The 57,671-nt window shown below is 38.8% G+C and carries 48 protein-coding genes, 2 tRNA genes and 1 pseudogene (2 of these 51 running past the window's edge); 25 read left to right on the top strand and 26 right to left on the bottom strand.

The window, feature by feature from the left end; translation table 11 throughout:
• The 12 genes from ACSLUH_RS06125 to ACSLUH_RS06070 form a co-directional block, all read left to right on the top strand.
• Window positions 1–2,069: the 3' portion of a TonB-dependent receptor gene (locus tag ACSLUH_RS06125; RefSeq protein ID WP_448565409.1), read on the top strand. Its footprint begins 667 nt before the window's first position; the window shows 2,069 of its 2,736 coding nt (coding positions 668–2,736); the start codon falls outside the window, past its left edge; it ends in the stop codon at window positions 2,067–2,069.
• A 338-nt stretch (window positions 2,070–2,407) separates the two neighbouring features.
• Entirely contained in the window at window positions 2,408–4,318 is a 1,911-nt protein-coding gene (gene thrS / locus ACSLUH_RS06120; RefSeq protein WP_448565408.1) for a threonine--tRNA ligase, read from the top strand.
• 39 nt (window positions 4,319–4,357) lie between these two features.
• Window positions 4,358–4,912 carry a translation initiation factor IF-3 gene (infC, locus tag ACSLUH_RS06115; protein WP_448565407.1) on the top strand — a complete coding sequence of 185 codons (555 nt, stop codon included), beginning with the start codon at window positions 4,358–4,360 and terminating at the stop codon, window positions 4,910–4,912.
• Between the two features lie 185 nt (window positions 4,913–5,097).
• Window positions 5,098–5,292 (top strand): 50S ribosomal protein L35, encoded by a 195-nt coding sequence (gene rpmI, locus ACSLUH_RS06110; RefSeq protein ID WP_448565406.1) that lies wholly within the window; start codon window positions 5,098–5,100, stop codon window positions 5,290–5,292.
• Window positions 5,293–5,307: 15 nt separating this feature from the next.
• Window positions 5,308–5,664 carry a 50S ribosomal protein L20 gene (rplT, locus tag ACSLUH_RS06105; RefSeq protein WP_074499380.1) on the top strand — a complete coding sequence of 119 codons (357 nt, stop codon included), beginning with the start codon at window positions 5,308–5,310 and terminating at the stop codon, window positions 5,662–5,664.
• Window positions 5,665–5,732: 68 nt separating this feature from the next.
• Window positions 5,733–6,836, top strand: coding sequence for a phosphoribosylaminoimidazolesuccinocarboxamide synthase (locus ACSLUH_RS06100; protein ID WP_448565405.1), 1,104 nt, complete (start codon window positions 5,733–5,735; stop codon window positions 6,834–6,836).
• A gap of 218 nt (window positions 6,837–7,054) precedes the next feature.
• Window positions 7,055–7,978 carry a hypothetical protein gene (locus ACSLUH_RS06095; RefSeq protein ID WP_448565404.1) on the top strand — a complete coding sequence of 308 codons (924 nt, stop codon included), beginning with the start codon at window positions 7,055–7,057 and terminating at the stop codon, window positions 7,976–7,978.
• A 124-nt stretch (window positions 7,979–8,102) separates the two neighbouring features.
• Complete coding sequence (locus ACSLUH_RS06090; RefSeq protein WP_448565403.1) at window positions 8,103–9,182, top strand: porin; 1,080 nt, start codon at window positions 8,103–8,105, stop codon at window positions 9,180–9,182.
• An 11-nt stretch (window positions 9,183–9,193) separates the two neighbouring features.
• Complete coding sequence (locus ACSLUH_RS06085; RefSeq protein ID WP_448565402.1) at window positions 9,194–9,604, top strand: type 2 periplasmic-binding domain-containing protein; 411 nt, start codon at window positions 9,194–9,196, stop codon at window positions 9,602–9,604.
• A gap of 233 nt (window positions 9,605–9,837) precedes the next feature.
• On the top strand, window positions 9,838–10,821 hold the full coding sequence (pheS, locus tag ACSLUH_RS06080) for a phenylalanine--tRNA ligase subunit alpha (protein WP_448565468.1): 984 nt from the start codon (window positions 9,838–9,840) through the stop codon (window positions 10,819–10,821).
• Between the two features lie 13 nt (window positions 10,822–10,834).
• The gene (gene pheT / locus ACSLUH_RS06075) at window positions 10,835–13,234 is read left to right on the top strand and encodes a phenylalanine--tRNA ligase subunit beta (protein WP_448565401.1); all 2,400 of its coding nucleotides are present in this window, start codon (window positions 10,835–10,837) and stop codon (window positions 13,232–13,234) included.
• A 3-nt stretch (window positions 13,235–13,237) separates the two neighbouring features.
• The gene (locus ACSLUH_RS06070) at window positions 13,238–13,534 is read left to right on the top strand and encodes an integration host factor subunit alpha (RefSeq protein WP_448565400.1); all 297 of its coding nucleotides are present in this window, start codon (window positions 13,238–13,240) and stop codon (window positions 13,532–13,534) included.
• Between the two features lie 106 nt (window positions 13,535–13,640).
• Here the strand turns inward: ACSLUH_RS06070 and ACSLUH_RS06065 are convergent, their stop codons facing one another.
• Window positions 13,641–14,165: a DUF2937 family protein gene (locus ACSLUH_RS06065; RefSeq protein WP_448565399.1), complete on the bottom strand. Its 525-nt coding sequence runs from the start codon at window positions 14,163–14,165 to the stop codon at window positions 13,641–13,643.
• A 116-nt stretch (window positions 14,166–14,281) separates the two neighbouring features.
• Here ACSLUH_RS06065 and ACSLUH_RS06060 point away from each other — a divergent pair, with 116 nt between their 5' ends.
• From ACSLUH_RS06060 to ACSLUH_RS06045, 4 genes are all read left to right on the top strand, one after another.
• Window positions 14,282–16,066 carry an ABCB family ABC transporter ATP-binding protein/permease gene (locus ACSLUH_RS06060; protein ID WP_448565398.1) on the top strand — a complete coding sequence of 595 codons (1,785 nt, stop codon included), beginning with the start codon at window positions 14,282–14,284 and terminating at the stop codon, window positions 16,064–16,066.
• A gap of 10 nt (window positions 16,067–16,076) precedes the next feature.
• Complete coding sequence (locus ACSLUH_RS06055) at window positions 16,077–16,628, top strand: DUF1415 domain-containing protein (RefSeq protein ID WP_448565397.1); 552 nt, start codon at window positions 16,077–16,079, stop codon at window positions 16,626–16,628.
• A gap of 187 nt (window positions 16,629–16,815) precedes the next feature.
• Complete coding sequence (locus ACSLUH_RS06050) at window positions 16,816–17,604, top strand: hypothetical protein (protein ID WP_448565396.1); 789 nt, start codon at window positions 16,816–16,818, stop codon at window positions 17,602–17,604.
• A gap of 9 nt (window positions 17,605–17,613) precedes the next feature.
• The gene (locus ACSLUH_RS06045; protein ID WP_448565395.1) at window positions 17,614–18,447 is read left to right on the top strand and encodes a glucosaminidase domain-containing protein; all 834 of its coding nucleotides are present in this window, start codon (window positions 17,614–17,616) and stop codon (window positions 18,445–18,447) included.
• A 375-nt stretch (window positions 18,448–18,822) separates the two neighbouring features.
• Here the strand turns inward: ACSLUH_RS06045 and ACSLUH_RS06040 are convergent.
• The 9 genes and pseudogenes from ACSLUH_RS06040 to ACSLUH_RS06000 all read right to left on the bottom strand — a co-directional run.
• Window positions 18,823–18,939: pseudogene (locus ACSLUH_RS06040) on the bottom strand (IS6 family transposase); the annotation flags it as partial.
• A gap of 99 nt (window positions 18,940–19,038) precedes the next feature.
• The gene (locus ACSLUH_RS06035; protein WP_448565394.1) at window positions 19,039–22,098 is read right to left on the bottom strand and encodes a ligand-binding sensor domain-containing protein; all 3,060 of its coding nucleotides are present in this window, start codon (window positions 22,096–22,098) and stop codon (window positions 19,039–19,041) included.
• Between the two features lie 954 nt (window positions 22,099–23,052).
• Window positions 23,053–23,946 carry a tRNA 2-thiocytidine(32) synthetase TtcA gene (ttcA, locus tag ACSLUH_RS06030; protein ID WP_448565393.1) on the bottom strand — a complete coding sequence of 298 codons (894 nt, stop codon included), beginning with the start codon at window positions 23,944–23,946 and terminating at the stop codon, window positions 23,053–23,055.
• A gap of 222 nt (window positions 23,947–24,168) precedes the next feature.
• Complete coding sequence (uspE, locus tag ACSLUH_RS06025) at window positions 24,169–25,098, bottom strand: universal stress protein UspE (protein WP_448565392.1); 930 nt, start codon at window positions 25,096–25,098, stop codon at window positions 24,169–24,171.
• A 220-nt stretch (window positions 25,099–25,318) separates the two neighbouring features.
• On the bottom strand, window positions 25,319–26,038 hold the full coding sequence (locus ACSLUH_RS06020; protein WP_448565467.1) for a fumarate/nitrate reduction transcriptional regulator Fnr: 720 nt from the start codon (window positions 26,036–26,038) through the stop codon (window positions 25,319–25,321).
• Between the two features lie 44 nt (window positions 26,039–26,082).
• Window positions 26,083–26,760, bottom strand: a complete 678-nt coding sequence (locus ACSLUH_RS06015) for a sulfite exporter TauE/SafE family protein (protein WP_448565391.1) — start codon at window positions 26,758–26,760, stop codon at window positions 26,083–26,085.
• 72 nt (window positions 26,761–26,832) lie between these two features.
• Window positions 26,833–27,072, bottom strand: a complete 240-nt coding sequence (gene ccoS / locus ACSLUH_RS06010; RefSeq protein ID WP_448565390.1) for a cbb3-type cytochrome oxidase assembly protein CcoS — start codon at window positions 27,070–27,072, stop codon at window positions 26,833–26,835.
• Entirely contained in the window at window positions 27,069–29,456 is a 2,388-nt protein-coding gene (locus tag ACSLUH_RS06005) for a heavy metal translocating P-type ATPase (protein ID WP_448565389.1), read from the bottom strand. The genes ccoS and ACSLUH_RS06005 overlap by 4 nt, the downstream gene beginning before the upstream one ends.
• Window positions 29,456–29,950: a FixH family protein gene (locus ACSLUH_RS06000; protein ID WP_448565388.1), complete on the bottom strand. Its 495-nt coding sequence runs from the start codon at window positions 29,948–29,950 to the stop codon at window positions 29,456–29,458. Before ACSLUH_RS06000 ends, ACSLUH_RS06005 begins: the two co-directional genes overlap by 1 nt.
• A 209-nt stretch (window positions 29,951–30,159) precedes the next feature.
• On the opposite strand from ACSLUH_RS06000, the gene ACSLUH_RS05995 reads away from it, so the two are divergent.
• A complete protein-coding gene (locus tag ACSLUH_RS05995; protein WP_448565387.1) occupies window positions 30,160–30,384 on the top strand; it encodes a TIGR02922 family protein in 225 nt (74 codons plus the stop codon).
• 67 nt (window positions 30,385–30,451) lie between these two features.
• Here the strand turns inward: ACSLUH_RS05995 and ccoP are convergent, their stop codons facing one another.
• Genes ccoP through ccoN form a run of 4 tightly spaced genes read right to left on the bottom strand, consistent with a single transcriptional unit; the run spans window position 30,452 to window position 33,689 of the window.
• The gene (gene ccoP, locus ACSLUH_RS05990) at window positions 30,452–31,435 is read right to left on the bottom strand and encodes a cytochrome-c oxidase, cbb3-type subunit III (RefSeq protein WP_448565386.1); all 984 of its coding nucleotides are present in this window, start codon (window positions 31,433–31,435) and stop codon (window positions 30,452–30,454) included.
• The gene (locus tag ACSLUH_RS05985; protein WP_448565385.1) at window positions 31,428–31,607 is read right to left on the bottom strand and encodes a cbb3-type cytochrome oxidase subunit 3; all 180 of its coding nucleotides are present in this window, start codon (window positions 31,605–31,607) and stop codon (window positions 31,428–31,430) included. Before ACSLUH_RS05985 ends, ccoP begins: the two co-directional genes overlap by 8 nt.
• Before the next feature lies 1 nt (window position 31,608).
• Window positions 31,609–32,253, bottom strand: coding sequence for a cytochrome-c oxidase, cbb3-type subunit II (gene ccoO / locus ACSLUH_RS05980; RefSeq protein WP_448565384.1), 645 nt, complete (start codon window positions 32,251–32,253; stop codon window positions 31,609–31,611).
• An 11-nt stretch (window positions 32,254–32,264) separates the two neighbouring features.
• Window positions 32,265–33,689, bottom strand: coding sequence for a cytochrome-c oxidase, cbb3-type subunit I (gene ccoN / locus ACSLUH_RS05975; protein WP_448565383.1), 1,425 nt, complete (start codon window positions 33,687–33,689; stop codon window positions 32,265–32,267).
• A 248-nt stretch (window positions 33,690–33,937) separates the two neighbouring features.
• Between ccoN and ACSLUH_RS05970 the strand changes: the two genes are divergently transcribed.
• Complete coding sequence (locus ACSLUH_RS05970; protein ID WP_448565382.1) at window positions 33,938–34,396, top strand: hypothetical protein; 459 nt, start codon at window positions 33,938–33,940, stop codon at window positions 34,394–34,396.
• Between the two features lie 67 nt (window positions 34,397–34,463).
• On the opposite strand, the gene ACSLUH_RS05965 is transcribed toward ACSLUH_RS05970, so the two are convergent.
• Both ACSLUH_RS05965 and ACSLUH_RS05960 read right to left on the bottom strand, forming a co-directional pair.
• Window positions 34,464–35,486 carry an energy transducer TonB gene (locus ACSLUH_RS05965; RefSeq protein ID WP_448565381.1) on the bottom strand — a complete coding sequence of 341 codons (1,023 nt, stop codon included), beginning with the start codon at window positions 35,484–35,486 and terminating at the stop codon, window positions 34,464–34,466.
• A gap of 400 nt (window positions 35,487–35,886) precedes the next feature.
• Window positions 35,887–37,896: a methyl-accepting chemotaxis protein gene (locus ACSLUH_RS05960; RefSeq protein WP_448565380.1), complete on the bottom strand. Its 2,010-nt coding sequence runs from the start codon at window positions 37,894–37,896 to the stop codon at window positions 35,887–35,889.
• Between the two features lie 201 nt (window positions 37,897–38,097).
• Here ACSLUH_RS05960 and ACSLUH_RS05955 point away from each other — a divergent pair, with 201 nt between their 5' ends.
• Window positions 38,098–39,729, top strand: a complete 1,632-nt coding sequence (locus ACSLUH_RS05955) for a M28 family metallopeptidase (protein ID WP_448565466.1) — start codon at window positions 38,098–38,100, stop codon at window positions 39,727–39,729.
• Between the two features lie 159 nt (window positions 39,730–39,888).
• On the opposite strand, the gene ACSLUH_RS05950 is transcribed toward ACSLUH_RS05955, so the two are convergent.
• Together ACSLUH_RS05950 and ACSLUH_RS05945 are read right to left on the bottom strand one after the other, a co-directional pair.
• Window positions 39,889–39,964, bottom strand: a tRNA-Asn gene (locus ACSLUH_RS05950).
• A gap of 77 nt (window positions 39,965–40,041) precedes the next feature.
• Window positions 40,042–40,117: transfer RNA gene (locus tag ACSLUH_RS05945), tRNA-Asn, on the bottom strand.
• Window positions 40,118–40,634: 517 nt separating this feature from the next.
• Between ACSLUH_RS05945 and ACSLUH_RS05940 the strand changes: the two genes are divergently transcribed.
• Complete coding sequence (locus tag ACSLUH_RS05940; protein ID WP_448565379.1) at window positions 40,635–42,008, top strand: MATE family efflux transporter; 1,374 nt, start codon at window positions 40,635–40,637, stop codon at window positions 42,006–42,008.
• Window positions 42,008–43,999, top strand: coding sequence for an excinuclease ABC subunit UvrB (gene uvrB / locus ACSLUH_RS05935; RefSeq protein ID WP_448565378.1), 1,992 nt, complete (start codon window positions 42,008–42,010; stop codon window positions 43,997–43,999). The genes ACSLUH_RS05940 and uvrB overlap by 1 nt, the downstream gene beginning before the upstream one ends.
• 15 nt (window positions 44,000–44,014) lie before the next feature.
• Here uvrB and ACSLUH_RS05930 read toward each other — a convergent pair whose 3' ends face one another.
• The 3 genes from ACSLUH_RS05930 to ACSLUH_RS05920 form a co-directional block, all read right to left on the bottom strand.
• Window positions 44,015–44,227, bottom strand: coding sequence for a hypothetical protein (locus tag ACSLUH_RS05930; protein WP_448565377.1), 213 nt, complete (start codon window positions 44,225–44,227; stop codon window positions 44,015–44,017).
• Window positions 44,228–44,375: 148 nt separating this feature from the next.
• Window positions 44,376–45,743, bottom strand: coding sequence for a sigma-54-dependent transcriptional regulator (locus ACSLUH_RS05925; protein ID WP_448565376.1), 1,368 nt, complete (start codon window positions 45,741–45,743; stop codon window positions 44,376–44,378).
• 24 nt (window positions 45,744–45,767) lie between these two features.
• Window positions 45,768–47,213: a sensor histidine kinase gene (locus ACSLUH_RS05920; RefSeq protein ID WP_448565375.1), complete on the bottom strand. Its 1,446-nt coding sequence runs from the start codon at window positions 47,211–47,213 to the stop codon at window positions 45,768–45,770.
• Window positions 47,214–47,546: 333 nt separating this feature from the next.
• On the opposite strand from ACSLUH_RS05920, the gene ACSLUH_RS05915 reads away from it, so the two are divergent.
• The gene (locus tag ACSLUH_RS05915) at window positions 47,547–48,143 is read left to right on the top strand and encodes a hypothetical protein (RefSeq protein ID WP_448565374.1); all 597 of its coding nucleotides are present in this window, start codon (window positions 47,547–47,549) and stop codon (window positions 48,141–48,143) included.
• Window positions 48,144–48,402: 259 nt separating this feature from the next.
• Here the strand turns inward: ACSLUH_RS05915 and ACSLUH_RS05910 are convergent, their stop codons facing one another.
• Window positions 48,403–48,840: a MarR family winged helix-turn-helix transcriptional regulator gene (locus tag ACSLUH_RS05910; RefSeq protein ID WP_448565373.1), complete on the bottom strand. Its 438-nt coding sequence runs from the start codon at window positions 48,838–48,840 to the stop codon at window positions 48,403–48,405.
• Window positions 48,837–49,319, bottom strand: coding sequence for a glutathione peroxidase (locus ACSLUH_RS05905; RefSeq protein ID WP_448565465.1), 483 nt, complete (start codon window positions 49,317–49,319; stop codon window positions 48,837–48,839). The genes ACSLUH_RS05910 and ACSLUH_RS05905 overlap by 4 nt, the downstream gene beginning before the upstream one ends.
• A 128-nt stretch (window positions 49,320–49,447) precedes the next feature.
• Here ACSLUH_RS05905 and ACSLUH_RS05900 point away from each other — a divergent pair, with 128 nt between their 5' ends.
• On the top strand, window positions 49,448–50,317 hold the full coding sequence (locus tag ACSLUH_RS05900; protein ID WP_448565372.1) for an NAD(P)-dependent oxidoreductase: 870 nt from the start codon (window positions 49,448–49,450) through the stop codon (window positions 50,315–50,317).
• Between the two features lie 5 nt (window positions 50,318–50,322).
• Here the strand turns inward: ACSLUH_RS05900 and ACSLUH_RS05895 are convergent, their stop codons facing one another.
• Entirely contained in the window at window positions 50,323–50,694 is a 372-nt protein-coding gene (locus ACSLUH_RS05895; protein WP_448565371.1) for a hypothetical protein, read from the bottom strand.
• Window positions 50,695–51,095: 401 nt separating this feature from the next.
• Here ACSLUH_RS05895 and ACSLUH_RS05890 point away from each other — a divergent pair, with 401 nt between their 5' ends.
• The gene (locus ACSLUH_RS05890; protein ID WP_448565370.1) at window positions 51,096–52,799 is read left to right on the top strand and encodes a leucine-rich repeat domain-containing protein; all 1,704 of its coding nucleotides are present in this window, start codon (window positions 51,096–51,098) and stop codon (window positions 52,797–52,799) included.
• 68 nt (window positions 52,800–52,867) lie between these two features.
• Here the strand turns inward: ACSLUH_RS05890 and sbcB are convergent, their stop codons facing one another.
• Both sbcB and ACSLUH_RS05880 read right to left on the bottom strand, forming a co-directional pair.
• A complete protein-coding gene (gene sbcB, locus ACSLUH_RS05885; RefSeq protein ID WP_448565369.1) occupies window positions 52,868–54,310 on the bottom strand; it encodes an exodeoxyribonuclease I in 1,443 nt (480 codons plus the stop codon).
• A gap of 116 nt (window positions 54,311–54,426) precedes the next feature.
• The gene (locus tag ACSLUH_RS05880) at window positions 54,427–56,676 is read right to left on the bottom strand and encodes a winged helix-turn-helix domain-containing protein (RefSeq protein WP_448565368.1); all 2,250 of its coding nucleotides are present in this window, start codon (window positions 56,674–56,676) and stop codon (window positions 54,427–54,429) included.
• Window positions 56,677–56,908: 232 nt separating this feature from the next.
• On the opposite strand from ACSLUH_RS05880, the gene ACSLUH_RS05875 reads away from it, so the two are divergent.
• Window positions 56,909–57,671, top strand: partial view of a DUF5916 domain-containing protein gene (locus tag ACSLUH_RS05875; RefSeq protein ID WP_448565367.1) — the 5' end (the start) only. It continues 1,463 nt past the right edge of the window; 763 of the gene's 2,226 nt are visible here — the first part of the coding sequence; it begins with the start codon at window positions 56,909–56,911; its stop codon lies off the right edge, out of view.

Genomic DNA, 57,671 nt, shown 5'->3' with positions numbered 1-57,671 from the left:
GTTATATGACCAAAGATACCGATCAATCCTATTTAGGCGGTGAAGATACTAGTTCGAGCACTGCCCCTAATGCTATGTTGTCTGGTTTTGGTCTGCCTGATGGAAAATGGACTGTTTTAGATGCCAATAATCCTTCAGTCGTCGTTCCTTTTGATTATCCAACAATGGGTTACAATTATCGTGCCGCTCAATCTGGGGCGAATGATAATAAAACAACCAGTGTTTATGTAACGGGTGACTATGAATTAAATGAAGATACAACATTTTTTGCAGAGTTATCAATTCATGACGGCTTTGTGCAAGGCAACCAAGCATCTCCTGGTGTTGATACTGCTTATTATGGTGATAATATTGATACGCCAGATGCATTTAAACGTTACCCGGTAGTGACAATTGATGAAGATGGTAATGAGGTAGTTACAAATTACGGTGTAGGGCCTAATCAAAAATATAACCCATTTGGTCAGCCAGGAAATGTCGCCAGACGCTTTAGTGAGTATGGCTCTCGTATTTATAAAAGTGAAAGCGACATTTTACGCTATACATTTGGCTTAACAGGTATAATTGCAGAAGATTATGACTATGAGTTAGTTTTCTCAAAGCAATCGGCGAAGTTAGTTCGAGACGGTGGCGTGCAGCCTTCGATTAAAATGATTGAACGCGCACTTTCAGATGAGTGTGAAACTGAAGCTGATCCTGATTGTGTCGCGTTAAATGTTTTTGGCCCTGAAGGTTCTATTACTCAAGAAATGCTCGACTTTATTAATGTCACAGCGCCGATGCAAACAAACAAGAATGATCTCATGTTCTTCCAAGCAAGTATCGCAGGACCTGTTATGTCGCTTCCTGAGGGTGATTTAATGTTTTCTTCTGGTATGGAGTATCGTGAAGAGCAATTATCGTTGTCAGTAGACCAAGCGCAAAGAACGGCAACATTTGACGTTTCATGGGGGGGCTCTGTAACACCAGTAGTGTCTCCTGTTCGAGAGATCAAAGAGTTTTATTTAGAGTTAGCAGCGCCAGTTTTTGAAAACTTTGATGTTGAAGCGGCAATTAGATATAGCCAATATAGTGATATTGATGAGAATACCACTAACCCTAAATTAGGTGTTAATTATCGACCATTAGATAATTTAAAATTTAGAGCTACATACAGTACTGGCTTTAGAGCGCCTACTATGGCTGAGATGTATCAAGGTAGAACATCTTCCATCAATACCAACTTATATGATCCTTGTAATCCAAATAATAAAGAAGGGTTTGTTGCGGATCTGGCAGGCTGTGCTGGCTTAAACCCTGCATTTATTAAAAATACGATTCAAAGCAACGACATTATTGGTGGTGGTAACCCCGATCTAGAACCTGAAAAAGCAACCAATATGACCTTGGGTATCGTTTACGAGCCTCTAGAAGATCTTTCTTTTACGCTTGATTATTACGATATTGAGCAAGAAGATGTCGTCTTTGCAAGCTCTAGATATGTTATCGATCAGTTTGTCGCGGGTAATGCAGAATATGCAAATGATGTAATTCGTAGTAATAATGGTAAAGGGTATATTCAGACAATTTTCTCGCCAGCAAATAATATCGCAGCAAGAAATTTATCAGGTATTGATTTAAATGCGCATTACATGGTAGTTGCCGATAATGGCGATGAGTGGCGTTTCAACTTAGATTTAACTCGCGTTACTCAATTTGATGTGCAAGCAACAAGTGACGAAGCGTTTGAAGATATTACTGGTACCTATAGCAGTGCTTTTGGCAGTATTCCTGAAACTAAAGCCACCTTACAAGTAGACTGGTCTCGCAATAATATTCGAGCCACATGGGATGCTACTTATAACTCAGAAATTGATGCTGGAGATAGCGGTGCTCTTGATGCCACAGTATTTCATAATGTACAGGTCGGCTACTTCCTAGAAGATTACGATACAGATGTACATATGGGGTTACAGAATGTATTCGATAAAGAACCACCGTTCTTTACTGCAAACTTAACGGGTACTGATGACAACTTATATTCATTCCGAGGTCGTTTTATCTATGTAGGTATGAAAACAACATTTTAGTTAGGTAATTTGTTTTTTTTTGTTGTATTAATAGCTGTTGCCTCATTGGCGACAGCTTTTTTTACATGGTTTTGAACTAAAGAATCAATTAATTTATTGATGATTATCGTGATGCGATGATGTAGAAGAGAACCTTTCCATGGCCAAGTATTTATTGTCAACGAATTGTTCAATGCCATTGCTTTCCAATTTAATTTCCCCTATATTTGCCCGCTATTATTCTGAGATCGCAGCTTCTCTATTTTGATAGGGTGCGCTGTTTATCTCCAACTGTATTAATTCGATAAAAATGCAAGCGACGCTTGGTGTGCGCCGCCACTGTAAAAAAAGGAAATCTCATGCCTGTTATTACGCTCCCTGACGGAAGTCAACGCTCTTTTGAAACTGCTGTGTCGGTAATGGATGTTGCCGCTGATATTGGCCCAGGTTTGGCTAAAGCGACCATCGCTGGTCGAGTGAATGGTGCATTGGTCGATGCTTGTGAATTCATTAATGAAGACGCCAACCTACAATTAATCACCAGTAAAGATGATGAAGGTTTAGAAATAATCCGTCACTCATGTGCGCATTTACTTGGACACGCAATTAAGCAGTTATGGCCTGATACAAAAATGGCGATAGGACCTGTTATCGATAATGGCTTTTATTATGATGTCGATCTTGAACATGCAATTAATGAAGATGACCTAGTTAAGCTAGAAAAGCGCATGACTGAACTTGCCAGAACTGGGTATGACGTTATTAAAAAGACGGGGAGTTGGCAAGATGCTGTTGACGTATTTGCAGAGCGTGGAGAAGACTACAAGTTAGAAATTCTAAACGAAAATATTGATAAGTCAGATCGTCCAGCACTTTATTTTCATGAAGAATATATTGATATGTGTCGCGGTCCTCATGTACCTAGTATGCGTCATTGCCATCATTTTAAACTAATGAAAGTCGCAGGGGCTTACTGGCGTGGTAACTCTGAAAACAAAATGTTGCAGCGGATTTACGGTACGGCTTGGGCAGATAAAAAGCAGTTAAAAGCATATATCCAGCGTTTAGCTGAAGCTGAAAAGCGTGACCATCGTAAAATTGGTAAAACGCTTGATTTATTCCATTGGCAAGAAGAAGCACCAGGCATGGTGTTTTGGCATAACGATGGTTGGACAATTTATACAGAGCTTGAAAAGTTTGTTCGTGAAAAACTTCATGAATATGATTATGACGAAGTAAAAGGTCCGTTGATGATGGATCGCGTACTTTGGGAAAAATCAGGGCATTGGGATAAATATGCAGAAAACATGTTTACCACAGAATCTGAAAAGCGTGAATACGCGATAAAGCCAATGAACTGTCCTGGTCATGTTCAAATATTCAATCAAGGTTTGAAATCATACCGTGATTTACCACTTCGTATGGCGGAATTTGGCTGTTGTCACCGTAATGAACCTTCAGGTTCGTTGCATGGTTTGATGCGAGTTCGCGGTTTTACTCAGGACGACGCTCATATTTTCTGTACAGAAGACCAAGTGCAATCAGAAGTCACTGAATGTATTGAAATGGTCTATGACGTATATAAGTCATTTGGTTTTGAAGATATCCTAGTGAAATTATCAACACGACCAGAAAAGCGAATTGGTAGTGATGAAATTTGGGATAAAGCTGAGCAAGGCTTAGCGAATGCATTGACAGATTTAGATATTTCTTTTGACTATTTACCAGGTGAAGGTGCATTCTATGGGCCTAAGATAGAGTTTACCTTGCTTGATTGTTTAGGACGTAATTGGCAGTGTGGAACAGTACAGCTCGATTTTGCGTTACCGGAGCGTTTAGGTGCTACCTATGTTGGTGAAGATAATGAGCGTTACACACCGGTGATGATCCACAGAGCGATCTTAGGTTCATTAGAGCGATTTATTGGTATTTTGATAGAAGAATACACTGGAAAGTTCCCGACATGGTTATCGCCAGTTCAAGCAACAGTGATGAATATTACCGATAAACAAGGCGAATATTGTCAAAATGTTGTTAAAAAATTAAAAGAAAATGGATTTAGAGTAAAACTAGACTTGAGAAATGAGAAGATAGGCTTTAAAATTCGCGAGCACACATTAAAGCGTGTTCCATATTTGTTAGTCGTAGGCGACAAAGAAATGGAAAGTGGCGAAATTGCTATTAGGACACGCAGTGGTGAAGATTTAGGTAAAATGTCAGTTGATGATTTTATCGCTAAACTAAGCGAAGAAGTAAAATCACGCAGTTAATGATATTATCTTAACTGATGTTTATTGTTTTTTGGTTCTTTGGAGGAACAGACTATTAAGAATGGTCAAAGAGGCGGGCAAACTGAGCCAGCACATCGTTTAAATGAGTTGATTACGGGTACGGAAGTACGTTTAATTGGTATAGATGGTGAAGCCATTGGCGTCGTTTCGTTAGATGATGCAATGGATAGAGCGGAAGACGCAGGAGTTGATTTAGTTGAAATCAGCCCTACAGCGAAACCACCAGTTTGTCGCATAATGGATTATGGCAAGTTCCTCTACGAAAAAGCTAAGGAACAGAAAGAACAACGCAAAAAGCAGAAACAAATACAGGTTAAGGAAATTAAATTCCGTCCTGGTACAGATGAAGGCGATTATCAAGTGAAATTACGCAGCTTGAAACGCTTTTTAGAGGATGGCGATAAAGTTAAAGTAACTTTACGCTTCCGAGGTCGCGAAATGGCGCACCAAGAATTGGGGTTGGATTTGTTAAATCGTGTTAAAGAAGATTTAGCAGAATTAACCACAGTTGAGTTTTTCCCTAGAAGAGCGGAAGGACGACAAATGGTGATGGTATTAGCACCTAAAAAATAATCAATAATTGGTTTATGCAAGTAGTCATTAATTTAGGTTAATGGCTCACCATTATTGTTTTTAACGGGTAATTTTAGGCTTGAAAGTAAAACATTTTATTTTGAAATTGTTTTCGCCTAAATTACTAAATGTAAATGGCAACAGCAGTGATGCAAATTATTGCTGAGAATGTGGAGTAATATTCAATGCCTAAAATGAAAACTAACAAAGGTGCTGCAAAGCGCTTTAAGCCAACAGCTTCTGGCTACAAGTTCAAACAAGCTGGTCTTCGTCATATCTTGACTAAGCGCCGTACTAAGGTTAAGCGTCATCTACGTGCTAAGTGCATGATCGCTGCTTCTGACGTTAAGTCAGTTAAAAAACTTTTACGTCACGCTTAATAGGAGATATCGACAATGGCAAGAGTAAAACGCGGTGTTGTAGCACGTCGTTCTCATAAAAAAATCTTAAAGCAAGCTAAAGGCTACTACGGTGCTCGTAGTCGCGTTTATCGCGTTGCTTTTCAAGCTGTAACTAAAGCTGGCCAATATGCTTATCGTGACCGTCGTCAACGTAAGCGTCAATTCCGTCAACTTTGGATTGCTCGTATTAATGCGGCAGCTCGTCAAAATGGTTTATCTTACAGCCGTTTCATTAATGGTCTTAAAAAGGCTTCTATTGAAATCGATCGTAAGATCCTAGCTGACATCGCAGTATACGATAAAGCAGCATTCTCTGTTTTAGTTGAAAAAGCGCAAGCTTCTTTAGCATAAACAAGAGATTTTATAAGGGAAGGGGCGCTTAGGCGTCCTTTTCTGTTTTAACGTTTGAGAATATATATATGAGCCTAGCTGATAAAGTTTTATCTGTTAACAATGACCTACCAATTAGAACTGATAGCCCTGTTCACAGTGGTAAAGTTCGTTCTGTATATTGGTTAACGAAAGAAGATAGCCAACGTTTAATAAAAGAAAAATCTTATGACGTACCAGACGATACGGCATTAGCTATTATGGTGATCAGTGATCGCATTTCAGCATTTGATTGTATCTGGCATGGTGAAGGGGGCATGAAAGGTGTTCCTGGGAAGGGGGCAGCACTTAATGCTATTTCCAATCACTGGTTCAAGCTATTTAAAGACCAAGGTTTAGCAGATAGCCATATTCTCGACATACCACATCCCTTTGTTTGGATTGTTCAAAAAGCCCAACCAGTAATGATTGAAGCGATTTGTCGTCAATATATTACCGGCTCAATGTGGCGTGCATATGAAAAAGGTGAGCGTGAATTTTGTGGTATTAAATTACCAGAAGGTTTAACCAAAGACAGCAAACTACCACAATTGTTACAAACGCCATCTACCAAAGGTATTTTAAAAAATATTCCTGGTGTACCTGAAGCAGACGATGTAAATATTACTCGTAAAAATATAGAAGATAATTTTCAAGCGTTTAATTTTAAATCTGTTGAAGATATTAGCTTGTACGAAAAGTTACTCACCGAAGGTTTTAACGTCATCTCTAATGCCTTGGCGTCTCTTGATCAAATTTTCGTCGATACTAAGTTTGAATTTGGTTACGTAAAAGATAAACACGGAAATGATAAGTTAATATACATGGATGAAGTTGGCACACCCGATTCATCAAGAATATGGGACGGCGAACAATACCGATTAGGTCATGTTGTTGAAAACTCAAAAGAAGGTTTCCGTCAGTTGTTACTTAAACATTTTCCTGACCCAGATATTTTGCTTAATAAAGACAGAATGGCGGAAAGAACTGCGTTAGCAGCGAACAATGAATTACCCTCAGATGTCTTAATGTCAGTTTCGAAAACTTATATTGATATCGCTGAAAAAATTACCGGGCAAACTATCCACTTAAGTGATAATCCCAAAGCTGAAATAATTGAAATTCTTAAAAACGACTATCAGTTAATCGACTAATCATCTTTACCCTATGAAGCTATTCATAGGGTACTTTATTTTTCCCTCCACAATATTTGTCTATAAATTTTACATATGTCTAGTTTTGTTTTTTTTGTTATTTTCTAATGCATTGATATTTAACGTTTAGTTTTTTTTGGTGTTTTTTTTGCTTCTAGGCTATTTGAAGAGGTATTACGGAGTCCTTCAGAATAAAAATAACCTAATGGAGTTAAACTATGTATCTAAAAAATATACTGTTGGCGACAGCCACATTCGTTTTAATGCAGCCGTATGCAATAGCGGGGCTGCTCAAAAGCTCTACCAGTGTTAATATCACCGAAAGGTACTGCCCTGAAGTAACCCAAGATTTTCAAGGTTACCTAGACAAGTGGGGCGATTATATGACGCTTCAAACACAGCAATATGCTTGTGTATTTAATACTGAATGGGAAGCAGGTTTTGAGAATGGTTCACCTGGTATCAAAACAACTTATCAGGCCACCCAGCAAAATTTAACTAATTCTTACATAGAGAACAGTGATGGTGATATTTGGTTGGACGCTGTTTTAGATAATAGCGAACTTGCTTTGCCTGAAGCTCATTTTTTAGTTCGGTCTCAAGAATCTGAAAGAAATTCGGTTAATTTATTTTCGGGGCAATCATTTTTATGGCAAGGGGAGTCAACAACGCTTGTTTTTTCGGCACTTTTTGACTTCTCTATGTCAATAGAGCAATGGGGACCAGATCCTGATTCTTGGTATAATCTGCACATTGGTGCTAATAAAGGCATGATATTTAAAGATGGAGAACTTATTCCTAGTGAACAAGGTCAATCCCTCGCATATAACGTATACCAAAGCGTTAATGATGTTAATATTATTGATTCAAATATAAACTATCGTGAGTTAATGATAAGTTTTGATGTTGAACAAGGTGATGAGTTTCAATTATGGGGGCGTTCCCAAGCATGGGCTCTTAATGGCGGTTGGGTTGATTCTAGAAACACAATGACTACACAGTTAGGGGTAGAAGGTTTAACAGAAAAAGAAAGCCAGGAAATCTTTTCTAGAAATTTATCTATTGTTTCCGTACCTGAACCAAACTTGTTATCGATATTTATACTAACGGTACTGTTTTTGATAAATAACCGTAGATGTTAAAGTAATACTTTGAGAGTTTGCTGATAAAAACGAGTGATATAACTCGTTTTCTTATAACTAAAATTTGTAAATTCTAACCCTTCGTCTACCTTTAGAAAGTGTACCTTTTGTCAAAGGAGACAATATGAAGTGTATAAAACTAACAATAATAGCCATGGCGACATTAGTGTCATGTTCTGTATTAGCTGATATAAACTTCTCTGGTTTTGCTAGTATTAATGCTGGTCGAGTATTAAGTGGTGACGGCGCACCACAATACGATGTTCCTCCTACCTTTTTAGCCGATTATCCGCTGGTTTCTGCTTATGAAGAGCAATGGTCTTTTAAACCGGAAAGCTTATTTGGTTTACAAGTTAGTGCGGATTTAACCGAAGGGCTATCAGCAACCGCGCAATTTGTATCACGAGGTGCTGATGATTTTTCAACCAAACTTGAATGGGCCTATGTTTCTTATGAGATTAACGAAAGCTGGACACTGCAAGCAGGTAAAAAGCGCTTGCCTTTATTCTACTACTCTGATTTTTATGACGTAGGCTATGCTTATGTGTGGATGCGCCCGCCTGCTGATAACTACACTTGGCAAATTTTTAATTACAATGGTATTAATGCGCTTTATCAAGGCTCCATTGGAGATTGGTCAGTAGCGGGTAACATTTATTTTGGCCGAGAAGATAGTAAAGATAATAGGTTACTTAGCCAATTCTTCTTCCTAAAGCCAACCCGAGAAATATGGAAAGATATTATTGGTGGTGTTGTTAATTTTAGTAATGATTGGTTTGAGGTCAGATTAACACATATGCGCTATACTAATGAAAGGTATTTCAGTGGCAACAAAGAAGTATGGGATAATGGCACAAGCGAGCGTGATGGTAAGTTTTATGGCTTATCAATGAATGCTGATTTTGGACAGTTATTTGTGTTAACAGAGTTAAATCGATTAAACCTTGATAATACCTCTGATACAGGCATGATTTCCATCGGTTATCGAATGGATGGTGTAACACCTTACATAGGTTATTCTAGGTTTAAAGAAGATGCATTTGATGGTGAAAATCACAATACCACCTTTATTGGGTTGCGGTGGGATTTTCACGATTCAGCGGCTTTTAAGTTACAGTTTGACGAGGTCGAGGATAACTCGTTTAAGTTGGCTGTAGCAGGTGATGGTCGGGCGTTGACGTTCGGCGTAGATTTAGTTTTTTAGAGGATGAAACCATGAAATTTAAAATATTACCGGTTTTATTGCTAGGATTTGCATTTCCAGCATTAGCTGAAGTTGCAGTGATTGTTCATCCTTCAAACGGAAATGAAATTGATAAGGCATTTATTAAGAAAGCTTTTGTTGGCAAAGTTAAGTCATTTGAGAATGGTGAAGGAATCATTGCTATCAACCAAGAAAGTGGCAATAAATCGACGGAAGAGTTCAATGAAAAAATTCTTAATAAATCAGCTAGCCAGTTAAAAGCTTATTGGTCAAAGCAATTATTTACTGGCAAAGGGACGCCACCAAAAGAAGTTTCGAGTAATGAAGAGGTTATTCAACTAGTGGCTAGCAATCCCAATTTTATTGGCTATGTAGATGCCAGCCAAGTTAATGATAGCGTTAAAGTTATTGGCGTTTATTAACTGTAACTAGAATCAACGGTTAACAATAAAAAAAAGCGATAATATCTGGTTAGGGTATTGTCGCTTTTATGTTTTCGTTAGCTTGAATTTTAAAAGTTTCGAAATTCATAGATTTTCTTGAAAAAAGCGATATTTACTCTACTTTTTCGCTGTTTTTTTGTGTAAAATCACTGACCATTTTTAATCTATACAGTCTATCCAAAACCGTCATTAATTAAACGGTTTCAGAGGAAATCATGAATTTAGACGAAATAATTTTGCAGGCCGAAAAAGAAATAGCGCAAGCTTCCGATCTTAGTCAGTTAGATCAGGTACGCGTTAGCTATTTAGGCAAAAAGGGTGTCTTTACAGAGCAAATGAAAGGCTTGAGTAAATTACCGAAAGAAGAAAAGCCTAAAGCTGGCCAAGTTATCAATATCGCCAAACAAAAAGTTCAAAAATTATTAACAGAGCGTGGCGAGTTATTACGTTCTGAAGAAATCAAACAAAAGTTAGCCGCAGAGTCAATCGACGTCACCCTCCCTGGTCGTCGCAGTCAATCTGGTGGCTCTCATCCAGTGACACGTACTATTGAACGAATAGAAAGTTTTTTTGGTGATTTAGGTTTTTCGGTTAAGCAAGGTCCAGAAGTTGAAGATGACTTTCACAACTTTGACGCACTCAATATTCCTGAGCACCATCCTGCTCGTCAAGATCATGATACCTTTTACTTTAATCCAAAGTTGGTTTTACGTACGCAAACCTCTGGTGTACAGATAAGAACTATGGAGAAAGAAAAGCCACCATTGCGCATTATCTCTCCGGGGAAAGTATATCGTAATGATTATGATCAGACTCATACACCAATGTTCCACCAAGTAGAGGGACTTATGGTCGACAAAGATGTTAGTTTTACTCACTTGAAAGGCATTTTACATGATTTTCTGCACCACTTTTTTGAGGAAGATTTAGAAATTCGCTTTAGACCTTCATATTTTCCGTTTACAGAGCCTTCGGCTGAAGTCGACGTTATGGGTAAGAACGGCAAATGGTTAGAAGTGTTAGGATGCGGTATGGTGCACCCTAATGTTTTAAAAGCAGTAGGGATTGACCCTGAAGTATATTCTGGCTTTGCTTTTGGTATGGGAGTCGAGCGCCTTACCATGTTACGTTACGGCGTTAATGACCTTCGCGCATTTTTTGAAAATGATCTTCGATTCTTAAAACAGTTCAAGTAGGAAAGCCAATCGTATGAAATTCAGTGAATCTTGGTTAAGAGAGTGGGTAAACCCAAATAATACGTCTGAAGAGCTTGCTCATCAGATCACTATGGCAGGACTGGAAGTTGATGCTGTTGAACCAGTAGCACAAGAGTTTACGGGTGTAGTCGTTGGCGAGGTTGTCGAGTGTGGTCCTCATCCAGATGCCGACAAATTGCAAGTTACGAAAGTCAATTTAGGGCCTGATCATAACGATGGTGAGCTAGCAGATATTGTCTGTGGCGCTAAAAACTGTCGTTTAGGATTAAAAGTTGCCGTTGCCACTGTTGGTGCGGTTTTACCCGGTAACTTTAAAATTAAAAAAGCAAAACTTCGCGGCGTTCCATCTAATGGTATGCTCTGTAGTGAATCAGAATTAGGTATGGCTGAAAGCTCTGATGGTATTTTAGAATTACCTCAAGATGCGCCGGTAGGACAATGTATTAAACAATACCTTGACTTAGCGGATGTAACCATTGATGTAGATTTAACAGCAAACCGCGGTGATTGTCTCGGTATAAAAGGCTTAGCACGGGAAGTAGGTGTTTTAAACGGTGTTGAAGTTTGTCAGCCTACTATTAACGCAGTTGCTCCAACAATCGATGAAACGCGTAATATTACCTTATCTGCCCCTCAAGCTTGTCCTCGCTATCTAGGTCGCGTGATTAAAGGTGTAGATGTAAAAGCAAAAACACCATTATGGATGGTCGAAAAGCTAAGACGTAGTGGTATTCGTTCAATAGACGCTATTGTTGATATTACCAACTATGTATTACTTGAATTAGGTCACCCAATGCACGCGTTTGATTTAGCGGCTATTTCAGGCGATATCGATGTACGTTTTCCTAAAGCTGATGAAAAACTCGTCTTACTTGATGAAAACGAAGTGACGCTTAAAGCAGATACATTATTAATCGCAGACAATGAAAAAGCGTTGGCGATGGCAGGAATTTTTGGTGGTCTTCATTCAGGCGTCACCGATAAAACGGTAGATATATTTCTAGAAAGCGCGTTCTTTTCTCCATTAGCAATCTTAGGTAAAGCACGTCAATATGGCTTGCACACTGATGCATCTCACCGTTACGAGCGAGGTGTTGACCCAGAGTTGCAACGTGATGCGATGGAGCGAGCAACACAATTATTATTGGACATTGTTGGCGGTAATGCTGGCCCTATCGTTGAAGCGAAAAGCGATGAACACATCCCAAGTGCTCGTACTGTAACCTTACGTCGAGAAAAATTGGATGGCCGTATTGGTCATCATATTGATGATGTTAAGGTGAATGATATATTAACGCGTTTAGGTTTTGATGTCGCTTTTGAAAACGATGTGTGGACAGTTGATGTACCGGCTTATCGTTTTGATATTTCGATAGAAGAAGACTTAGTAGAAGAGGTCGCTCGGATATTTGGCTATAACAATATTCCCAATATTTCTCCAAAAGCAACGTTGGCGATGCGCGCACAAAAAGAAGAAAATCTTCCGTTAGCCAAAATTCGTCAGGCGTTGATCGAAAATGGTTATCAAGAAGCGATCACCTATAGCTTTGTAGACCCTAAAATTCAACGGTTGATCCATCCAGAGCAGGCGGTAATGACTCTGCCGCATCCTATTTCGTCTGAGATGTCGGAGATGCGAGTTAGTTTGTGGACGGGACTATTGCAAACTGTTGTTTATAATCAAAATCGTCAACAAGCTCGAGTACGACTTTTTGAAACCGGACTTCGTTTTATTCCTGATGAAAACGCAGAGAATGGTGTAAGACAACAAGCGCTTTTATCTGGTGTTATCAGTGGCTCTCGTGAGCAAGAGCACTGGAATATGGAAAAAGCCAGTGTCGACTTCTATGATATAAAAGCGGATGTCGAGGCGGTCTTAGCATTAACGGCAGAGCCAAGTGCCTATGATTTTGTTGCTGCAGAATTATCAGCTCTTCACCCTGGTCAAACGGCAGCAATATACAAAAATAACACCTTAGTTGGTTACGTTGGTACCTTACACCCTGAATTAGAAAGGAAATTAGGGCTTAATGGTAGAACATTAGTTTTTGAATTGTTGTTAGACGAAATTTCAACACGAAAAGTTCCTCAAGCCAGCGATATATCACGCTTTCCTTCAAATCGTAGAGATATCGCCGTTATCGTTGATGAGAAAATTAATGCAAAAAAAGTGTTACAACTCATTGAAAAGGTTGGCGGAAATTATTTAGTTGATCTAAACTTGTTCGATGTATACCAAGGTAACGGTATCGAGCAGGGCTTTAAGAGTTTGGCAATAGCCATGATTTTGCAAGATCAAGAAAAAACCCTTGAAGAAAAAGACATCAATGATGTCGTAAATCGTGTGGTCGATACATTAAAAGTTGAATTAAATGCATCACTGAGGGATTAAGCAATGGCGCTAACCAAAGCAGAAGTAGCAGAACATTTATTTGAAAAAGTAGGTCTTAGCAAAAAAGATGCTAAAGACATGGTTGAAATGTTCTTTGAAGAGATTCGCTCGACTTTAGAAAGTGGAGAACAAGTCAAACTTTCCGGGTTCGGAAACTTTGATCTTCGAGAAAAAAGTGAACGTCCTGGTCGAAACCCTAAAACAGGTGAAGACATTCCTATTTCTGCGCGTCGCGTCGTTACGTTTAGGCCGGGGCAAAAGCTGAAAAGCCGCGTAGAAGACGGTAATGGTGGTGACTAACCTTTGTTAATGGGGTAACTACCCGATAACTTCATTGGTTGTTATTTTGTCTATCAGTGACCTAAAAGATGCAAGGAGAAAGCATGAGTTTACACTCATGCTTTTTTTATGTTTGTTTTTTGGCAAGTTTGCGCTTAAATAATGACGAAACTATCATTGGTATGCCTAAAAATAAGATAGAAGATGTCATTATTGCAAAGCAAGCACCCGTAATAAGTGCTTCAGCCGACAAGGGGATTGAAGGGATAAAGCTTTGCATTGTCGCATGCGCTTTTTCGATATTAACGTTTTTAACAAAGTAGAAAAGTTGATAAAGGTAGTTGTCATGATTGAGTTGTGCTAATTGTAATTGATAAGACTCTACCGCTTTAAAGGTTGTCTCTACCACGCCACCGACATTGTTGATTGCAGCATCGCTATTGTTTTTAAAACTGGTAACTAGCTTTTCAAGTGAGCCTTGATATTGCTGGTCTGCTATTAACTGGTATTGCATCAATTGCGATTTTGCTTCTTCTAAATGACCAGATAACCGTTGGCGATAGGCATTGATAAATGCAGGAAGTTGCAATCCGATGATAAAACTTAAGGTAAAAATAATTCTATCACTTAGGGTAGTAATAACATTTTTCATAGCGTATGTTTGAACTAATCTCCATTATTTATAAAGTACTTAGCACTAAATATAGAGTAAACTAAAAGCGTTTAGTGTTAAAATAAAACTAACGCGTAACACTTGTCGAGGCCATTTTGCGACGCAGTCACCACCCAGAGCATGAAGTTCAATCATTTAATTGGCAAGTCATTTCTTCGTTAATTCCTTATCTATTTGAATTTAAAACTAGAATATTCCTCGCATTGCTGTGTCTAATTGCCACTAAGCTTGCGAGTGTTTATATGCCTTTTGTCATTAAAGATATTGTAGATTTGCTTGATCATAATAAAGAACACAGCGTCTTTATTGTACCCACTGCATTGGTAGTCGTTTATGGCTTAGTAAGACTCTCTATCATTCTATTTGCAGAAATAAGGGATACTTTATTTGGTCGAGTGACAGAACGGGCTATACGACGCATTGGACTACAAGTTTTTGAACATTTACATCGTTTAGAACTCGATTTTCATTTAGATAGGCAAACTGGAGGCTTATCACGAGATATTGATCGAGGCACATCCGGTATCAGCTTTTTAATGCGATTCATGGTGTTTAATATCGTGCCGACGTTATTGGAAATCATCATGGTTATCGGTATTCTTTGGTATAACTATGGCGTTTGGTTTGCGATTATCACGGCATCTTCAATCGTTCTTTATGTTGTTTTCTCAATCTATGCGACAGAATGGCGAACTGGCTTTATACGCGCGGCTAATAAAGCAGATTCTTCAAGCAATACACGTGCAATAGATAGCCTACTCAATTATGAAACGGTTAAGTATTTTACTAACGAGGCTTATGAAGTAAATGCTTATGATAAACAACTAGAGCAATGGGAAAATGCTAAAATACAAAATCGTTTGTCGCTTTTTGCATTAAATGGTGGACAAGCGCTAATTATTTCGTTGTCAATGACATTAATGTTAGGTCTATCCGCTTATAAAGTGACTTACCAAGAAATGACATTAGGTGACTTCGTTTTGATCAATGCATTTATGATGCAGTTATTTATGCCGTTGAACTTTCTCGGCTTTGTTTATCGTGAAATAAAAGGCTCTCTGGCCAATATCGAGCAGATGTTTTCGCTTTTGGAGCGAAAACCCAAAATAGTGGATGAAAACAATGCGCCTAATCTAGAAATATCTCAAGGCCATGTTAGTTTTAACCACATTTCTTTTGGTTATAAAAATAATCGAAGTATTTTAAAAGATGTTTCTTTTGAGATAAAGCCAGGGCAAAAGGTGGCTGTTGTCGGTGAGAGTGGGTCGGGCAAATCGACACTTGTTAAACTCTTGTTCCGTTTTTATGATGTCAGTGAAGGGGAAATTTGTATTGATGGAAAAGCGATACATCAGGTAACTCAAAGTAGTGTTCGCCAACACATTGGCATAGTACCTCAAGATACCGTGCTTTTTAATGACAGTTTATTTGAAAATGTTAAATATGGTAACCCTCTCGCAACAGCGCAAGAAGTTAATCGTGCGATAGATTTAGCGCATCTTCGAAGCTTTGTAGATGCATTACCTGAAGGAGACCAAACCGTTGTAGGAGAAAGGGGTTTAAAGCTTTCTGGTGGTGAGAAGCAGCGGGTAGCGATTGCAAGGACGATATTAAAAGCACCTCAAATATTAGTATTTGACGAAGCAACGTCATCGCTTGATAGCCATTCAGAACAAGCCATTTTAAAGGCGATTAAAGAAGTCGCGAAAGGACATTCAAGTCTAGTGATTGCTCATCGGTTATCAACAATTGTCGATGCAGATAATATAATTGTCCTCCATCAAGGTGAAGTGGTTGAACAGGGTCGTCATTCGGATTTACTCGATAAAAAAGGGCGCTACTACACCATGTGGAAAATTCAGCAGTCCGAGCAAAACTAAGGTTTTATCTATGCAATTCTCTAATATGCCAAATAATGTCGCGGTGATTAAAACTCAACGTTGGATTGAACAAGTGATTGTTGGCTTTAATTTTTGTCCTTTTGCAAAAAAAGAATTATTGAATAATCGAATTTATTACCATGTTGTTGATACAAAAAAAATGAAATTAGCGGTCAATGAAGTTATTGAACAATGTCAGTACCTTTGCAATAACCCGCAAATAGAAACGACACTGGCATTGTTTCCTGAGCATTATAATGATTTCTATCGATATTTAACCCTAGTAGAGTTGTGTAATGAAGCGCTTTTAGACGATGAATATGAAGGCGTATTTCAATTGGCTAGCTTCCATCCTGAATATTGCTTTGAAGGCGAACCATTTGATGACCCAGCTAATTTTACTAATCGGTCACCGTATCCAACTATTCATATTATCCGTGAAGAAAGTCTGGAGAAAGTGCTTTCTTTATATAAAGCACCTGAAACTATCCCTATAAATAATATTAACTTTGCTCGTAGTAAAGGGACATCGTTTTTTCAAAATATTCTTCAGAGCCTATAATGAGTTTAGTTTTGTGCAAATCGCGAAGTTAAATTTTCTCTTACGGTAACGGTAAGTTTTAGCGTGAAGAAATTATTGTATTGGCTAAAAAAGCTTCTTTTAAACGCCGTAGTGCCATTATTTGTGAGTTATGGGTATAATAGTAACCCAATAGATTTAGCAGTAAAGACTTGGTCGTAAGGTATTCGTGGATAAAGAAGCAGTAGTTAAAGTAGGTGGTAGTGTCGAGAAAGCTCTAGCGGGTGATTATCGGATTAATGTTGGTGATGTATTGAAAGAAGCTTGGGCACTCACTAAGGAAGCAAGAGTATCGATTAATATTGGTTTATTGTTTTGTTTAGTCGTATCGGGCTCCATTTTGTATTTTGCTGCCAGTTACTTTGGTGATTTTAAAGCGCTCTTAGAAGATCCGCAGGCTAATTTAGCAGTGAATGTGATTGTCACGCTTTTGGTTTCGCCGTTTATAGTTGCTATTGAAATGATGGGGATTTTTCATGCTGTTGGTGTTAAAACTCACCCAAAAATCATTTTTGCTTTTTTAAAGCAAGGGGCACTGGTTGCAGCTTGTGCATTATTATCTTCGTTAATAATTTCTTTAGGCTTAAATTTATTGATTGTACCAGGCGTTTATTTATTGGTCGCGCTTTCGTTAACATTGCCGCTTATCGTGGAAAAACGATTAAGTCCCTTTAATGCTATCGTGGTTTCAATAAAAGCGACTCGTTACCAATGGCTTGCGCTGTTTTCTCTCTATGGCGTTTTGTTTTTTGCACTGGTCGTGGCCTTTATTCCAATGATAATGCTTGCCAACTCTTCGTTACAACTGCTGGGCGGTATTTTATTTTTCTTGGCCTTGAGTCATTTGGCACCGATGTTCTATCATGTTAAAGGGATCCTGTATCGAGAGATTTTTGGGATGACCTTAGCTGTCAAGGAAGGGCAAAATGATGCCCAAGATAATATTTTTAATGCGTAAAGGAACTGAATGATGAGTGTATTAAATGTTAACATGCTTAGCAGAGCGGTTATTCTTTTGCTAGTTGGCTATGCATTAATTTTTCCATTTATTAATCAGTCACTTTATAGTACTAAACAAAAAATTGTTAAAGAAAAGCCAAAAAAGGTGGTAGAGCAACCACTGCATGATATTGATTTACCTGATTTTTCAAGCTTTACTGACGTTAGAGCCAAGAAAGAGGCGTTTTTTTCGTTTATAGAGCCAGCAGTCATTCAGGAAAATAGAGAAATTCTTGAATTAAGACAACGAATTTTGAACATACAACAAAGTTTGGCAAGTGAGCAAAAGATAAATGATAAGGATGCCAATTTTCTTAATGAGTTATCGCGTTCTTATGGCGTAAAATCTTATCAATCGACTGATGAGCAAATTAGCAAATTACTGCTTAAAGTCGATATCATTCCGAATGCGTTGGTATTAGTGCAGGCGGCTAATGAATCTGCTTGGGGTACGTCAAGATTTGCGAGAATTGGTCTGAACTTTTTTGGGATTTGGTGTTACCGAGAAGGATGTGGCATGATCCCTAACGGTAGAGATGATGGTGCTCGTCACGAAGTAGCAGCCTTTGACTCTGTAGAACATGCCGTTGAACGCTATCTTCACAATATAAATACCCACAGCGCTTACAAAGTCTTTCGTACCATACGTCATCAATTAAGAGAGAGTGATCATCATTTGGCGCCTGAAATACTAGCAACAGGTTTATTACCTTATTCAGAAAGGGGCTTTGACTATATCACTGAAATTTCTGATATGATCAGACACAATCAACGATATTTTACGGATGAAGTCAGTGAGTAGAATGTCATATAAAAAGGTGTCTCTACAGTTATATACAGTAACTTTTAGTGTGTATAACATGTATTAAGGCAGAGAAATCTGCCTTAATACTGTTATTTATGCATATAGGTTTACAGTGTTTTCTCTACGACTTTCGCTGACATTCATAAACTAGTTTAGCTTCTTTTACATCAAAAAAATTGCAAAGTTATCCAACATCCTTTGTATGGGACGAGTATAGGTAAAGGAAAAATGTCATTTTTCCTAAAATCAAAATACATGATGCCTCATATTTTCCATATTGACATCTATTTTATATTCTTAAGGGAGTGTAGGGTGAGGATTTTTCTCATATTAATCAGTTATTTGATCGTAAACCATAATTCAAGGCAGGCGTGTTAAAAACCGTTGAGCCTGCCCTTGCGATTTAGACCGCCGCATTTTCCGTTCTTGTTGTCTACCGGGCTGATGAGACAATTCACAGCGGTTGTTTTCGTATTGCAGGTTAGAATGTTCTAAGCCGGCTCAATGTCTCGTGCAATTCAACAGTTTGACATATAGCGGGAGCAGACAGTAAAAGCATCATCTGTTATAACTTAAATAGATTGCTTACTATGTTTCCAAACTTTTGATAGAAGATGCAATTTTTAAATATCCAGCATTAATCGCTTCTTCTGTATGGTTCAGCATTTGGTGTTTAACTGTTTCATCTGGGGCAAGAGTTGCATTTGTAAAACTCACCCAAGCGTTTCTGCCATGAGTTTTGGCCATGTAAAGTGCTAAATCAGCCATGTGCAAGGTTTGCTCTATAGTGAATAATGCCCTCTCATCTGTAACGAAAGGGCACTGACAGAGACCAATTGAACAAGTCTTTTTAATAATTTTTCTGTCACCTATATCAAAATCATTTGCACCAATGGCTTGTCTAATTCTTTCAGCTAAGTCCTGGAGTGCTTCTAAGGTAGTTGAGCGACATACGATTAAGAATTCTTCACCTCCCCACCGAATCACCCAATCATTCTCTCGACAGTTTTCTTGGAGAACTCGGGTTAGTTGGATCAATACTTGGTCACCCGCATTATGTCCATAGACATCATTTACCTGTTTAAAGTGATCTGCATCGATAATCATGATGCCAATGCAGGAATCAGCTTTGCCTTTTTGACTTTCTTTGCTTCGTTCTTGCTGCTTGATCTCCTGATGAATAAAACGGTCGAAGAAGTGTCGGTTCTTCGCACCGGTCAACTGGTCAGTTAAACTAGCCATTTCCAGTTGCTTGTTTTTTTCCTCTAATTCGAGTGTTCTTAATTTGACTATGTGATTAAGTTCCCTTTTTTGTTTTTCCAAAGACCGTAAGCGTAACCAACTGATGAAGTATGTGAGTCCGGCAAAAGCAAAGATCAGGATCATCCTGAACCACCAGGTTTCATACCAGGCTGGCTGTTGCTCAATGACAAAGGCAACTTGTTTATCACTCCAGTTACCTTTTCGATTAGTCCCTTTCACTTTAAGCATATATTTACCGGGTGGAAGGTTTGTGTAGGTAGCGCGTCTGTTGTCAGCGCTTGTTTCGATCCAACTATGATCATAGCCCTCAAGACGATAGGCATATCTGTTCTTTTCAGGCGCACTAAAATCCAGTGCGGAAAACTGTATTGAAAAGCTTTGGGTATCTGGTGCTAATGTTAACCGTTCAGGAACTGGTGTGACTCTGTTATTAACTTCCAGCTGACTTATCACGAGTTCAGGCTGAAATTCCCAAGGAGTCCACAATTCAGGCTTGACGATCAGTAAGCCTTCAGTTCCACCGAAAAGCAGGGTCCCATCGCGCAATTTTTGATAGGATCCTGCCCAATTACTACCGATTGTCCAGCCATCCTCTTGTTCTAAAGACTGGGATGTTTTGTCCTTTGGATTTATCCAACCACCGGAGTGCCAAATCCTTCCAATATGATCAATCATAAGGTTTGAGCCACTAAAACCAGGCGTACCAATAGTGTTGCTCACAGGCTCAAATATTGCTTTTTTACCATCGAAACTCAGCAACTTTAATATTCTATCTGAAGTGCCTACAAACAGAGTCCCACTTTCGTCAAGTACTAAATTTTCTATGGAACCATCGGATAAGGTATCAGTTGTACCGGCGGATTCACTGATTGCAAATAATCTGTTGTTCTGTTTTATCAGCGCAAACAAGCCATTTTGTGTTCCAATCCATAGCACTCCGTCTGGAGTCAGGCTAAAACTACTAATGCCCTGGTTCCGGACCAAGTCAATGTTTTCGATATGCTCCAACGAAGTGAACTGCAAACGGGTGAGATCCAAACGGGCAATGTTGTAATTTGTTCCCACCCATAAATGTTTATCTGGCGTCTCATAAAGTGCCGTAACTTGAATATTGGCAACATCGTTATCAATCGAAAAATTCGCCAATTGCGTTTCAGACATTGTGTAACGGTAAAGTCCTGCATTAAAAGTGCCAATCCACACTGCATCATCGTACGCTTGCAGTAATACCCTAATAAATCCATCTGGAAGTCTTAAGCTGTTTTCACTATCGGGCCGTATCCCTTTGACGACCCCTTTTCCTGATTTCAATATATCAATACCAGTGCTTCGGTTCCCCAGCCATATGTCACCATTATTGAGTTCTATGATGGCACTAATATCTGAATGACTAAGTGACATCGGTTTATAGGGACTGTGTCTTAAGGTGCGAAATGCGGCATTTTTAGTATTGTAAAAGCTTAATCCATTGACCCATGTCCCCACCCAAATTAACCCGGACTTATCCGTTAATAGGGCGCCGATATAGTCGGAACTAATACTGTATTTGTCGGAGGAGTCATGACGAATATGTCGCAATACAATTCCACGATGAGCATCTACAACAGTAATGCCACCACCGAAAGTACCGAGCCAGATTTCTTTGTCATTGGGTTGTGTTATAGCGAAGACCCAGCCATGACTGAGCGTTTTCTTTGAGTTTTCAGTATGACCGATACGTAACACATCTCCGGTACTGATATTGATGCTTGCAGCTCCGTTACGGCGTGTACCAACCCACATTCTATTGTCTTTGGCTTTAAACAGGCGATATACGGTTTGCTCGTTGAAATCATTGTGCTCATCGCCAAATAGCGAAGCTGGCTCGTCCGAAGCAATACGATTATCCAGGGTTTCAGGCAAAACGATTCGGCAAAGTCCTGATGTCGTACCCATCCAAAGATGTCCTTCGTCGTCATAAGCCAGAGCCCTTATTTGCTTTTGTTGATAAACACTCGTGCAACCTTCAATATTTTCAAAATTGGTGATCTCTCCAGTTAAGATGTTAATATGACTGAGCCCCTTGTTTGTTCCAACGTAGATGCTACCTTGGTTATCCCCAACTAAAGTGCGAATTTCGTTATTAGGTAATCCTTCTCCTGATTGATGAGATTTTTGGAAGTGAGCAAAGTTGTCTGTTTCAGGCCGATACACCGAAACACCGTTGTCTATAGTACCAACCCAGATTTTTCCATCTGCTGCGCTCCACAGACTGTAGATAAAATTACCCGCTATGGAATCTGCCTGATTTGGCTCATGTAAGTATTTTTTTAAGTCGTAGCCATCAAATCGATACAAGCCTTCCTGACTACCCAGCCAGATAAACCCGGACTTATCTTGGACCATTGCGGTGCAACAGGAGGGCACATCAGCATCCTCCGCGACAAGCTGAAAGTTCAATTCGCCTAGCTCAAATAAGTTGCTTTTAATATTTTCCGTCGAATAAGCACAGACATGCCAACACCATATAGTGAAAAATAAAAGAGACCGTGAATAGAATGACAATCTTGTTCTCCCAGTCATACGAAGATGTCGTTGATACCTTGCCTAATAATTGTTTTTCACTTATGAGCCTTTATAGAAGCAGTTCTAACGGCATTTCTTCAGTGAAATTGATTACTGTACTTAATTATTGTGCGAATAAGAAAAATTTGCTAGCTCGATTTATCAGAGCCTAGTGCAACTCATAGAAAAGTAGCGGTATTGTTAGCGTAAAATGAGCATAAATCAGTACCATTTGATCTTGTTTCTTAAGAGGAACGTTGCGATTCTGCAATACCTTTTTATCTGTATAGGTATTGTAACCAACTCTTTGGACCTGCGGGGAGCAGAGCTGTTGATTTCATTTTTGATTGATTCTCGAATATTCAACTGGCCTCTTTCTCATTATATTTGCCGTTCGAACAGACTCAACTAGGTAATTTGTTAGGTCCGCTATGGGCGTATAGCCGAAGTAACTATCAATGGTGCCGGCACATACTTCACCGTCAGGCATAACACTCGACCGTCTGCTATTAGTCTCATAGCAGACCTTCCAATTTTTACATATGAGCAGAAATGACGAAACCCAATCCTATAATGTAAATAGCCGATATAAATTATTAGATAGATAGTTAAATAAGATTACTTTTAAAAACGTACACACCGTATATACACAGTGTGTACGTAAATAATGCCTTGCAAAAGCTCTACTGATAAAGCCTATCACTTACTCGCGAATGTACATAGGTTTTACTGTATAGTTAACAATGGCGCTTTTTAATTAAGTATGCTGCTACCTTATCTTAAAAAATCATCGTGCTATAGGTTAGAGACATTAATAATGAGTGACTCATCGATATTGGTTGAGGATACGGTCTCTTTTGAAAAGTCATAAGCTTCTCTTGGTTTACTGCGATCTATCGGCAAGTTTGCAAAATCAAACAGCTCCGTATCTGCTAATTGACTTGGACTGACATTCTTTATCGATTTAAAAACATTTTCGACGCGGCCAGGATTTGTTTTATCCCATTGATTAAGCATACTTTTAATATGTTGTCTTTGGAGGTTTTCCTGTGAACCACAAAGGTTACAAGGAATGATTGGGTATTCTCGTAATTGGGCAAATTCGACTAGATCTTTTTCACGACAGTAGGATAATGGTCTAATAACGGTATTTCGTAAATCATCTGCTCTAAGTTTGGGGGGCATTGCTTTAAGTTTTGCACCAAAAAACATATTAAGAAAGAGTGTTTCAACGATATCGTCCATATGATGACCCAGTGCTATTTTCGTGGCTCCGATCTCTTCAGCAAACGAATACAGTGTTCCTCGCCTTAAACGAGAACATAAACCGCAGGTTGTTTTCCCTTCTGGTACTTTAGCTTTAACGACTGAATATGTATCTTTATCAACGATATAATACGGAATATTTAAGCTTTCAAAGTAATTAGGTAAGACATCGGCTGGAAAGCCCGGTTGCTTCTGATCGAGATTTACGGCTACAACCTTAAAGTTTATTGGTGCAGATTTTTGAAGGCTTAATAGAATATCGAGCATAGCAAAGGAATCTTTACCGCCACTAATAGCGGCCATCACGACATCACCATCTTCGATCATATGATAATCAGCAATAGCCTTACCAACTTTACTTCGAAGTCTTTTTTGTAACTTATTCATTTCAAAAACTTCTTTGCGGTTATCGACTTGATTCATTTTACTTTAACTACCTAGTTTACGTTTATTACACAGCTATATGATAATCGCTGAACTTATTTGATTAAAAATGGCGACATATTATATCGCTTATTTATTTTAGAGGTAAGTTATTTATAAGAGAGTCTAACGCTAAACGACTAGTTTGATGTGTTATTAGGGGCTGTGTAGCAGATAATGTTTGCTAACAGCCCGCGGTACAGATTTGATGTTAATTATTAACTATTGCGCCATTGGTGAAACATAACCTTCAGGCTTCAATGCTAAAACATCACAATTTAGGTTATCGATAACATGCTCGGCGGTATTACCTATTAATGCGGCTGAAATGCCAGTTCTACCAATGGTACCGAGTATGACGAGTTCAGCATCTAATTTTTCAGCTTGATGCTGAATAACCTCTTCAGGAAGACCTTCTTCTACGTGTGTATGAGTGCTGTCTACACCAAATTTTTGTGCATGATTGGCCATCGCAACTTTGTGGTGATTAAGCATCGATTCATTATATTCCCCAGCATTAAATTCAGGAATTTCTATGGCAATATTAACGGGCGTGCCAGGAAATGAGTTCACTAAATGGACATTCGCGTCGATTATTTTTGAAAGGTTAATCGCCTCTTCAGTAATTTTATTGTTTAACGCTTGGTGTTCTTTTTCATCGCTACCAACATGAACAGCGGCTAAAATGTTACCTCCTTTCGGCCAACTATGCTCTTTAACCAGTAATACAGGAGATGGACATTTTCTAATTAAATGCCAATCAGTAGGGGTGAAAATGACCGACTTTAACTTATGGTGTTCATGTGTGCCTTTAAGTACGATGTCAAAGCCTTGGGTTAATACCTGCTCAATAATCGGTTCAAACGGGCGATTATGCCAAACGACTTTAAAATCGATAGTTAGAGAATTTTTTGGTAATGAGGTGATTTTTTCTTGTAACCAAAGTTCCCTGTCCTTGATAACCGTTTGACGCATTGCTTCTCGCTCGTCACTCGATAACATAGTCGTCATTTCGTAGGAAAAATCATAAATGCACATAAATGCGGTAATGGTTGCACCCGTTTTATTAGCTAACTCTACCGCTCGTTCAAGCGCTTTTTGATGCTCAGTGGTTGGATCGATGACGGCTAAAATCTTTTTATACTTTTCCATTTCGTGCCTCTAGCATTACCTGAATCATATAGTGAGTTTTTATACTAATGATATAAGTGTAGTTGTTCAATGATCATGCAGCAAAGAATTGCTGATCATTGTTTTAAATCAAGATATTAGTTGTTGATTTATTATTGATATGTAACTGAAAAATAGTACGCAAGAACTTGCTACTATAGGGATAAAGTTTGTGGAGCGTTTCTGAGCGTGAATATTGCCGCTAAAGTGCGGCAACCTCTTTCAATTTTTCTATATCAAGGATACGAATAAATTTACCTTCAACTTCGATTAATTGGCTTTTGTGAAAACGATTTAATAGTCGGCTAATCGTTTCTACGGTTAAACCAATATAGTTACCGATATCACTGCGTGTCATCGTTAATCTAAATTCTGTTTGCGATAGACCTCGTGCATGGAACCTCATGCTGAGCGATGAAAGAAAGGTTGCCAAACGTTGTTCTGCATTTTTACGATTTAGCAAGGTCAGCATTTCTTGATCAGCCTTAATTTCCGTGCTCATCATTCTCAGAATTTGCTTTTTCAATTTAGGCACAGAGTTTGATAACGCGTCAAGGGTATCGTAAGGAATTTCACACACCATAGATGTTTCTAATGCTTTTGCAAAACTAGGGTGCTTTTCAGCTGCGATTGCATCGAAACCGAGCAAATCTCCAGCCAAATGAAAACCGGTGATTTGTTCTTCACCATGCTCATCAACAGTAAATGTTTTAAAGGTACCTGAACGGATAGCGAATAATGATTGCATCTTCTCTCCGTCACGAAACAATTGTTCGCCTTTATGAATAGGACGCTTGCGGTCAATGATTTGATCAAGCTTTTCAAGTTCTTGATCATTGAGAGTAAAAGGCAGGCATAGCTCACTAATACTACAATTTTGGCAATGAATGTGTTGCTGGCCTGAACATTGACGGTTTTGCATCATAAACTCTAAGAAGATTGTTACACTGGTATATGGAGATGTTATTAGAACATTATGCCAGATGCAATCTTTAACGTAATAATTCCATAAATGATCAATGTAATCGCCATTACTTGACGAAATAGCGTATGAGAGATGAGTTGCCTGAATGATAAAAAACCGACAGAAACACTAAGCAGCGCAGGTAAAGTTCCAATGCCAAACCCCATCATAATTAGCGCGCCTTGCCAAGGATCCGCTGATGCGACTGACCAGGTAAGTGTTGAGTAAACTAGCCCGCACGGTAACCAGCCCCAGAGTGCACCTAATCCAAATGCTTTGGCTAATGAATCGACTGGAAGAAACTTCTTATTGAGTGGTGAAAGGAATTTCCATAATATTTGTCCAACTTTCTCAACTTGAACTAATCCACTGTACCAGCGACCGATATATAGCCCTAAAAGTATTAAGAAGATACCCGATATAAACCTCATTATATTTAACGGAACGCCAAGGTTTTTTGCAGCAAGTGAACCAGTAAAACCAGCGATAAAACCAATGAGGCTATAGCTAATAATTCGGCCAATGTTGTAGTAGAGTGTATAGAAGAACTTCTTTGTGCTAATGCCTTGGTCATTGGGCAAAGCAGCCGTTAACATCGATGAAATACCGCCACACATTGCGATGCAATGACCAGCGCCGAGCAAACCAACAACCAAGCCAGCGAAAAAGTTCATCTCCATTAGGGGATCCTATTGAAAACTAGTGGCGATAGAAGGGGGGAGTTTGACGACAAGTTAAATTTAGCTCCTTTGTTATTCTTTATTTAGGGCATTTTTACTCACTGAGTCAGAATTGGTTTCTGCCTGCGGAATGTCTTGTTCCTGACTATTGGATTTAGGTGGTTTATTTTGTTTGTCCTCTTCAAACAAAATGCTTAATCCTTGTTTTTCTAAGTCGTCAAATTGGTCAGTTTTTACGGCCCAAAAAAAGAGGTAAATTCCTAACGCTGTTAAAATTATCGCGATAGGTATTAATACATAAATAATACTCATTTTGAGCCTCTTTTTAGCAACCGAAGTGAATTAGTAATAACAAGTATAGAGCTCAAAGACATACCAACAACAGCCATGTATGGCGTTATATGACCACTTACCGCTAATGGAAGTACGATGGCATTATAACCCATCGCCCAAGCGTAATTTTGTTTAATCACTCGTTTTGTTTTAACTGAAATATTAAATAAGGTCTTCATAGAGGACAAGCGGTTATTCAACAAAATAACGTCTGCCCCTGATTTTGCAACATCGGTGCCTCCACCCATTGCAACCGAAATGTGGGCTGCGCCAAAAACTGGTGAATCATTCACACCGTCACCGAGCATCGCGACTGTGAATTTCTGTTGATAGTGCTTTAGTTTTTTCATCTTGTCTTCTGCAGAACAAGATGCATAGATATGATCAAGTGTTAGCGCGTCTTGCACCGTTTGACAACCCGCTAGGTTATCCCCTGAGAGCATAATTGTTTTAACATGTTTCTTCTTAAGGCTGTCTACCAAAGCTTTTGCGTCATCGCGTATTTGGTCGATAAAACTAAATGAAGCGAGTAGTTTTCCATTTTTTGCTAACACACATCGAGCCTGCTCAGTATCTTCTTTTGATTCAGAAAGCCAAGACGACCTACCGATAGCATATTGATGGCCATCAATAACCCCTTTAATACCGCTTCCGCTGATAATTTGGACGTCTTCTGCGTTGACTTGGAAATTTCTAAACTGTTTAAATGCACTTGCTATTGGGTGTTCCGAATAACTTTCCAAGGCAGCGCTAAGGGCGAGTAAATCTTCTTTCGAATAGGATGGCTCTAAAATATTAATAGCGCTTATTTGAACTTGACCTGACGTCAATGTGCCGGTCTTATCAAATGCGATACAATCTACCGAAGGCATAGTTTCAAGCACATGGCCAGATTTTATCATAATACCTTCTTTGTTGAGCCTTGTCGTCGCACACGTTAATGCCGTAGGGGTGGCGAGTGACAGAGCACAAGGGCAGGTGGCAACGAGTACGGATAAGGTAATCCAAAAAGCTTCTTCTGGCATATGTTGCTGCCAGTAAATCGCTGTAGCCACAGCACATACCAAAATTAAGGCAACAAAATACTGGGCTATTTTGTCTGACAACATAGCAAGCTTAGGTTTATGTGCTTGAGAAGATTCACTTAAGCGGATTAATTGGCTTAAAAATGAATGTTGATTATCGTGCTTTACCTTTATCGTAATATTGCCATCAGTATTTATGGTGCCAGCAAATACTTCATCATTCATCGTTTTAGTTAATGGGGTTTGTTCGCCAGAAAGCATTGACTCATTTAATTGGCTCTGGCCGTGCACAATGATGCCATCAGCAGGTACTGTTTCGCCTGGTTTAACTAAAACAATATCGTTTGGCGTTAAGTGTTTAGCTGCAACGATAATCTCTTGATTTTCTGTTAGCTTTGTTGCCGTTAATGGCATTAGTTTTAATAAGTTTGCTGATACTTCTGCAGCGCGACTTCGCGCTCTAAATTCTAAAAACTTGCCAACGAGTAAGAGAAACGTAAACATCGAAACCGATTCAAAATACACTTCACCTGTTTGATTAATTGTTGCCCATGCACTGGCGGTAAAGGCTAAACTAATTGCGATTGATACGGGCACATCCATTGACAATCGCTTTATTTTTAGCGCATTAATGGCACCTTTATAAAAAGGGTAGGCACCATAGGTGACGATTGGAAAGGTCAGCATTAAACTCGTCCAACGTAAATACACTTTTATGCTATCTGACATGTCTGAGAAAGCACCAAAATACATTCCGATCGCAATCATCATCACTTGCATCATTAAGATGCCAGAAATTCCCAAGCGCTTTATAAACACTTTAGCTCGAGCATTGTTGTTCTTTTCTATATCATTTGCTTTAAATGGCGTTGCTTGATAGCCAATATCATTAATGGCAATGAGTATTTCACTCAGTTTTACTTGTTGGGAATCCCATTTAACAGTAGCTCGCTGTGTGGTGGCATTGACGCTGATAGCAATAATCCCAGGTATTTTGGCTGTTTGCATTTCAATTAACCAAGCACAAGCAGCACAATTTATACCTTCAATGGTTAGGATAGCTTCTTTTTGAGTACCGTGATTAAAAGTAAATTCGCTTTGCAGGCTATCGTCGTCAAGCAATTTTTTCTTCGCCAATTCTGCGGGGATCAATTGTTCGCCTTTAGGAGCTTTCTCCGTTCTAAATTGATAATACTCTTCTAGGCCACTATTGACGATGGTTTCAGCTATAGCCTGACAGCCGACACAACACATGTGTTCGGCTTTATTTTTAATCAAAGTGGTTAGGGTGATACCTTGAGGAATTGGTTCACCACAATGAAAACAACTGCTTGACATTAGTTAGCTTCTATTGGCTTGGGGATTATCTCGATAAATTCTGTTTGCGGAAGCGTAATGGTATTTTGAATTTTCCAAGTATCTTCAAATGAAGATATGGTAACGCGCCATTTTCCTTTTATATCATGGTCAATTGTTTGTCTAAAGTGGCCATTGCCATCGGCGGTTAACGCAACATAAAAGTCTTTTTCTGCAAGCGTTGGGTGATAAAAATTTACATTTAACAATGGAAATTCTTTTTCTATGCCTGTTGGTTTTATCACCAATTGCTCATCGCTAAATTTGAGGTCAAACTTCATGCCTAGCTTTTGAGCAAGTTTAATTTTATCAAGCTCTAAATTAATCGCTTTACCTTTTTTATAATAATCACCAACAACCAAGTCATCTGGGTTTGTGTTAGCAATAATAAGAGTAGCAATGCCAGCTACGACAGCGGTAAAAGGCAATAAAAATACTAGCCATGCCCAAGGCTCTTTGTACCAAGACGTTTTCATTAAGCTTTCGTTATTAAATAATTTGGCAGTATTATACTTTTTTTCAATGGGTAATTCCTATGCTAATTACTATTTTCTGACATTTTTTTATTCTAGATCATAGTTCAATATCGCAAATAAATGTGCTCTATTAAAAATTTGCAAATAGGGGAATACAAGCCATAGTTATAAGGGGAAGAACAGAGTAACTAAAAGGCTTTTGCTGCCATATGAATAACAACGACCTTACGACGGTGACGATTATTTACTATAACGATAACTGCATTGAGTTGCAGTCTGAAGTAAAAAATTACCCTAAAAACTCGAATGGGCGAGTCATTATACCTGATGAGTTTAAACAGGATAAATCGATTATCGCGGTTTGTTTAGGAGAAATTGTTATTTTAAATAAAGCAGGCGATCGGATTATTTCTGTTGATTATGACAAAGAATAATTGTTGAAAATGTTGAGTTAAAAAAAGCCTTAAACAATTGTTTAAGGCTTTTTTAATACCAGCATTATTATTGCTGAGATAAACTATAAACGTAGGCACTAATCACGTGTATTTTCTTCTCACCTAAAATGTCATTCCAAGCTGGCATTACACCCGCGCGGCCATTTCGAATAGATTCTTGAATAACACGTTCTGAGCCACCGTATAACCAAACATCATCGCTAAGGTTTGGTGCACCTAATGGTAAGCCCATTGCTAAACTGCCTTGACCTTCACTACCGTGACAGCCAGCACACATGGCAAACTTTTCTTTGCCTTGTTCAGCGTTACCTTCTTTTGCTTCACGTCCGCTAAGGCTGATCACATAGGCAGCTACGTCTTTAACACCTTGTTCACCGCCTAACATGGTTTCCCAGCCAATCATACCTTGTGCTTTACGACCAGCCATTAAGCTATGCTTGATATCAGCTGGCGTTCCACCATATAACCAGTCGCTGTCGGTAAGGTTGGGGAATCCAGTTGTACCGCGTGCATCAGAGCCATGACATTGAGCACAGTTTTGTAAAAATAGTCGTTGACCAATTTTACGTGCTTGCACTGCTTCGTCATCGCCTGCTGTTGCCAAGTCTTTAATGTCACGTTTGGCCAACGCTTCAAATACAGGGCCGTATCGTTCATCAGCTGCTTTTACTTCTCGGTCATACTGAACGATCAAACCTTTATCAAGACCCTCTTGGGTTTTAGCTTTTGACTCTTCTATGCTAACGATGCCTTGGTTTGAGCTTTTCCAGCCGAATAAACCAGCCCAGTTACCTAAACCAGGGTAGACGATTAGATAACCTACACCCCAAACAATCGTAAGTAAGAAAAACGTGCTCCACCACTTAGGAAGCGGGTTGTTTAACTCTTCAATGCCGTCAAACGAGTGTCCCATTGACTCACCTTCTTCGACATCAGTAAAGTTCTTTAAGCACCAGCGTAGTAGTAGGTAACAACCTAATAACGTGCCAAGTGTAAGAACGGTAATCCAAATACTCCAGAAGCTAGACATTATTATTAGTCTCCTGTTTGTTAGTCTCTTCTTTGTGGTCTTCTTCAAAAATTGAATTGGCCGCTTCGTCAAACGAGGCTTTACGTTTTTTGCTATACGACCACACCACAATGATGATAAATAGTGCGAAAATTATTAGGGCAATTAAGCCTCTTAATGTACCGTAATCCATATTATTTCAGCGCATGCCCAAGTGACTGCAAGTATGCAATCAAGGCATCCATTTCAGTTTTACCGGCAACTTCTGATTTCGCCTTAGCAATATCTTCAGCAGAGTATAACGGGATCGGGTTACCTTGTTCGTCCTTGTGGCTGCGATTACGCGTTAAGAAGTTGAAAGTTTCAAGTTTCTTTGCAGTTAACGCACCATCAAGCTTTGTATCCTCAAGCCATTTGAATGAAGGCATATTAGATTCAGGGACTACCGAACGAGGGTCAATTAAATGTGCACGATGCCAGTCATCACTGTAACGACCACCAACACGAGCTAGGTCTGGCCCAGTACGCTTAGAACCCCATAAGAAAGGGTGTTCCCAAACATGCTCACCTGCAACCGAGTAATGACCATAACGCTCTGTTTCTGCTCTAAATGGGCGGATCATTTGGCTATGACACGTATTACAACCTTCGCGAATATAAATATCACGACCTTCCATTTCTAATGCCGTGTAAGGGCGTAGGTTATCAACTGGCTGTGTTGTTTCTTTTTGGAAAAACAACGGTGTAATTTCCACCAAACCGCCAATACTGATGGCAAAAATAGTAATAATGAAAAACAAGCCTACATTTTTTTCGACTTTTTCATGTTTATTTGTCATGACCGGTCTCCTTAGGCTGCTTCTACGCGTTTAAGACTATTGTCTTGCGCATAAATTGTTTTAAACATGTTATAAGCCATTAGCACAAAACCAGCGACTACTAAAACGCCACCTAAAAAGCGAATAAAGTAGAACGGGTATGACGCTTGAAGACTTTCAACAAAGCTATAAGTTAATGTACCGTCAGTATTTACCGCACGCCACATTAAGCCTTGCATAACACCAGAAATCCACATCGCTACAATATAAAGTACGATACCAGCAGTGTGCATCCAGAAATGAACGTTAATGAGTTTAATGCTATACATTCTCTCTTGATTAAATAGTATTGGAATTAAGTGATACATCGCACCAATTGATACCATTGCAACCCAACCTAGAGCGCCAGAGTGAACATGGCCGATAGTCCAGTCGGTATAATGAGACAAGGCATTAACTGATTTGATTGCCATCATTGGGCCTTCAAACGTTGACATGCCGTAAAAAGAGAGAGAAACAATAAGGAATCGTAAAATAGGATCATGACGTAATTTATGCCATGCACCTGATAATGTCATGATACCGTTTATCATACCACCCCAAGAAGGTAGGAATAGTACTACTGACATCACCATACCTAAGCTTTGAGCCCAATCTGGTAAGGCAGTGTAATGTAAATGATGAGGACCTGCCCAAATATATAAAGAAACCAATGCCCAAAAGTGAACGATGGATAAACGATAAGAGTAAACTGGGCGTTCTGCTTGTTTAGGTACGAAGTAATACATCATCCCTAAGAAACCAGCAGTTAATAAGAAACCAACGGCATTGTGACCATACCACCATTGCATCATGGCATCGATGGCACCTGAATAGATTGAATAAGATTTCATCATCGATACAGGAATTGCCATACTATTACCAATGTGCAGTACTGCTACGGTAATAATAAATCCACCGAAAAACCAGTTCGCTACGTAAATGTGTGAGGTTTTACGCTTGATAATCGTGCCAAAAAACACAATGGCGTAACATACCCAAACGACAGCAATCAAAATATCTATTGGCCATTCAAGTTCAGCGTACTCTTTACTGGTGGTATAACCAAGCGGCAGAGTAATTGCAGCTAAAACGATAATGGCTTGCCATCCCCAAAAGGTAAACGAAGCTAGCTTGCCGCCAAACAACGCTGTCTTACACGTTCTTTGTACGACATAGTAAGAAGTTGCAAAAAGCGCACTTGTACCAAATGCAAAAATTACTGCATTAGTATGAAGTGGACGTAGACGGGAATAGGTCAACCAAGGTGTTTCAAAGTTTAAAGCAGGCCAAATTAATTGAGCCGCAATAATAACACCAACAAGTGTACCTACAATTCCCCAGATTACCGTCATTACAGTAAACTGACGAACAACATCATAGTTGTAGTCTGCTGCTGACGTAGTATTTTGAGTCATGTTATGGTTTCCGCAGTTATAATTATTAAATCGTTTGGTGAGTTGGCAGGTAAAGTACCTGTAATAAGTTATAGCTCATTATCACAAATTTTGTACTTTGCTGGTCAACACGCGCGAATAATAGTCATATGAAGCTAAAATGTCACCCGTCAATGTGGTAAAATTTGTTTTAAATCAAAAAAATTGTATCAAGTGGCTAAAAAGTCACCGTTTGATATCAAAGCTGCTAATTTTTAAGGCGTTAGTACGTGAGAAGTTTGACACTCTATTTCATGCTGTTGTGTATAAGTTTACTATTGATTTCTTGCTCTGAAGGCAAAAAAACAAACTCAACGCTAGTAGATCCAACTTGCATAGCCAGCCAATCTCAGTGTCAATTTGATACCCCGTTTGGCACGGTTTCGGTTTTGTTTAATCGACAAAAAATATTAACAGAAGAACCTTTTAAGGTATTGATCAAAAATTCTATTCCTAAGAATTTATTGATTATCGATGGTTTCCTTGAAGGTAAAACCATGTATATGGGGAAAATACCATTATTGTTTTCGTATGATCAAACCAAGCAGCTTTATATAGCAGAGACGATGGTAGGTAGTTGCAGTGTTGAACATATGACCTGGGTAATGCACTTAACATTAAAAACCGAACACTCGGCCAATAATCAAGATGTGCAAATTAGTGTCGAATTTGAAAGTGAAAGGTTATAGGTTATGTGTAAGCACCTGTCATAAATTCGTAACACATAACCTAAATATTAACACCTTTAAAATAGAATTAACTTTGAAGTGGGTGCTCGACAAAATTAAACTGGCTTTTTTTATCCCCGAAAAAATAAACGCTGCATTGGTCCCATGAACTAGGTATCTTCCAAGCACTTTGTTCTGTAAAAGAATACTCATGAAACATGTTTGCACAACGAACTTGCAGTTTTTCTATATGACCTTTGACATCAACAACAGAAAATTGACGACGAGTCAGTTGATAACCCCAACTACCATTTTCTTTAATAACACCTTTTATGGTTAACAATGTATCACTGTTGATCGCATCTTTCATTTTATCGACTAGCTTTTGATAATTTTCTAAATATGGTTTTGCCAATTCATATTTCGTTAACTGGTTAAAACTATCAAAGGCGTCACTAAACAAATTTTGCTGTATTTCAAGTAAAAAACGTTGTGATAAAACTGATATAGCCGCTTCTTCTATAATGGTAGATTCACTTAATGAAACTTGGTTGAAGTGTTCTAAAGCTTGTTCTTTATCATTAGCAGCTAATGCTAGTTCTGCTTTTAGCATATGATAATAATTGAACTCAGAGGTTAATTTTGGGGTCAATTGCTTAGCAGCTTCCTCTGCTAAAGAGTACTGCTTATTTTCAATAAGCTCGGCTATCATTTCATACTTTTGTTTAAACTTCTGACTTACTTTACCTTCGCTAGCCATAGCGAAATCGAGTTGAACGGTATTATCGCATCGCTCTATTGGCTTGCCATCTTCAAAGGCGGGTTCATATTTCCATTTTTTTACTGCCCTTAAGGCCTCTTTTGAAAAGGCTTTGCTGGTTGCTTCAGTGACTAAAACGTTTTTAACACTACCTTCTTTATCGATAACGAAACTCATTTTTACTGAACCAGAACGGCCATTCCTTGCTTCACTTATTGGATATTTAGGCTGTATTCGTTCTATCGGGATAGGTGCCTTATATGAACGTAAATGCTTTGAAAGCTCCAGCTCAAGCTCGTTCGCCTGCAGGCTTAAAGGGGTTAATAGAAGTAAAGATGTTAAGTATTTCATACTGGCTCCATTTGTTGCTAAATCCATGAGGGTACAGGGGGGTCTATATAATTAACCTCAGCTCTGCATAAGGAATGCATTTCTAGCGTCTATTTTTACTAACTTCTGCGTTATATTGTCGTGAAATAACTGGCTATTCCTACAACAATACGCCTTGAATTAAGTCAAAAATAGCTCGCTAGAAAGTCACTTTACACTTAAGTGTTTGATTTTATTGTTTTTGTGCTATTTCTCATACAAACCTGAGGTTAATTAAGGTATTTATACCGTGTTTAATGTTAATCATGATAACAAGTAATTAACAAGTGGGGTAGCGTGGCAGGGAGTAAATACGTAAAAGAAAACGCCTAAAGTCAGCGATATCAATGACTTTAGGCTCATAAGGTTAATAGTTTAATTGTTAATAGGTAAATTGGCTAAGTTGATTATCTAAACCATTTACCGCATTTCTTAGTTCGTTAGCTTGATGCCCAAGTGTTTCGATCAGCTCAGCACTTTCATCTGAAGATGCGTTTACTTCTGTCAGTGTTTCACTGATTTCATTAATTGCTTTAGTTTGTTGGACACAAGCTGAAGCAACTTGACTCATATCATCCTGAATTGAATCAAGTAGTTGACCTATCTCTTTCATTGATTCGCCTGAGCCAGAAATATTGTCACTTACTTGGTTAGTTTGCTCAATACCTTCAGTCATACCAGAACCCGCCAATGAGATTTTTTGCTGTAAATCCTCAACAACGTTAGAAATTTCTTTGGTCGATTCTTGTGTTCGTTGAGCAAGACCTCTAACTTCATCGGCAACAACAGAAAACCCTCGTCCATGCTCTCCCGCACGTGCAGCTTCAATGGCAGCGTTTAATGCTAATAGGTTTGTTTGATCAGCAATTGAATTAATGACATCTACGACTTGCCCTATATTGGCTGACGCTGCTTCTAATTGCTGGATTAGTTCGTTTACTGAGGCAATTTTTTCACCTAAGCGTTGCATATTATCTGATGCATTTATTGCCACCGATATGGTTTGGTCAGTTTTTTCACGCATTTCATTGGCGGCAGCTGATGTACGAGTTGCGTTATTTTCAATTTCACCAGCGCTAGCTGCAAGTTCAGTAGCCGCAACGCTTGCAGTATTTAAACCTTGTTTATTATGGTGAGTGCGTTCGATTAATTGTCCCGAAATCGACTCTACTTGTTTAGATGCCTCAGCGACTTGCTCTTTATCAGATGCGACACCCGAAATAACGCGTCTTAATTTTTCTAAAAAGGTATTAAAATAATTGGCAAGTTTACCTGTTTCGTCCTGACTGTTAATGTCAATTTTTAGCGTTAAGTCACTATCACCTTCAGCGACACTTGCAAATGCTTGTGTTAATTGTTTTAGCGGTTTGCTAATGACATTAATAATTAATGCTAAAAGAATTAGGGTTAATACCAAAATACCGATGCTGGTTAACACTTGGCTTAATATCGCTTGGTTGGCAGGCGAATCAATCACTTCTGTGGGCACAAATAGGGCCAAATGCCACGTCATATTCGGGATTGTAGGACTAACCGGCATTGAAATTGCGTAATATTCGTTACCCTTAATTGTTACGGTGAGTAGTTCATTTTTGTCAACTGAACTGAGCTTAGCTAAATTAGTTACCTCAGGAAGCTTTTCATACTCGCTAAGAGGGGTATTAATGTCCTTTTTAATAATAGCGTCGGGAAAAGTGATATTTTGCCATTTATCGTCAAAAAGGGCAGCGAAACCTTGTCCTTTAAAGGTAATATCATCTGATAGCTTTTTGATGTTATTCAGTGATATATCAATACCACCTGCACCGAGCAGTTGCCCGTCTACATAAACGACTTGCTCGATAGAAACCGATATACCACCGGTAATAATATCAACAGCAGGAGCGGTTGTTAGCATATCTTTATAGGCAATTGCATGTTGGTACCACGGACGTTTACGAACAAAATAGCCTTTTTCTTGATCAAATGCTGGACCTTCTTCAGGAACGCCTGTCACTCGATCTTCAGCAAGGTATTCTTGGGTTGCTTCTGATGCATAAAAAGCAGATAAAATATTTTCATCACGACCCGATATTTTATGAAGTACTCGATTTAGACCTTGATAACCGGGCTCTGAACCTGTTAAAGCTCCACGTTCAGTGTGATTTTTCATCCAGTCAATAACTTCTGGCGAATTAATAAAGGTATCGGCAACGCGAGCGTATTCAGTAAAAAAACTCGTAAGCTTTAACGTATCTCGTTCCATTTGGGTGATAATTTGTTGCTTAATATCCTCTTTTACTTCTTGATATGAGGTCGCAGCAAACCAAATGGTCCGAAAGATAATTATCGCGAGGGCAAATAAAGAAATAAAGAAAAGAATTTTCTTTTGGATCGAGTCGAGCTTTATCATTAATTACTGCCTTAGATTGGTTTTTGTTTCACCATATCAAAGCATTATCATGACTACAATATGCTTTTGTTCAATTATCTTTATACATTTGTAGTTGTTAAATAAATATTACCTGTTTGTAATATGGCAAAGTGGCACACAAGTCGTTATTCTAAAGCGAGATTAAAAAAATATAGAAAGGGGATTACATTGAAAACAACAATGTTAAATAAATTAAAGCCATTGGTGCTCGGCGCGATTTGTGTTAGCGCTATGGCAAGTGCTAGTGATTTTGACAAGGCGTATCAGTCATTTGATATAGATAAAATAAAAGCCGATATTAAGTTACTTTCATCAGATAAGTTTGTCGGAAGAGAGCCTTCAAGTGCGGGAGAGAAACTTACGACTGACTTGTTAATTAATGAGTTTAAGCGACTTGGTTTGGCTCCAGGAAATGGCGATAGTTACACACAAGCGGTGCCGTTAGTCAGTATTACCAGCACTCCAACAGCTAACCTGACTATTGCAGATCTGAAATTTGAGTTTCCTAAAAACTACGTTGCTAGTTCACGTAAAATGGATAAGCAACTGTCGTTAGAGAACTCTCAATTAGTGTTTGTTGGTTATGGAATTAACGCACCTGAATATCAGTGGAATGATTATGAAGGTGTTGATGTTAAAGGTAAAACAGTTGTAGTTTTAGTCAATGATCCAGGCTTTGCAACACAAGATCCTGAGTTATTTGACGGTAATACCATGACTTATTATGGTCGTTGGACATATAAGTATGAAGAAGCCGCGCGACAAGGTGCTGCGGGTGCAATTATTGTTCATGAAACAAAACCCGCTAGCTATGGTTGGAATGTTATCGAGAGCAGCTGGACTGGCGCTCAGTATCATTTGCCAGCAAGTGAAGTTAATGAAGCGGCAGTCGACGTTGAAATGTGGATAAGCCATGACAAGGCCGTTGAGCTCTTTGCAAAATCATCTTTAGACTTTGAAAAAGAGAAACAAAAAGCGGCATCAAGAGCGTTTAAAGCAGTAGAGATGCCAGTTAAAGCTAATATCACGGTTGAGAATAAATTCGATAAATCAACGTCGAATAATGTTATTGCCACGATAAAAGGAAGTGAGAGGCCCGATGAGCATGTTTTATACATGGGACATTGGGATCATCTCGGTACGACAGTCGTTGATGGTAAAACACAGGTTTATAACGGAGCGCATGACAATGCTACAGGAACTGCTGGTTTAATGCACATCGCCAAAGCATACAGTAAATTGGCAAAAGCACCGAAGCGTTCTGTCACTATAGTAGCGGTAACAGCAGAAGAACAAGGTCGTTTAGGATCGCGCTTTTTTGCAAATCACCCAACCATGCCATTAAATAAAATAGTGGGCTTGGTGAATATGGATAGTTTGGATATTACCGGTGTTAAATCAGATGTTACTGTGGTGGGGTTTGGTAAATCAGCCCTAGAGGAATATTTAGCGAAAGCTGCGAAGCGACAAGGGCGAACATTATCTCCAGAACAAACACCAGAGCGCGGCTATTACTATCGTTCAGATCATTTTAGCTTAGCTAAAAAAGGCGTACCTGCCTTAAGTGCCGGTGGTGGTTCTGTGTGGGTTAATGAGAAAGAAAGAGCGATTGGTGAACGTGTTAGTGCGATGGTTGCTAAGTGTTATCACCAAACGTGTGATGAGTATAGTGAAGATTGGGGCTGGCAAGGGCTTGTTGCAGAGTTGCAACTATTCTTTGAAACAGGGTATTTACTTGCCAATAGCGCACAATGGCCTAATTGGTATGAAGGCACTGAATTTAAAGCGCTTAGAGATAGCATGATGAAGTAACATTTTACTAAACGCATCGCATAAAACCGCCGTAAGGCGGTTTTTTTTCGGCTAGCTAAAATGCGCAAAAATTATTGAGATAAAGTTTGGTTCTATATTGGTTAAGTTGGATTGAAAAATACAAAGCAAAAAGCCCGCTAAGTTAGCGGGCTTTTATATTGGCTCCCCAAACTGGACTTGAACCAGTGACAAACGGATTAACAGTCCGTCGCTCTACCAACTGAGCTATTGGGGAATAAACTTTTTTTACTTCAATTTATCGTTTGAAGGGCTCTTTCGCCAAGTAACCGCCAAAGGCCGCTACGTTAAATTTGGCTCCCCAAACTGGACTTGAACCAGTGACAAACGGATTAACAGTCCGTCGCTCTACCAACTGAGCTATTGGGGAATAATGTTTTCACATCTTTGCTAGCAACTTGCTAACGGGGCGGAATATTAAAGGGCACTTGCGATACTGTCAACACAAAATATCAAAAAAAACGTTAAATTTGTTTGTTTGCTTATTTTCGCGTCACCATGGTTGAGAAAGCGCCATCTTTTGACGCTAAAACAGTCAAGCGGTTGGTTCGAATTAAATTTTTACACTTATCCACTGTAATTGTGGATAAGTGTGTGAATGAATATGTAATAATATTGCCAATTAACGAAAGAATAGGGCTTGTAGCTATTTTGCTTAAATCACTCAAGTATTAGAATTCCTTTAATATACAAGGGGTTGTTGTGTTTTGGTTGAAGTTTAAACACCGTTGGTTGAAAAACAGTCGCTGTTCAAATTTATATAAAATGCTTGTGAATGTATATTTGTATTATTGCGTTGTTTTATGAAATTTTATATTTAAATAGCGAGTCTTCTTAGTATCTTTTACAATAGTTTGGTTTTCCCAAGCAAAACAAGAAAAGTGTGAATGACAGAAAAAATAGAACCCAAAAAAGCTAATCTACTATCGGATCCCGTTGCTGAAACATTAAAGCGTATGACCATTCCAATGATTTACGGAATGATTTTGTTGATGACCTTTAATTTAGTCGATACATTTTTCGTTAGTTTACTCGGTACCCAGCCTCTTGCGGCAATTAGTTTTACTTTCCCGATAACCTTTACTGTAATTAGCTTAACGATTGGTCTAGGCATTGGTACTTCTGCTGTGATTGGTCGGTCATTAGGTGAGGGCGATGATAAAAACGCCAAATGTGCAGGTACGTCGGCTTTAATCCTTACCGCTATCATTGTCGGTATTCTCTCTTCCCTAGGTTATGTCTTTACCGAAGAAATCTTCTTAATGCTTGGTGCTAGCAATGAATTATTGCCGTTAATCAGAGATTATATGGATTATTGGTTTCTCGGTAGCGTATTTTTAATCGGACCGATGATAGGCAATGCAATTTTAAGAGCCTCTGGTGATACAAAAACGCCGAGCATTATCATGGGAACAGGGGGAGTGATTAATGCGGTTTTGGACCCAATTTTCATCTTTGGATTTGGCCCTATCCCAGCAATGGGTATTAAAGGGGCTGCGATAGCAACATTAGTTTCTTGGGTGGTGGGTATTATTTTCGTTTTTTATATTGTCGGTTATAAAAAGCGTCTGATACATACAACGTTTATTTTTGTGAAGACCTTTATAACGTCAAGTAAGTCAATACTGCATATTGGTTTACCCGCTGCTGGTGCCAATATGTTAACACCTATTGCCGCAGCCATTTTAACCGCGATTGTGGCGACCTATGGTGAAGAGGCAGTAGCCGCATTTGGTGTCGGCTCAAGAATTGAATCAATCGCTTGTTTAGTTGTATTGGCAATGTCGATGTCTTTGCCACCATTTATTAGTCAAAACTTTGGTGCTGGCAATATGGATAGAGTTGAGCAAGGTTACATGACCTCCGTTAAATTTGTCTTAGGTTGGCAAGTATTGGTTTATGTTATGCTGGTCATTTCTGCACCTTTTATTGCCGATGCGTTTGCCAAAGAGGAAACGGTAGCAGATATCATCAAGCTATTTATATGGATTTTACCCTTAGGTTATGGTTTACAAGGCATTATTATTCTAACCAACTCATCTTTTAATGCGCTACATAAACCGATGACCTCTTTGATGCTTAGTATTATTCGGTTATTTGTTTGCTATGTTCCTCTAGCCTATTTAGGCAGTTTACTTTGGGGATTAAACGGCTTTTTTATCGGTGCGTTAGTTGGCAACATTGTCATGGCGAGTATTTCTTATAGCGTCTTTAAACGTCAATTTAATAAAGAAGTTGCGGCAGTAGAGGTTAGCTCTTAATGAAAGTAATGGAACTAAAATCGGATTATATCCCCAGTGGCGATCAACCTAAGGCAATTGAGCAATTATTAGATGGTATTGATAGCGGTCTAGCTCACCAAACCTTACTGGGCGTTACTGGCTCAGGTAAAACCTTTACCATTGCTAATGTCATCGCAAAATTAAATCGTCCGACCATGATGCTAGCACCTAACAAAACCCTAGCTGCTCAATTATATGGAGAGATGAAAGAGTTTTTTCCAAATAATGCTGTTGAGTATTTCGTCTCGTATTATGACTACTACCAACCAGAAGCTTATGTACCCACCACGGATACGTTTATTGAAAAAGACGCCTCGATAAACGATCACATTGAGCAGATGCGTTTGTCCGCGACCAAAGCGTTGCTCGAAAGAAGAGATGTTATTATTGTCGCTTCCGTATCGGCGATATATGGCTTAGGTGACCCTGACTCTTACTTAAAAATGATGTTGCATTTAAGACAGGGCGATATTGTTAATCAACGAGATATTTTAAGGCGCTTAGCTGAGCTTCAATACACCAGAAATGACGTTGCTTTTCAAAGGGCGACATATCGGGTACGCGGTGATGTTATTGATATCTTTCCTGCTGAATCGGATCGCTTGGCTTTACGTGTTGAGCTTTTTGATGAGGAACTTGAGCGCATCAGTGAATTTGACCCACTAACCGGGCAGGTTGAAAGACAGTTAGCGCGAGTGACGGTTTATCCCAAAACTCACTATGCGACGCCGAGAGAGCGTATTCTGTCAGCGGTTGAAGATATCAAAATAGAATTAAAAGAGCGAGCGACACAACTCAAGGAAAACAATAAATTAATCGAAGAGCAGCGTATCGTTCAGCGAACGCAGTTTGATATCGAGATGATGACTGAACTTGGATACTGCTCAGGTATTGAAAACTACTCTCGTTATTTATCGGGCAGAAATCCTGGTGAAGCTCCGCCAACATTATTTGATTATTTACCCGATGATGGCTTGCTGATTATTGATGAATCTCACGTAACCGTACCTCAAATTGGTGCGATGTATAAGGGTGACCGTTCAAGAAAAGAAAACCTAGTAGAATATGGTTTTAGATTGCCATCAGCACTCGATAACCGGCCGATGAAGTTTGAAGAATTTGAAGCATTAGCACCTCAAACCATTTATGTTTCTGCGACCCCAAGTGATTATGAAGTGAACAAGTCAGCAGGTGAAATTGCTGAACAAGTCGTTCGTCCAACGGGGTTACTCGATCCTGAAATAGAAGTTAGGCCAGTTGACACCCAGGTGGATGACTTACTCTCTGAAGTTAACAAACGCGTGGCAATAGGAGAGCGAGTATTAGCAACAACCTTAACAAAGCGAATGGCTGAAGATCTAACCGATTATTTAGATGAGCACAATGTTAAAACCCGTTATTTGCACTCTGATATCGATACAGTAGAGCGAGTAGAAATTATTCGAGATTTTAGGTTAGGTAAATTCGATGTCTTAGTCGGGATCAATTTATTAAGGGAAGGTTTAGACATGCCAGAGGTTTCCCTAGTTGCCATTCTCGATGCAGATAAAGAAGGCTTCTTGCGCTCAGAGCGTTCACTGATTCAAACCATTGGTCGCGCTGCACGTAATATCAATGGGCGAGCTATTTTATATGCTGATAGGATCACTGGCTCAATGCGCAGAGCAATTGATGAAACGAATCGTCGTCGTGAAAAGCAAGAAAGCTATAACAAAGCAAATAATATTACGCCGAAAGGGGTAATTCGTAAAATCACTGACGTGATGGATATGGGCACAGACGTTAGCAAGGCGAATAAAGTTGCAGAAGCTAATGCAGATTATCAAATCATGACAACCGAACAAATCGATCAAAAAGTTAAAGCATTGGAAGTTAAGATGATGGACTATGCTCAAAACTTAGAGTTTGAGCAAGCCGCAGCAACAAGGGATGAAATAGCAAAATTACGCCAACAGCAATTGTCGACGTAATTGCTATCATTTCATTTAACGAAGTTCAAACATAGTATAACGATGAATAACGTTAGCGATTGCATCACTATTACAATGAGATAAATGACTGATATCTTCGATAATTTTATCTTGGATATCAACAGGAAATAACATTAACTGCTCTAAATATAAATGAGCTTGGGTCATGTTATTGTCCTTTAACATTTCTTGTAAACGACTTGCGTGATTTTTCCACATAGCACTCATACGCCTTCCTCAGTAACAATGAGAACTGTAAGTAAGTTAAGACAACTCACCTACATAAGGTTAAGTGTAGTTCAATTCAGTCAGTGCAATAGATATAAAGGTTATTAAAAAATCTCGCTAGGAAGCTTGTTTTATAAAGGATTGCCAATTATTCGCTAGCTATTTGATATTTCTCCAATCTATACAAAAACGCTTTATAGGACATTTGTAAGAATTTTGCTGATTTTGTTTTATTTCCATGATTAATTGCTAACGCTTGTGCCAAACATTGTCGCTCAAACACTTCCCAATTAAACCCTTCTTCTGGCATTGATATCGTTGGTATGCCTTCAGTTGTATTGTTAGGCGAGGCATTATAATTTACGTTGGCGATAAGTTCTTGTTCATCATCGAGCAATACAAAGCGTTCAATACGGTTCGAGAGTTCTCGGACATTACCTGGCCAATGGTAGTCTAAGAGCTTTCGGTACATTGCAGACGATAGTTTAGGGGCAGGGCAGCGATGCTGTTTAGCGTGAAGTTCTATAAAATGATCTGCAAGCAGTGCAATATCTTGTTGCCGTTCTCGTAAAGCGGGCATTTTGATTGGCACGACATTGAGACGATAAAATAAATCTTCTCGAAAATTGCCTTGCTGTACCTCTTGCTCAAGATTTCGGTGTGTCGCGGCGATAATCCGCACATCCAATGAGATTTCTTCACTACTACCTAAGCGAGTTATAACGCCTTCTTGTAAAAAACGGAGTAAATGAGCTTGCAAACTGGCGCTTAACTCGCCAATCTCATCCAAAAAAATAGTGCCATGATTTGCTGCTTCAAATCGACCTATTTTTAGGGCATTAGCGCCAGTATATGCCCCTTTTTCAGCGCCAAATAGCTCTGCTTCAGCAATTGATTCAGCGATAGCGCCACAATTTATGGCAATAAATTTTTCATTTTGTCGGTTCGAACTCTCGTGAAGGGCTCTGGCAGCGAGTTCCTTACCTGTACCGCTTTCCCCAGTGATTAATACCGTCGCATTGGTACCTGAGAGTTTATCAATACGTTGATAAACACTTTGCATACTTGGCGCTTTGCCGATCAGCCCAACAAGCGATTTTTGCTCGCTTAATTGCGCACTTAAATGTTGATTTTGTTGCCTCAACGTTTTCGCTTTAAGCGCTTTGTCGATGGTTAACAGTAACTCTTGACGTTTAAAAGGTTTTGGCAGGTAATCATCCGCACCTTGTTGCAATGCTTCTACGGCGTGATTTATTGTGCCGTAAGCGGTGGCGATAACAAAACCGACATTGGGAACATTACGTTTGACATAATTAAGTAAATCTAAGCCCGACAGTTCACCTAATTTCCAGTCTGAGAAGATAACATCAAAATCATGAGATTTGAGTGTTAAAATGGCTTCCTCTACGCAATCGGCGCTTTGCACTTGAAAATTGCTCGCTGATAAAATATCGCAAATAAGTTGACGCTGATCTGCTTCATCTTCAACCACCAAAATATGTTTGGAGTCATTCATAACATTGCCTTTTTTCTATGACGTTTACGTTAATTTAAATAATGCTGTCGCTTTGCAGCCAGTGACTTTATCGTCGAGTATCGTGTTCTCAAGATTTAAATCGCCCCCATAATGCAAGGTGATCAGCCTTTTGGCAATGTATAGTCCCATACCTGCACCTTCTGGTTTTGTTGATATATGAGGTTTAAAGAGCTCAGCTTCAATCTTACTGTCTATGCCGCTACCGTTATCACAAACCGAGAAAGACAAAATATTGTTTTTAACGATTGCACTGATCTTTATTGTGGCGTTATTCTCGCTGGCTTCACAGGCATTGCTTATTAACGTATGGAGAATACTGCGTATTTCTGATTCTGCGCCAATAAGTGTAATACTGGCCTCTATGTCGGTTTTAAATGTCAATTGCTTGGGATAAGACGATTTAAACTCCAAAATAATATCTTGAACGACAGCAAGCAGTGGCACTTTTGCGCTTCGATCGATACCACTGGTCGTCAATGTCAGTAATGCTTTAATACTCTTATCCAAATTTAATAATTTTTGCTGAATAGTAAACAGTAAATGTTGTTGTTTTGATAGTGGCAAGTCATTACTGAGCAGTTGTTCAACGGATAAACCAATAGTATGTATAGGATTTCTTAACGCATGGGCTAAACCTCGGCTAACTTCGCCAAGTTCAGCCAAATGCGCTATCTCTTTGTGATGCTGCTCAGCTTGACTAAGGCTGTCGAGTTTGACCACCATGTCATTAAAACGGTTAATAGTTGATCTAATTTCTTTTACACCACTTGGTTTAACTTTATTTTTATAGTGGCCATCAGCGAGCGCTTTAAATCCTTCAGACAGGGCTCTTAGCGGTTTATTAAATTGAACACTGAGCCAATAAGCAAAAATTAGTGCAACCAACGCACCGACGATTAAACTGGTTTGTACCGTACGTATGAGTGTTTTAGTGGTTGATGTTTGCTCGGTATTACTTGTCCAAAATGAGTACGCGTTTTCATTGTTAATGACATAGGTCGGCGGCTTTTTAATTTGTTTTATTTTGTCTTTGTTCTCCGCTAATAAAAACTCAATCTGCGTTTTAAACTCTTTTTTCAAAATATGCTTATCTACAGCGATATCATCCATTTCATCAATAAAGGTAACGTGCTCTTCGATTGGCTTTGAGGCATCAACTTCAATGATTTTAATACTTCGTTGAGTTTTAGTCGGGGGACTTGGCTCGATATTGGGCGTTACGTTTGTTTTTGTACTTTCATTAATTGATTCATGAATTTTTTGTCGAGCTTCTAAAATTAATACTTTATCTAAAGCAACGTCGAGCGCGCGCTCATTAATGTGGCGTACTTTGGTTTCAACATCTTGTTTTATGTTTTGCTCTAACCAGAATAGCAATACCAGTTGCGAGCAGGTTAACAGAATAATTAAACCACCAATGAGAATAAACAAATAACGCCTGAGAGACATATGGTTACCACGTTAAAAATATTGAATAGACATAATATACACACTACAAACGATACAATATCAAAATTAATGCCATTTAAGCTACTAAGAATTAGTTTATTAAAAACAATATATTAGCTTAGTCGTGTTGTAATTTATTGATTTAATTATTCAGTAACTCCTGATATCGGGAAATTCGCCCCTGATTTAAGGATTACTTTCACCTTACTTTAATAATAACTTTTAAAACGAAATTACTAACTTATTGTTTTTAATGGTTAATGCTTCGTTGGTATGAATATAGCAACGTAGAGGTTAGTTATAAATATTCGCTAACCTTAAAGGAAATTCCTTATGAACACATTATCTACATTATTGAATAAAACAACCTTAGCTATGCTGTTTTCAGTTGCCGGTGCAACCGCAAGTATGTCAGCAATTGCCAATATGTCAGAAACAAAAGTGTTTTCACATAAGATTGAAATTGATTCACTTAACGATGCTAATGTAACTGTTTACGTAAATAGCGATGGTGATACACAAGAATTTATTTTTTCAAAAGATGAGTTAGAAAACAAGGCTGATCTGGAAGCCGCTTTAGAGACATTGCCTGATGAGATCCGTGATGAAGTCGTTGCGTCGTTAACCAATATTGAAAATGCTGATGGTCTGATAAAACTACATTTAGGAGATAGTAATCATAAAGTGTTTAATTGGGTAGGTGGTAGTGATGAAAAAGTATTTGTTATTGAAAAAGAATCACTAGGGGAACTTAAAGATGAGATCAAACAAAAGGTTAAAAAGTTTCATTTCATTACCGGTGATCATGATATTAAAGTTAAAGATTCAGCCACTTTGCAGACTGATATCATTGCCAATTTAATTAAGCGCGGAACATTTAGCCAAGATGACTTAAATCGACTTCAACAAGCTTTAGATGCCAAACGTTAAATCGATATGCCAACTGGACGCACCTTGTTAAGTAACCTCAGCTCTGCATAAGGAATGCATTTCTAACGGCTATTTTTACTTACTTCTGCGTTATATTGTCGTGAAATAGCGGGCTATTCCTACAACAATATGCCTTGAATTAAATAAAAAGTAGCCAGTTAGAAAGTCACAGTTAGCTTAAGCATTTGATTTTATTGTTTTCGTGCTATTTCTTATACAAACCCGAGGTTAAGTATGATTTTAGCAAGGTACTACTTGTTTATAAGTGCTCGCCAGTATGGCGCAGTAAGTTATCTAATTGCTGAGTGAATTGTTCTAACTCTATTTTTGTCATTCCTGTCAAGGTAAACAGTTTTGCTGGAATAAGCTTGGCACTGTTTTTGATATTTTTTCCATGGGCAGTTAGCGTTATCATTACCGAACGTTCATCCTCACTACTGCGAATTCTTTTAATCAACGAGAGTTTCTCCATGCGTTTTAGTAAGGGTGAAAGCGTCCCCGAATCTAGCGTTAATAAATTTCCTATAGCCTTTACAGTGATCGGTTTGCTTTCTTGCCAAAGTACCAACATGACCAAGTATTGTGGATAGGTTAAACCGAGTTCCTCAAGTAAAGGCGCGTAGAGCTTAGTAATGGTTTTATTTAGCTTATAAATCCGAAAACATAATTGATTGTCTAACTGCAATTGCTCATTCATAACAGGTTGATAATATCCTTTTCTATTGCTTCAGGTTTGGTAACAGGGGCATAGCGTTTGAGCACCTTACCTTCTTTATTAACAAGAAACTTTGTGAAATTCCATTTAATACTTTTAGTACCAAGAATGCCTGGCGCTTGATTTTTTAAATAATCAAATAAAGGTGCAGCGTTCTCACCATTAACATCTACCTTTGCAAACAGGTCGAATGAAATATTAAAGTTTAGATCGCAAAAGGATTTAATTTCTTGATCACTCCCTTTTTCTTGCTGTTTAAATTGATTACATGGAAAAGCTAAGATTTCAAAGCCTTTATCTTGATAACGTTGGTAAAGCTTTTGCAATCCCTCATATTGGGGTGTAAATCCACATGCGCTAGCGGTGTTGACGATAAGTAGGGTTTTACCTTGGTAACTGGAAAAGTCGATGGTTTGACCTTTATAATCTTTAGCAGAAAATTGGTAGATATTATTTGACATCATAACCCTTATTAATAGATTGCGGTTAATTAAATAGTGCACAATATAGTCTATTTGAGATAAATGTGCAAATTAAAGGCGCTTAATATTACACTAGGTAAATAATTAACAGAGAGAACAGCGTTAGTATGAGTAAAGTTGCATTTATTGGGCTTGGTGTAATGGGGTATCCCATGGCAGGGCATTTAGCTAATAATGGTCACCAAGTCACAGTCTATAACCGGACTATTGAAAAAGCGTTAAGATGGAAGGATGAATACCAAGGAGATATCGCGAAAACGCCAAAGCAAGCCGTGTTAGGTTGTGACTATGTAATGGTTTGTGTCGGAAATGACGATGATGTACGAAGCGTCGTTTATGGTAGTGAGGGAATTTTATCTGCGATAGACTCCGGAGCGACTTTGATCGATCATACGACGGCGTCTGCTGATTTAGCCCGTGAATTAGCTTTAGCTTGTGCAAAACAACAAGTTGATTTTATTGATGCGCCGGTGTCAGGTGGGCAGGCTGGGGCAGAAAACGGTGTATTAACGATAATGTGCGGTGGCGAAGAAGAGGCTTTTGCCAAAGCAACGGCTGTAATGTCATCTTATGCAAAGTTTTGTCAACTGATGGGCTCGGCGGGTAGTGGTCAATTGGCTAAAATGGTAAATCAGATTTGTTTTACTAATGTCGTGCAAGGTTTAGCAGAAGGATTAAACTTTGCTCAGCGTGCTGGCTTGGATACGGATAAGCTACTAGAAACCATTTCTAAGGGAGCAGCAGGCTCTTGGCAAATGGATAATCGCGGTAAAACCATGTGCGCACGCGAATTTAACTTTGGCTTCGCGGTTGATTGGGTAAGAAAAGATTTAGCTATAGCCTTTGCCGAGGCTGAAAGAATAGGTGCTGATTTAACAATAACAAAATTGCTTGATGGTTATTATCAGGAAGTGCAAGCGATGGGAGGCAATCGCTGGGATACCTCAAGCCTCATCGCTCGGTTTAGTAAGCCTTAGGGGGGTTATTGAGTTACCAACCAATCAATAGCAGCGGCTTCATTTTCAAAGTTTTTTACTGGCAATGATTTTTGCGTAGAAATGGCCTCAATGAGGTCATTTTTATAACAATCTAGAGCAACTATTCTGGCGATGGTGAATTGTGACAGCAAAGGCGCTATTTTTTTCATTACTCTTAACACTTCACTGCCGCTGTAACACAGCTCTAGTTCAGTAAAACTGATTAAAAGTTTATTAATGTTGAGTGTATTAGCATATTGAGTAACATTATCATACATATCAATAATGCATGATGGTGTTGCTTTGCCAGACGCACACACATAGACATAGTTTTGCTGGTTTTCAGCAAAACACTGATAATTTAAGTTTTTTTTCATTTAGATGGGCACTACTACATATTAGATAACAAACTACGTGTCTTCCCATCCATAGGCTGACTTGTCAGACCAGTATATTAGCAAAAGCTAACCTAATCGCAAAACAGTTTTTTGTTTCTAGTTTGTATCTAGTTCATTAATGATTTATCGAGCATTGTTGTTTTTCTGTTAAAGAGAAAAATATCAATAATAAGAAAAATATTACAAGTATATTGTTTAGCGCTAGTGGTAGCGTAAGATTTTTTTGTAAGATCTGAGTTAATGGCTTGTAATCTATTTCTTGCTACGGTCTTAATCAGCCGTTAACATGTTGTCGCTTTTTTCCTAAGGAGGGTAATCTTCAATTACGTGCGTGTATTCCTCTTTAGTGTTTATTACATTTAAGAAGGATTCAACTTCACATGACGTGTTTTGATAAAAATATATTCTCACTAACCCTAATTTCAGCAGCGCTTATTGGGTGTGGTGGCAGTAATACCAACAGCCAACCTGATGTCGAACCACCAGTCGTCGTTCAAAATAGCGCACCTATCATAGAAGATTTTTCAGCCTATTTAGTTACTGAGCGTGACAGCTTAACGGTTATAGCTAGTGCGAGCGATAGTGACGGCACGATAGTTAGCTACTCATGGTCACAAACGGCTGGCACGAATGTCGAAAGCTTAACATTTGATGGTCAAACTTTATCGTTTAGTGCTCCCGCCATTTGGGAAACAGAAGACCTTACCTTTGAACTAACGGTAACCGATGACGATGAAGCCGTAACGCTTAAGTCATTCAATGTCACTGTTGAAGCATATGAAAACATTACTGAACAAACCTTTACAGATCCCGGTCTTCGTGAGTGTGTTGTTGGCTCTGTTGATGTAGACCTAGGACTTACAGCAATAGACTGTCAAAGGATCAAAATCGATTCACTAAACGACTTAAGACAATTCAATCAACTTGAGCGAATATCTATCGTAGACGCTGGCCTTAAAGATTTAGACTTCCTTAATGCGCCTTTTACTAAATTATCGCATGTTGATTTTTCAAATAATTATATTTCTGACCTTAGTCCATTATCAGAACATGACGGAATTGTTTCGCTTGAACTCGCAAATAATTCAGTTTGGGACATATCACCAATTGCAAGTTTAAACGATTTAGAAGTATTAGATTTAAGTAACAATGCTTTTTTTGAAACGGTTTTTGGTGACATTATAAAGTCATTGACTAAATTGAAAACTTTAAAGCTCAACTACTTAAGTAAGGGGATGTTTCAATATACCACTGTAGTGGTTGATATTGAAGCACTGGAAAACTTATCCAATCTAACTTATTTATCATTAAATGGAAATATAGCTGAAAATCTTCATAAGTTAGGAGGTCTTGAACAACTTAAACATTTGGAGGTTAGTGGACTATATTACAGTGCTTTAGATGGGCTAAACTTCCTATCTAAAATGAATGATTTGGAACATTTAGATGTATCTTTTACGGATGGTGTGACTGATTTAAGTGATTTATCATATTCTCCTAAATTGAAATCTCTTGATATACGAGATGTATCTGCCAGTGATTTTACCCCCCTTAAAAACCTTACTCAGCTTAAATCATTAAAAGTATCAGGTAATTATTTACCGATGGGAGTGAATGCAGAAAGTTTTTCCAACTTGGCAGAACTCGAAACTCTAGTGATTCGAGATGGTTTTTTAACAAATGCCTCTAAACTCAGCGAAATGACTAATCTTACTTATTTGTCAATGCAATACTTAGGACTGACGAATATTGACTTTGTTAGCAGTTTATTGGCATTGGAGTATCTTGATTTCACTGGTAACGATATTTCTAATCTTCAGAGTCTAGAGTCGCTTACTGAGCTTAACCATTTAAACTTAGAAGGTAATCATGTTACTAATATTGATAGCCTTGCAGAGTTAACTCAATTAAATTATTTGGATTTAAGTTGGAATTATATTACCGATGTTTCAGTGTTAGAAAGTTTAAAGAACCTTTATGACATAGACCTAGATGATAACTTTAACCTCAATTGTGAACAATTAGCGGCGCTCGGTGAAACATTAACTGCTACGAATATTAAAGGTCCAGATCATTGTAACTAAAGAATAGATCAGACTAAGTTACGAAAGCCCTCTAAGTTGAGGGCTTTCTTCGTCTTACTGATTGAATATTATCGTTGTATATAATGATAAAGTGCTTTCAATATCGCCATTTTATGAGCGTCACTTTCATGCTCGTGTGCGAGGTTTTCAAGTTTGAGCATAAACTCTTCCGCGCTCAGCTTGCCTTTTCCGCCATACATTACTGAATCTTTACACATTTGTGACCATTTCATTTGCTCTTCATTGGTTAATGTCCACGGATAATTACGAGCACGGTATAGAAATAGCATCGGTGCTAAGCGCTGATCTTGAAAAGTGAATGGATGAACCCCTAGTTGCTCTGGGGAGAGCTGATGAAGTATCTCCATTTGCGCTTTATCACCATGCGAGAAAAACTCGCCGCCATATAAACTATGTTCGGCAGACTCTTTTTCAAAGCTTTCATCTTTGGCATTGAATACGTCAACCAATTTTTCTCTCACCTCAAGATGCTGTTTGAGCTTGGCGAGGTTTGCTAAACAGGTTTCGCGTGGAATATTTAAGCGCTCGGCGTTTTCTGGCAATAATGTTTTTGCAGGAGATATCGCAGGGCACTTATTGGTATGAATAAGCTTGACTGGTATGGGTAATTCGCCTTCAGTTAAATCACTATAGCGGGTGTAGAGTCTCGTTTTAATTTGCTCTGCATCTAATTCAAATAAAGGCGTTGGATCTTGCGCTAAATCAACGGCGATAACCGCGTTTTTGTTGGTTGGATGATAAGACATTGGCGCAAACCAACTGGTGCAACCGTGGTTCGATGATATTTTACTTGAGGTATGCACAACTGGTGTCATGTTGTAAACATCAAGGAGCTCAGCGACTTTTCGTTTATCACGTAATGAAAATAAATAATGATAAAGTTTAGGCTGCTTTTCTTTAATAAGTTTTGCCATCGCAATGGTTGCATAAACATCACTCATCGCATCATGGGCAGCTTCATGACTAATACCGTTGGCCTTGGTTAATAATTCTAAACGAAAACTCACCACTTGCTCGCCATCACGTTCAACCATTGGCCATTCAATGCCTTCTGGCCTTAAGGCATAACACGCACGCACCATATCAATAATATCCCATCGGCTATTACCATTTTGCCACTCGCGTGCGTAAGGGTCGTAGAAGTTACGATATAAAAGATAACGGGTAACCTCGTCATCAAAGCGAATATTGTTGTATCCTGCAACACAAGTATTGGGCTGGCAAAATAACTGATGAATGCGCTTGGCAAATTCAGCTTCAGGTAACCCTTCTTTTAATGCTTTCTGCGGGGTAATCCCCGTGACAAGCGCAGCTTCAGGGTGGGGCAGGTAATCGGCTGGCGGTTGACAATAAAACATCTCTGGTTCGCCAACAATATTAAGATCTAAATCTGTACGAATACCAGCAAACTGTGAAGGTTTGTCGTATTTTGGAGAAACGCCCCAAGTTTCATAATCGTGCCAAAGGATAGTGGGCTGGTTATCTGTCATTTTTATTAACGCTTCGCTTTTTTAAATTCTATTAACTGCAGTTTACTACGCTATGCTGCGTTTTGTATTTACTACTTTAGGTGTTTACTGCTTTTTGTATTTACTACTTTAGGTGTTTACTGCTTTTGGGCTCTAAATATATCACCTTCGATATTTATTTGCTCGCTGATGATAAAGCCAGTATCAGCAATGTCATAGCCACAACTACAACTGACTTTATGGGTTTCAATGCTCGTTGTACCAGCGCCTTGTATTGGCTTTACTTCAATTTGATAATCATAAGGTACAGTGTTGCCAGAGCGTGCCGAGGTCATTACATACATCTTACTATCATGAACTTTAACATCTAAGTAAGGTTTGCCAATAAACGATTGAGTAGAGGTTATTGCCTGCTCTGGAAACTTGAGTACAGATTGCTGCGGTGTAAATGCTAGGTAAGCACTAGGTAATTGGTAAATTTGCGTATCAACGGGGTCGATCAGGTAGAGGTATTCCGTGTTTTTATGATCGGTCATTAGTACTTGCCAACGGCTATCAACTTCGATGTTGATTCGGTTGATGCGGTCAAAAACAAATCCTTTAACTACACCATCGATAGACTGTTTGATGTATATATAACGATCAGTTAACCAAGTTGCTGTTAAAGTTCGATGTGGGGTTTTAAAATCTGCCGAGTACTCGGTTAAATCCGCTAAACTTTCTTTTTTAAGTTGTTTGTTTAAGTTGATTAACCACAAATGACTTAAATTGCCTACCAGTAGCATTTCATCATTCGGTGAAAACGATAGCTGTTGGTAACTTTGTTTGTCGTTTAATTTAGTTAACGCGCGACTGTTTCCTTTTGATAAATCGCCATAGTAGATCTGATCTGGACCATTTCTTGTTGAAATAAAAGCGTAGTGCGATGATTTATGTGCAAGTGTCGGGGCCATCTCAAAAACGGTAGAGTTGTTTAACGTACTAACTTGATTAACATGCGCTAGCCAGCGGTTATTGTAGTCTTGATTACGCGTACTATACAGCAGTTCTTCAGTGCCTGAAATACGCGCTAGGTCTTGGCTAAAGTCAACGGTACTGTTTAAAATAGTTTGCTGACCTTCTCCTGAAAAATCACTCAATACTAAATGTGGGCTCGGTGTCGATTTTGCGAAAATAACCCGTTCACCATCTGCAGCCCAAATGGCATTTTTTAAATAAAATTGCACTTGTAACCCTCGTGATAACTGGTTAGTGATTAAATTTAGCGCATAAATTTGGCTGAATGAATGTTTGTTAATGCTTGTGATAAGCAGTTTGTCTTCATTTGGTGATAAATCAATCGCTCGGTTTCCTAATCCCGATACTTCCGGTTGGCTAATTAAGTTATGTTGCTTTTGCTGAGGTTGATATTGATAAACTCGCGTGAGGTGATCGCCATTAACTTTTGCCGTATAGAATAGCGATTGAGTCGACTTAGCCCATTCAATGTCAAATATGGTCATCGTTGAACAATCAAAAATGGGGTTAACTGCTTGCAGTTCTATCGTGTTGTTTTTATTTTTACTAAAACTGGCTTGCGCAACTTCACACTTTTCATTTTCTTGCGCGAGATACAATAGCGTAAATTCGTCAGGCGTTGCGTTTTCTGTTGCCAATTTGGGCGCTTGTAGTGCGATCAGTTTGGTGGTGTAGGGCGATAAACCATTAATCAAAGTTTCTTGTTGGTTCGCTAAATTCTTATGCCATAAGCTACGATGCCCCGTTACGCCATCTTCTCTCAAAAAGAATAAAGCGTTTTGATTGTCACTCATTAACGGTGACAGCTCCCATCCTGCGAGTTTAGTTAAAGCAACGCTCGTCATTGGTTTTGCTGTATTTTTACTAACATTATCAGTCGGTTTTTGTTTGGCTGAGAAACCACCCAGTGCCCAGATAAAACTGATGATTGCAACTAACACAATAAACACAATAGGCCAGTGGTTATTTGTTTCGACAGTTTCAATTTTATCTGAGGGTTTATTCGTATCGCCTAACTCAGTTTTTAGTTGAGTTTGTTGCTCCGCAGGTATGGTTTGCTCGAAGCTCACCGAAGCAATAAAACGATAACCACGTTTGGGAACCGTTTGAATAAATTGCGGCGCTTTAGAGTCATCGTTGAGTAGCTTACGCAAACTGGCAACCAGTTTATTAACCGCATTGTCGGTAACTAAAGAATTAGGCCAAATGGTATCTAATATTTGTTCACGGCTAATAATTTGATCAACGTGATGACAAAACAACAACAACAATTCGAGTAATTTTGGCTCAATCGCCACTTCTTGTTGATTAATGGTAAGCACTGATAATTTGGGGTGAATAACGATGTCGTTAATTCGTATTAAGCTCATGTCTGCAAATAAATAACCGCTAACTTGCTGACATCTTAACATTATTTATAAATAAGGAACGTATAATATCGACTATTTCATCGGTTACTTTATAAAGGTGGTGCACCTAACGTTCTGATTTTTATGGCTTTCATGGTTTTGTCACCTTTTTTCCTTACCTTGTCATTATTTTTCTATCCAACCAATTCACACTGCGCTTAGTTTTAATTACAGTCAGCACTAAGGATGTTAAATGGCGCTTAAATATAAACTCTCAATGCTTGCGTTAGTGTGCTCTAGCATAGCTCAAGCTAATACCATGATTATTGACGGTCAACTTAATGAAGCACAGTGGCAAAATGCCCAAGTGATCAATAACTTTGTTACCACCAAACCATACTCGCTAACAACGCCAGAATACCAAACAGAAGTGAGAGTACTAAGCAATGAGCAGGGCATTTATATCGGTATTAAAAACCAGCAACCCAAAGCAACGCAAATAAGTACGCGCACCAGTAAAGACGATTATCTTGATGCCGACTACAACAATATTATTGTCGATTTTGATAATAACGGCATTGGCGCTTATCAATTTACCATTGGTAACGGTGGCTCGATGATGGATGGTACATATCGAGACGAAAACAAATTTAGCAAAGAATGGGATGGGGTTTGGTATGCAAAAACATCTTCTGATGAACAGCATTGGTATGCTGAAGTATTAATACCTTGGGATATTGCCCCAATGGCTAAAACTGCCAACGTTAGCCGTAACCTTGGTCTTCAATTAGAACGTCATATAGCATCGTTACAAAAAACGTATGCCAATCAGCCAACCAGTGGTAATAGGCAGCGCTTTTTATCGGAGATTAAATCCTTTCAAATAAGCGATCATGCAGGCGATTCGTTACAAACCTTTGTTTCAGTGACTGCACGAAACGACAGAATAACCAGTGACAGTGAGGCAGATGCCAGTATTGATATTTTTTATAAACCCGATAGCAGTAAACAGCTAA

Source organism: Thalassotalea ganghwensis, assembly GCF_053485795.1.
The sequence above is the reverse complement of the archived record's forward strand: the minus strand, read 5'-3'. Positions and strand labels throughout refer to the sequence as shown.

Excerpts from the sequence above, each read along its gene's own strand:
- thrS (WP_448565408.1), top strand. The coding sequence starts at position 2,408 with ATGCCTGTTATTACGCTCCCTGACGGAAGTCAACGCTCTTTTGAAACT.
- rpmI (WP_448565406.1), top strand. The coding sequence starts at position 5,098 with ATGCCTAAAATGAAAACTAACAAAGGTGCTGCAAAGCGCTTTAAGCCA.
- rplT (WP_074499380.1), top strand. The coding sequence starts at position 5,308 with ATGGCAAGAGTAAAACGCGGTGTTGTAGCACGTCGTTCTCATAAAAAA.
- ACSLUH_RS06100 (WP_448565405.1), top strand. The coding sequence starts at position 5,733 with ATGAGCCTAGCTGATAAAGTTTTATCTGTTAACAATGACCTACCAATT.
- ACSLUH_RS06095 (WP_448565404.1), top strand. The coding sequence starts at position 7,055 with ATGTATCTAAAAAATATACTGTTGGCGACAGCCACATTCGTTTTAATG.
- ACSLUH_RS06090 (WP_448565403.1), top strand. The coding sequence starts at position 8,103 with ATGAAGTGTATAAAACTAACAATAATAGCCATGGCGACATTAGTGTCA.
- ACSLUH_RS06085 (WP_448565402.1), top strand. The coding sequence starts at position 9,194 with ATGAAATTTAAAATATTACCGGTTTTATTGCTAGGATTTGCATTTCCA.
- pheT (WP_448565401.1), top strand. The coding sequence starts at position 10,835 with ATGAAATTCAGTGAATCTTGGTTAAGAGAGTGGGTAAACCCAAATAAT.
- ACSLUH_RS06070 (WP_448565400.1), top strand. The coding sequence starts at position 13,238 with ATGGCGCTAACCAAAGCAGAAGTAGCAGAACATTTATTTGAAAAAGTA.
- ACSLUH_RS06065 (WP_448565399.1), bottom strand. The coding sequence starts at position 14,165 with ATGAAAAATGTTATTACTACCCTAAGTGATAGAATTATTTTTACCTTA.
- ACSLUH_RS06055 (WP_448565397.1), top strand. The coding sequence starts at position 16,077 with ATGCAATTCTCTAATATGCCAAATAATGTCGCGGTGATTAAAACTCAA.
- ACSLUH_RS06045 (WP_448565395.1), top strand. The coding sequence starts at position 17,614 with ATGATGAGTGTATTAAATGTTAACATGCTTAGCAGAGCGGTTATTCTT.
- ACSLUH_RS06035 (WP_448565394.1), bottom strand. The coding sequence starts at position 22,098 with ATGGTCCAAGATAAGTCCGGGTTTATCTGGCTGGGTAGTCAGGAAGGC.
- ttcA (WP_448565393.1), bottom strand. The coding sequence starts at position 23,946 with ATGAATCAAGTCGATAACCGCAAAGAAGTTTTTGAAATGAATAAGTTA.
- uspE (WP_448565392.1), bottom strand. The coding sequence starts at position 25,098 with ATGGAAAAGTATAAAAAGATTTTAGCCGTCATCGATCCAACCACTGAG.
- ACSLUH_RS06020 (WP_448565467.1), bottom strand. The coding sequence starts at position 26,038 with ATGCAAAACCGTCAATGTTCAGGCCAGCAACACATTCATTGCCAAAAT.
- ACSLUH_RS06015 (WP_448565391.1), bottom strand. The coding sequence starts at position 26,760 with ATGGAGATGAACTTTTTCGCTGGCTTGGTTGTTGGTTTGCTCGGCGCT.
- ccoS (WP_448565390.1), bottom strand. The coding sequence starts at position 27,072 with ATGAGTATTATTTATGTATTAATACCTATCGCGATAATTTTAACAGCG.
- ACSLUH_RS06005 (WP_448565389.1), bottom strand. The coding sequence starts at position 29,456 with ATGTCAAGCAGTTGTTTTCATTGTGGTGAACCAATTCCTCAAGGTATC.
- ACSLUH_RS06000 (WP_448565388.1), bottom strand. The coding sequence starts at position 29,950 with ATGAAAACGTCTTGGTACAAAGAGCCTTGGGCATGGCTAGTATTTTTA.
- ACSLUH_RS05995 (WP_448565387.1), top strand. The coding sequence starts at position 30,160 with ATGAATAACAACGACCTTACGACGGTGACGATTATTTACTATAACGAT.
- ccoP (WP_448565386.1), bottom strand. The coding sequence starts at position 31,435 with ATGTCTAGCTTCTGGAGTATTTGGATTACCGTTCTTACACTTGGCACG.
- ACSLUH_RS05985 (WP_448565385.1), bottom strand. The coding sequence starts at position 31,607 with ATGGATTACGGTACATTAAGAGGCTTAATTGCCCTAATAATTTTCGCA.
- ccoO (WP_448565384.1), bottom strand. The coding sequence starts at position 32,253 with ATGACAAATAAACATGAAAAAGTCGAAAAAAATGTAGGCTTGTTTTTC.
- ccoN (WP_448565383.1), bottom strand. The coding sequence starts at position 33,689 with ATGACTCAAAATACTACGTCAGCAGCAGACTACAACTATGATGTTGTT.
- ACSLUH_RS05965 (WP_448565381.1), bottom strand. The coding sequence starts at position 35,486 with ATGAAATACTTAACATCTTTACTTCTATTAACCCCTTTAAGCCTGCAG.
- ACSLUH_RS05960 (WP_448565380.1), bottom strand. The coding sequence starts at position 37,896 with ATGATAAAGCTCGACTCGATCCAAAAGAAAATTCTTTTCTTTATTTCT.
- ACSLUH_RS05955 (WP_448565466.1), top strand. The coding sequence starts at position 38,098 with ATGTTAAATAAATTAAAGCCATTGGTGCTCGGCGCGATTTGTGTTAGC.
- ACSLUH_RS05940 (WP_448565379.1), top strand. The coding sequence starts at position 40,635 with ATGACAGAAAAAATAGAACCCAAAAAAGCTAATCTACTATCGGATCCC.
- uvrB (WP_448565378.1), top strand. The coding sequence starts at position 42,008 with ATGAAAGTAATGGAACTAAAATCGGATTATATCCCCAGTGGCGATCAA.
- ACSLUH_RS05930 (WP_448565377.1), bottom strand. The coding sequence starts at position 44,227 with ATGAGTGCTATGTGGAAAAATCACGCAAGTCGTTTACAAGAAATGTTA.
- ACSLUH_RS05925 (WP_448565376.1), bottom strand. The coding sequence starts at position 45,743 with ATGAATGACTCCAAACATATTTTGGTGGTTGAAGATGAAGCAGATCAG.
- ACSLUH_RS05920 (WP_448565375.1), bottom strand. The coding sequence starts at position 47,213 with ATGTCTCTCAGGCGTTATTTGTTTATTCTCATTGGTGGTTTAATTATT.
- ACSLUH_RS05915 (WP_448565374.1), top strand. The coding sequence starts at position 47,547 with ATGAACACATTATCTACATTATTGAATAAAACAACCTTAGCTATGCTG.
- ACSLUH_RS05910 (WP_448565373.1), bottom strand. The coding sequence starts at position 48,840 with ATGAATGAGCAATTGCAGTTAGACAATCAATTATGTTTTCGGATTTAT.
- ACSLUH_RS05905 (WP_448565465.1), bottom strand. The coding sequence starts at position 49,319 with ATGTCAAATAATATCTACCAATTTTCTGCTAAAGATTATAAAGGTCAA.
- ACSLUH_RS05900 (WP_448565372.1), top strand. The coding sequence starts at position 49,448 with ATGAGTAAAGTTGCATTTATTGGGCTTGGTGTAATGGGGTATCCCATG.
- ACSLUH_RS05895 (WP_448565371.1), bottom strand. The coding sequence starts at position 50,694 with ATGAAAAAAAACTTAAATTATCAGTGTTTTGCTGAAAACCAGCAAAAC.
- ACSLUH_RS05890 (WP_448565370.1), top strand. The coding sequence starts at position 51,096 with ATGACGTGTTTTGATAAAAATATATTCTCACTAACCCTAATTTCAGCA.
- sbcB (WP_448565369.1), bottom strand. The coding sequence starts at position 54,310 with ATGACAGATAACCAGCCCACTATCCTTTGGCACGATTATGAAACTTGG.
- ACSLUH_RS05880 (WP_448565368.1), bottom strand. The coding sequence starts at position 56,676 with ATGAGCTTAATACGAATTAACGACATCGTTATTCACCCCAAATTATCA.